The sequence below is a fragment of the Streptomyces sp. NPDC048057 genome (assembly GCF_040653095.1).
GTDB lineage: Bacteria > Actinomycetota > Actinomycetes > Streptomycetales > Streptomycetaceae > Streptomyces.
Map to the genome: position 1 here is coordinate 1 of NZ_JBEZNF010000018.1, position 57671 is coordinate 57671.

46 protein-coding genes (1 of these 46 running past the window's edge) are annotated in these 57671 nt (G+C 73.2%); 26 read left to right on the top strand and 20 right to left on the bottom strand.

Annotated elements, in window-relative coordinates; genetic code table 11:
* Nucleotides 1–263: 263 nt before the first annotated feature.
* On the top strand, nt 264–1568 hold the full coding sequence (locus AB0E05_RS21630; RefSeq protein WP_361966120.1) for an aldolase/citrate lyase family protein: 1305 nt from the start codon (nt 264–266) through the stop codon (nt 1566–1568).
* A 73-nt stretch (nt 1569–1641) separates the two neighbouring features.
* Here AB0E05_RS21630 and AB0E05_RS21635 read toward each other — a convergent pair whose 3' ends face one another.
* Both AB0E05_RS21635 and AB0E05_RS21640 read right to left on the bottom strand, forming a co-directional pair.
* Nucleotides 1642–1926 (bottom strand): hypothetical protein, encoded by a 285-nt coding sequence (locus AB0E05_RS21635; RefSeq protein WP_361965838.1) that lies wholly within the window; start codon nt 1924–1926, stop codon nt 1642–1644.
* 247 nt (nt 1927–2173) lie between these two features.
* Nucleotides 2174–3151, bottom strand: coding sequence for a LacI family DNA-binding transcriptional regulator (locus AB0E05_RS21640; protein ID WP_361966122.1), 978 nt, complete (start codon nt 3149–3151; stop codon nt 2174–2176).
* Between the two features lie 211 nt (nt 3152–3362).
* Here AB0E05_RS21640 and AB0E05_RS21645 point away from each other — a divergent pair, with 211 nt between their 5' ends.
* The 5 genes from AB0E05_RS21645 (at nt 3363) to AB0E05_RS21665 (ending at nt 9197) form a co-directional block, all read left to right on the top strand.
* A complete protein-coding gene (locus tag AB0E05_RS21645; protein WP_361965840.1) occupies nt 3363–4322 on the top strand; it encodes an ROK family protein in 960 nt (319 codons plus the stop codon).
* A 353-nt stretch (nt 4323–4675) separates the two neighbouring features.
* Nucleotides 4676–5968, top strand: a complete 1293-nt coding sequence (locus AB0E05_RS21650; protein WP_361965842.1) for an ABC transporter substrate-binding protein — start codon at nt 4676–4678, stop codon at nt 5966–5968.
* 106 nt (nt 5969–6074) lie between these two features.
* Nucleotides 6075–7016 (top strand): sugar ABC transporter permease, encoded by a 942-nt coding sequence (locus AB0E05_RS21655; protein ID WP_361966124.1) that lies wholly within the window; start codon nt 6075–6077, stop codon nt 7014–7016.
* On the top strand, nt 7013–7933 hold the full coding sequence (locus AB0E05_RS21660; protein WP_361965844.1) for a carbohydrate ABC transporter permease: 921 nt from the start codon (nt 7013–7015) through the stop codon (nt 7931–7933). Before AB0E05_RS21655 ends, AB0E05_RS21660 begins: the two co-directional genes overlap by 4 nt.
* 184 nt (nt 7934–8117) lie before the next feature.
* The gene (locus AB0E05_RS21665) at nt 8118–9197 is read left to right on the top strand and encodes an NUDIX hydrolase (protein ID WP_361965846.1); all 1080 of its coding nucleotides are present in this window, start codon (nt 8118–8120) and stop codon (nt 9195–9197) included.
* A gap of 96 nt (nt 9198–9293) precedes the next feature.
* On the opposite strand, the gene AB0E05_RS21670 is transcribed toward AB0E05_RS21665, so the two are convergent.
* A complete protein-coding gene (locus AB0E05_RS21670; RefSeq protein WP_361965848.1) occupies nt 9294–10649 on the bottom strand; it encodes a dipeptidase in 1356 nt (451 codons plus the stop codon).
* A gap of 144 nt (nt 10650–10793) precedes the next feature.
* Here AB0E05_RS21670 and AB0E05_RS21675 point away from each other — a divergent pair, with 144 nt between their 5' ends.
* Nucleotides 10794–12122: a geranylgeranyl reductase family protein gene (locus AB0E05_RS21675; RefSeq protein ID WP_361965850.1), complete on the top strand. Its 1329-nt coding sequence runs from the start codon at nt 10794–10796 to the stop codon at nt 12120–12122.
* A gap of 289 nt (nt 12123–12411) precedes the next feature.
* Here the strand turns inward: AB0E05_RS21675 and AB0E05_RS21680 are convergent, their stop codons facing one another.
* Nucleotides 12412–12921: a nitroreductase family deazaflavin-dependent oxidoreductase gene (locus AB0E05_RS21680; protein ID WP_361965852.1), complete on the bottom strand. Its 510-nt coding sequence runs from the start codon at nt 12919–12921 to the stop codon at nt 12412–12414.
* 212 nt (nt 12922–13133) lie between these two features.
* Between AB0E05_RS21680 and AB0E05_RS21685 the strand changes: the two genes are divergently transcribed.
* From AB0E05_RS21685 to AB0E05_RS21695, 3 genes are all read left to right on the top strand, one after another.
* Complete coding sequence (locus AB0E05_RS21685) at nt 13134–13847, top strand: TetR/AcrR family transcriptional regulator (protein WP_361965854.1); 714 nt, start codon at nt 13134–13136, stop codon at nt 13845–13847.
* A 159-nt stretch (nt 13848–14006) separates the two neighbouring features.
* Nucleotides 14007–15242, top strand: a complete 1236-nt coding sequence (locus AB0E05_RS21690) for a sensor histidine kinase (RefSeq protein WP_361965856.1) — start codon at nt 14007–14009, stop codon at nt 15240–15242.
* The gene (locus AB0E05_RS21695) at nt 15239–15904 is read left to right on the top strand and encodes a response regulator transcription factor (RefSeq protein WP_361965858.1); all 666 of its coding nucleotides are present in this window, start codon (nt 15239–15241) and stop codon (nt 15902–15904) included. Before AB0E05_RS21690 ends, AB0E05_RS21695 begins: the two co-directional genes overlap by 4 nt.
* Here AB0E05_RS21695 and AB0E05_RS21700 read toward each other — a convergent pair.
* Complete coding sequence (locus tag AB0E05_RS21700) at nt 15865–17244, bottom strand: MFS transporter (protein WP_361965860.1); 1380 nt, start codon at nt 17242–17244, stop codon at nt 15865–15867. The genes AB0E05_RS21695 and AB0E05_RS21700 overlap by 40 nt on opposite strands.
* Before the next feature lie 268 nt (nt 17245–17512).
* On the opposite strand from AB0E05_RS21700, the gene AB0E05_RS21705 reads away from it, so the two are divergent.
* Nucleotides 17513–18727: an ROK family protein gene (locus AB0E05_RS21705; protein WP_361965862.1), complete on the top strand. Its 1215-nt coding sequence runs from the start codon at nt 17513–17515 to the stop codon at nt 18725–18727.
* 70 nt (nt 18728–18797) lie between these two features.
* Nucleotides 18798–19664, top strand: a complete 867-nt coding sequence (locus tag AB0E05_RS21710) for a YhjD/YihY/BrkB family envelope integrity protein (protein ID WP_361965864.1) — start codon at nt 18798–18800, stop codon at nt 19662–19664.
* On the opposite strand, the gene AB0E05_RS21715 is transcribed toward AB0E05_RS21710, so the two are convergent.
* Together AB0E05_RS21715 and AB0E05_RS21720 are read right to left on the bottom strand one after the other, a co-directional pair.
* Nucleotides 19659–20102, bottom strand: coding sequence for an ATP-binding protein (locus AB0E05_RS21715; RefSeq protein WP_361965866.1), 444 nt, complete (start codon nt 20100–20102; stop codon nt 19659–19661). The two genes, AB0E05_RS21710 and AB0E05_RS21715, sit on opposite strands and share 6 nt — an antisense overlap.
* A 358-nt stretch (nt 20103–20460) precedes the next feature.
* Nucleotides 20461–20784 (bottom strand): hypothetical protein, encoded by a 324-nt coding sequence (locus tag AB0E05_RS21720; protein WP_361965868.1) that lies wholly within the window; start codon nt 20782–20784, stop codon nt 20461–20463.
* A gap of 272 nt (nt 20785–21056) precedes the next feature.
* Here AB0E05_RS21720 and AB0E05_RS21725 point away from each other — a divergent pair, with 272 nt between their 5' ends.
* Entirely contained in the window at nt 21057–22193 is a 1137-nt protein-coding gene (locus AB0E05_RS21725; protein WP_361965870.1) for a PLP-dependent cysteine synthase family protein, read from the top strand.
* A gap of 24 nt (nt 22194–22217) precedes the next feature.
* Here the strand turns inward: AB0E05_RS21725 and AB0E05_RS21730 are convergent, their stop codons facing one another.
* The 4 genes from AB0E05_RS21730 to AB0E05_RS21745 all read right to left on the bottom strand — a co-directional run bounded on the left by AB0E05_RS21730 (nt 22218) and on the right by AB0E05_RS21745 (nt 26194).
* Complete coding sequence (locus tag AB0E05_RS21730) at nt 22218–22703, bottom strand: SRPBCC family protein (protein ID WP_361965872.1); 486 nt, start codon at nt 22701–22703, stop codon at nt 22218–22220.
* Nucleotides 22704–22820: 117 nt separating this feature from the next.
* Nucleotides 22821–24773, bottom strand: a complete 1953-nt coding sequence (locus tag AB0E05_RS21735; RefSeq protein ID WP_361965874.1) for a hypothetical protein — start codon at nt 24771–24773, stop codon at nt 22821–22823.
* Nucleotides 24774–24923: 150 nt separating this feature from the next.
* Nucleotides 24924–25358 (bottom strand): SRPBCC family protein, encoded by a 435-nt coding sequence (locus AB0E05_RS21740; RefSeq protein ID WP_361965876.1) that lies wholly within the window; start codon nt 25356–25358, stop codon nt 24924–24926.
* Complete coding sequence (locus tag AB0E05_RS21745) at nt 25355–26194, bottom strand: DeoR/GlpR family DNA-binding transcription regulator (protein ID WP_361965878.1); 840 nt, start codon at nt 26192–26194, stop codon at nt 25355–25357. The genes AB0E05_RS21740 and AB0E05_RS21745 overlap by 4 nt, the downstream gene beginning before the upstream one ends.
* Nucleotides 26195–26505: 311 nt before the next feature.
* On the opposite strand from AB0E05_RS21745, the gene AB0E05_RS21750 reads away from it, so the two are divergent.
* Nucleotides 26506–28977, top strand: coding sequence for a hypothetical protein (locus AB0E05_RS21750; protein WP_361966127.1), 2472 nt, complete (start codon nt 26506–26508; stop codon nt 28975–28977).
* Here AB0E05_RS21750 and AB0E05_RS21755 read toward each other — a convergent pair.
* Nucleotides 28947–31361 (bottom strand): right-handed parallel beta-helix repeat-containing protein, encoded by a 2415-nt coding sequence (locus tag AB0E05_RS21755; RefSeq protein ID WP_361965880.1) that lies wholly within the window; start codon nt 31359–31361, stop codon nt 28947–28949. The two genes, AB0E05_RS21750 and AB0E05_RS21755, sit on opposite strands and share 31 nt — an antisense overlap.
* Nucleotides 31362–31773: 412 nt before the next feature.
* Nucleotides 31774–32238 carry a DUF6643 family protein gene (locus AB0E05_RS21760; RefSeq protein ID WP_361965883.1) on the bottom strand — a complete coding sequence of 155 codons (465 nt, stop codon included), beginning with the start codon at nt 32236–32238 and terminating at the stop codon, nt 31774–31776.
* A 267-nt stretch (nt 32239–32505) separates the two neighbouring features.
* Between AB0E05_RS21760 and AB0E05_RS21765 the strand changes: the two genes are divergently transcribed.
* Nucleotides 32506–33771 carry a TerD family protein gene (locus tag AB0E05_RS21765; RefSeq protein ID WP_361965885.1) on the top strand — a complete coding sequence of 422 codons (1266 nt, stop codon included), beginning with the start codon at nt 32506–32508 and terminating at the stop codon, nt 33769–33771.
* Nucleotides 33772–33804: 33 nt separating this feature from the next.
* Here the strand turns inward: AB0E05_RS21765 and AB0E05_RS21770 are convergent, their stop codons facing one another.
* Nucleotides 33805–35004, bottom strand: coding sequence for a glycosyltransferase (locus AB0E05_RS21770; RefSeq protein ID WP_361965887.1), 1200 nt, complete (start codon nt 35002–35004; stop codon nt 33805–33807).
* A gap of 57 nt (nt 35005–35061) precedes the next feature.
* Here AB0E05_RS21770 and AB0E05_RS21775 point away from each other — a divergent pair, with 57 nt between their 5' ends.
* Both AB0E05_RS21775 and AB0E05_RS21780 read left to right on the top strand, forming a co-directional pair.
* Nucleotides 35062–35847, top strand: coding sequence for an aspartate/glutamate racemase family protein (locus tag AB0E05_RS21775; protein WP_361965889.1), 786 nt, complete (start codon nt 35062–35064; stop codon nt 35845–35847).
* Nucleotides 35848–35944: 97 nt separating this feature from the next.
* Entirely contained in the window at nt 35945–36532 is a 588-nt protein-coding gene (locus tag AB0E05_RS21780) for a hypothetical protein (protein ID WP_361965891.1), read from the top strand.
* Nucleotides 36533–36559: 27 nt separating this feature from the next.
* On the opposite strand, the gene AB0E05_RS21785 is transcribed toward AB0E05_RS21780, so the two are convergent.
* Nucleotides 36560–37672, bottom strand: coding sequence for an O-antigen ligase family protein (locus tag AB0E05_RS21785; protein WP_361965893.1), 1113 nt, complete (start codon nt 37670–37672; stop codon nt 36560–36562).
* Nucleotides 37673–37865: 193 nt separating this feature from the next.
* On the opposite strand from AB0E05_RS21785, the gene lnt reads away from it, so the two are divergent.
* On the top strand, nt 37866–39482 hold the full coding sequence (lnt, locus tag AB0E05_RS21790; protein WP_361966129.1) for an apolipoprotein N-acyltransferase: 1617 nt from the start codon (nt 37866–37868) through the stop codon (nt 39480–39482).
* 28 nt (nt 39483–39510) lie between these two features.
* Here lnt and AB0E05_RS21795 read toward each other — a convergent pair whose 3' ends face one another.
* The gene (locus AB0E05_RS21795; RefSeq protein WP_361965895.1) at nt 39511–40101 is read right to left on the bottom strand and encodes a TetR family transcriptional regulator; all 591 of its coding nucleotides are present in this window, start codon (nt 40099–40101) and stop codon (nt 39511–39513) included.
* 100 nt (nt 40102–40201) lie between these two features.
* On the opposite strand from AB0E05_RS21795, the gene AB0E05_RS21800 reads away from it, so the two are divergent.
* Nucleotides 40202–40909 carry a nitroreductase family protein gene (locus AB0E05_RS21800; protein ID WP_361965897.1) on the top strand — a complete coding sequence of 236 codons (708 nt, stop codon included), beginning with the start codon at nt 40202–40204 and terminating at the stop codon, nt 40907–40909.
* A gap of 98 nt (nt 40910–41007) precedes the next feature.
* Here AB0E05_RS21800 and AB0E05_RS21805 read toward each other — a convergent pair whose 3' ends face one another.
* Nucleotides 41008–42438 (bottom strand): MFS transporter, encoded by a 1431-nt coding sequence (locus AB0E05_RS21805; protein ID WP_361965899.1) that lies wholly within the window; start codon nt 42436–42438, stop codon nt 41008–41010.
* Between the two features lie 625 nt (nt 42439–43063).
* Nucleotides 43064–43987 carry a MurR/RpiR family transcriptional regulator gene (locus AB0E05_RS21810; RefSeq protein WP_361965901.1) on the bottom strand — a complete coding sequence of 308 codons (924 nt, stop codon included), beginning with the start codon at nt 43985–43987 and terminating at the stop codon, nt 43064–43066.
* A 245-nt stretch (nt 43988–44232) separates the two neighbouring features.
* On the opposite strand from AB0E05_RS21810, the gene AB0E05_RS21815 reads away from it, so the two are divergent.
* The 3 genes from AB0E05_RS21815 to AB0E05_RS21825 all read left to right on the top strand — a co-directional run bounded on the left by AB0E05_RS21815 (nt 44233) and on the right by AB0E05_RS21825 (nt 50552).
* Nucleotides 44233–44700 (top strand): nuclear transport factor 2 family protein, encoded by a 468-nt coding sequence (locus AB0E05_RS21815; RefSeq protein WP_361965903.1) that lies wholly within the window; start codon nt 44233–44235, stop codon nt 44698–44700.
* A 27-nt stretch (nt 44701–44727) separates the two neighbouring features.
* Entirely contained in the window at nt 44728–47241 is a 2514-nt protein-coding gene (locus AB0E05_RS21820) for a SpoIIE family protein phosphatase (RefSeq protein WP_361965905.1), read from the top strand.
* Nucleotides 47242–47474: 233 nt separating this feature from the next.
* Nucleotides 47475–50552 carry a glycoside hydrolase family 38 C-terminal domain-containing protein gene (locus tag AB0E05_RS21825; protein WP_361965907.1) on the top strand — a complete coding sequence of 1026 codons (3078 nt, stop codon included), beginning with the start codon at nt 47475–47477 and terminating at the stop codon, nt 50550–50552.
* A 61-nt stretch (nt 50553–50613) separates the two neighbouring features.
* On the opposite strand, the gene AB0E05_RS21830 is transcribed toward AB0E05_RS21825, so the two are convergent.
* Complete coding sequence (locus tag AB0E05_RS21830) at nt 50614–51048, bottom strand: DUF6299 family protein (RefSeq protein WP_361965909.1); 435 nt, start codon at nt 51046–51048, stop codon at nt 50614–50616.
* A gap of 462 nt (nt 51049–51510) precedes the next feature.
* On the opposite strand from AB0E05_RS21830, the gene AB0E05_RS21835 reads away from it, so the two are divergent.
* From AB0E05_RS21835 to AB0E05_RS21845, 3 genes are all read left to right on the top strand, one after another.
* Nucleotides 51511–52464 carry a hypothetical protein gene (locus AB0E05_RS21835; protein WP_361965911.1) on the top strand — a complete coding sequence of 318 codons (954 nt, stop codon included), beginning with the start codon at nt 51511–51513 and terminating at the stop codon, nt 52462–52464.
* Between the two features lie 122 nt (nt 52465–52586).
* Complete coding sequence (locus tag AB0E05_RS21840; RefSeq protein ID WP_361966132.1) at nt 52587–54041, top strand: amino acid permease; 1455 nt, start codon at nt 52587–52589, stop codon at nt 54039–54041.
* Between the two features lie 90 nt (nt 54042–54131).
* A complete protein-coding gene (locus tag AB0E05_RS21845; protein ID WP_361965913.1) occupies nt 54132–55007 on the top strand; it encodes a GNAT family N-acetyltransferase in 876 nt (291 codons plus the stop codon).
* Nucleotides 55008–55067: 60 nt separating this feature from the next.
* On the opposite strand, the gene AB0E05_RS21850 is transcribed toward AB0E05_RS21845, so the two are convergent.
* Entirely contained in the window at nt 55068–56306 is a 1239-nt protein-coding gene (locus tag AB0E05_RS21850; protein ID WP_361965915.1) for a DUF6777 domain-containing protein, read from the bottom strand.
* A gap of 242 nt (nt 56307–56548) precedes the next feature.
* On the opposite strand from AB0E05_RS21850, the gene AB0E05_RS21855 reads away from it, so the two are divergent.
* Nucleotides 56549–57671, top strand: the 5' portion of a protein-coding gene (locus AB0E05_RS21855; RefSeq protein WP_361965917.1) for a streptophobe family protein. It continues 167 nt past the right edge of the window; only the first 1123 of its 1290 coding nucleotides appear in the window; its start codon is at nt 56549–56551; the stop codon falls past the right edge of the window.

Here is a 57671-nt window from a genome sequence, read left to right on the forward strand (position 1 = left end):
CCGATCTTCGACCTCGTCGACTACGGCGTCGTGGGCGACCTCCACACCGTCGTCCCCCAACTCACCGACGACATCAACACCCGCAAGAACTGAACCAGCTCACGTCGCGCATCCTGCGACGACGCGTGCACACCGGAGCCGCACGGCCAACCCGCCGTGCGGCTCCGGCCGTTCCCACGGACCGTTGACGGAGATCCAAGCCGCCCGTTAGCTTCGCCATGCGGATCATTGATTCCGGTCAACGGAACATGGGAGGCATGCAGATGGGTCCACAGAAGCAGCCGGCAACCACCCTCGACGCCACCGTCACCAGCGCCCTCGACGCAGCACTCGCGCCGGTGGACGCCGAACTCGCCCGCCGCTACCCCGGGGACCCCGGTACCCGTCAGCCCGTCCACACCGTCTACGTACCCGGCGAGGCGTTCGCCGCCGACACCGTCCGCGACTGGGGCGACCGGGCGCTCGCCGCGCTCGACGAACACGCCCCGGACGCGGCCTCCTTCGCCGCCGTCCTCGGCCTGCCCGACCACCTCGCCGCCCCGGTGCACGACCGGGTGCGGGCCAAGTTGGCGCGCGAGCCGGTCGAGGACCTGCGGATCGACTTCGAGGACGGGTACGGCGGCCGTACGGACGCGGACGAGGACGCCCACGCCGCCCGGGCCGCGCGGCTGGTCGCCGAGGCGTACGCGAACGGCACCGCCGCCCCGTACACCGGCATCCGCATGAAGTGCATGGAAGCCGCCGTGCGCGATCGGGGCGTACGCACCCTCGACGTCTTCCTCACCGGGCTGGTCGAGCACGGCGGACTGCCGGACGGGCTGGTGCTGACCCTGCCCAAGGTCACCTACCCCGAACAGGTCACCGCGATGGTGCGGCTGCTGGAGGCGTTCGAGCGGGCGCACGGCCTGCACGCCGGCCGGATCGGCTTCGAGATCCAGATCGAGACGAGCCAGGCGATCCTCGCGTCGGACGGCACCGCGACCGTCGCCCGGCTGATCCGGGCCGCCGAAGGCCGCGCCACCGGGCTGCACTACGGCACCTTCGACTACAGCGCCTGCCTCGGCGTCAGCGCGGCGCACCAGACGAGCGACCACCCGGCCGCCGACCACGCCAAGGCGGTGATGCAGGTGGCCGCGGCCGGCACCGGCGTACGGGTGTCGGACGGCTCCACCAACGTGCTGCCCGTCGGACCCGCCGCGCAGGTCCACGAGGCGTGGCGACTCCACTACGGCCTCACCCGCCGCGCTCTCGCCCGCGCCTACTACCAGGGCTGGGACATGCACCCCGGGCACCTCCCCACCCGCTACGCGGCGGTGTTCGCCTTCTACCGAGACGGCCTGAAGAAGGTCGCCGCCCGGCTCGCGGCGTACGCGAACCGGGCCGGCTGCGACGTCATGGACGAGCCCGCAACGGCGAAGGCACTGAGCGGTCACCTGCTCCGCGGCCTGGACTGCGGTGCGCTCGATCTCGACGAGGTCACCGCGCTCAGCGGTTTCGACCGGGCGGGGTTGGAAGCCTTCGCCTCCCTGCGCCGCGCCGCACCGACCGTGGTGCGGGGAGGCGCGTAGGGAGGAGCAGGGCGGGCGCCCGCGGCCGGGGTCGGGCGCGGGCGCCGTCGTGCGTCATCGGGGGCGGTACGGGTCAGGGGCGCCAGATGGACAGGTCGTATCCGCCGAAGGCGTTGGGCGCGCAGTCGAAATAGGAAGCGCCGGCATTCATGACCGCCCACTGGCCCGCGTGGGCGCAAGCGCCCAGGGACGAGTAACTGCCCCAGGAGGTCCATCTCATCGGCTGGACGTCGGAGGCCGGTGCGGCGCTGGTCGTGGCGGCTGTCGGGGCGGCCTGCGCTGCCGGAGCAGCCATCAGTCCGGCACCGGTCAGGGCTGCGGCGACGGCCGCCGTGGCGAACATCTTGCGTAGGGACATGACGTGGAGCCCTCCCTCTTCTCGGGCCGTCGGAGCCCGCGCTCCGATGGCTGGAAGAAGATTGGTCCAGACCTATCCAGCGAGACAACGGGAAGTTCACATTCCGTGGCTGATTGGCTGATACATGGAGGATCTGGCCGATAATGTGCGCATCTCGTGAAGATGGCGTCGGGTGACTCGTGTGGAGAGGGTCGCGTTCGCGTCAGGTCTGGACCACAGTCGTGGGGAGGGGCCTTGTGGACAGGTCCTAGCCCGGCGGGATCTCTCCCGAGCCGCGGGGGATCAGCCGGGTCGACAGCGTCAGTTGGGTCGGCTGCTCCTCGATGCCGTCGAGGCGCCGGAAGAGACGTTCCGCCGCGGTGCGGCCGAGGAGGGCCGCGTCCTGGGCTATGACGGTGATGCCGAGGAGGTCGGCGAGTTCGATGTCGTCGAAGCCGACCAGGGCCACCTCCGGCCGGCGCCCCGCCAGCGCCCGCACGGCGGTGACGGTGACGCGGTTGTTGCCCGCGAAGACCGCGGTGACCGGCTCCGGCCCGCTCGTCATGGCGTCGACGGCGGCACGCACCCGCTCCGGCGCGGTGGACCCGAGGGAGACCCATGCGTCGTCGACCGCGAGCCCGGCGTCCTCCATGGCCGCGCGGTAACCGCGGAGACGTTCGACTGCCGTGTGGATGCGGGGCTGGTCGCCGATGAAGCCGATCCGGCGGTGACCGTGCGCGATCACATGGGCGACTCCCGCGCGGGCTCCGCCGAAGCTGTCGGAGAGGACCACGTCCGCCGAGATCCGGCCCGGCGGACGGTCCACGAAGACCGTGGCGACGCCCGCCTTGATCTCCGGTTCCAAGTAGCGGTGGTCGTGGCCGGCGGGGATGACGATCAGCCCGTCCACGCGGCGGGCGCACAGCGCGAGCGCCAACTCCTGTTCGCGGTCGGGGTCCTCGGCGCTCGAACCGTTGATCAGCAGGGCGCCGTGGGTGCGGGCGACCTCTTCCACGGCCCGGCTCAGCGGCCCGTAGAAGGGGTCGGCGAGGTCTTCGAGGACCAGCCCGATCGAGGCCGTGCGTCCCTTGCGCAGCACGCGGGCGCTGTCGTTGCGCCGGAAGCCGAGGGAGTCGATCGCTTCCTGGACCCGGCGCTCGGTGTCCGGTGTGACCCCCGGCTCGCCGTTGACGACCCGTGAGACGGTCTTGAGCCCCACGCCCGCGCGCGCCGCCACGTCCTTCATCGTCGGCCGGTTGCCGTAACGCCGTTCGGGGGTGCGGGGGCGGCCGGACACAAGGGAGGAACGATTCGTTTCGGCCACGGTGCGCAGTCCTGTCGTCATACGGCGTAAGTGGAGGTGCAGCGACGAGCATAGGCCCTGGACAACGTTGTCAGGGGAATAGAGACTGGTGACCCATGTGCAGGTAGGACAAGCCACGGGGGGCCTCACACCGATGCAAAGGGAGCTCGTCGCCGCGCTGGACATCGGCGGCACCAAGATTGCGGGCGGACTGGTGGACGGCGCCGGTCGCGTACTGCTGCGGGCGCAGAGACCGACCCCCGCCCGGGAGGGCGCGGAGACCGTCATGGGCGCCGTGGGCGAGGTCGTCGCCGAGTTGAGGGCGGCGCCCCGGTGGCGACGGGTGAGCGCCGTGGGCATCGGCAGCGCCGGCCCGGTCGACGCGTCGGCGGGCACCGTCAGCCCGGTCAACGTGCCCGGGTGGCGCGACTTCCCGCTCGTCGCCCGGGTCCGTCGGGCCACCGGCGGGCTGCCCGTGTCGCTCGTCGGCGACGGCGTGGCGATGGCCGCCGCCGAGCACTGGCAGGGCGCGGCGCGCGGCTTCGACAACGCACTGTGCATGGTCGTCTCCACCGGGGTCGGTGGCGGCCTCGTCCTCGGCGGTCGGCTCCACCCCGGGCCCACGGGGAACGCCGGTCACATCGGCCACATCAGCGTCGACCTCGACGGCGACCGGTGCCCGTGCGGTGCGCGCGGCTGTGTCGAGCGCATCGCGAGCGGGCCCAACATCGCACGCCGCGCGCTGGAGGGCGGCTGGCGGCCCGGCCGTGACGGGGACGCGTCCGCCGCCGCGGTGGCCGCCGCGGCCCGCGCGGGCGACCCGGTCGCCACCGCCTCCTTCGCCCGCGCGGCCCAGGCGCTCGCCGCCGGCATCGCGGCCACCGCCACCCTCGTCGAAATCGAGATCGCCGTCATCGGCGGGGGAGTGGCGGGCGCGGGTGACGTCCTGTTCGCGCCGCTCAGGCGGAGCCTGCGCGACTACGCCACGCTCTCCTTCGTCCAGAGCCTCGTCGTCGCCCCCGCGCTGACGGGCGCCGACGCCGGCCTGGTCGGGGCCGCTGCGGCGGCGTTGCTCAGCAGGGCGGGCGACACTCCGGCCGCGATCGGCGAGTGATCCGCGGCCCCGCCCGAACGCGGTGCGGTGGATGCTGCCAGCATCGTCCTGCCCGGCACAAGGACGGACAGTGCTCCGATCACTCCATGCGCTGGCTGACGAGGAGAAAGGTGACATACGATCACGCGATCGTCTACGTATCTCCGTTGAAATATGTTTGATCCTGTTGTAATGGATGCGATAACGGTGGCCCGATCTCGCATCGGACCCTTGACGGCGCTCTTCTCGGGGGGTGGGATCCAACCCTTGCGTTTGTTTGTGTTGGGTTGGACCCCTGAGGAGGGGACATGGCGCATGCCCGGTTTAACGGGTCACGCGGTTCAGCGGTGCCCACAAGTGTGACAAGTCATCGGATGTCACGCCGGAGTCTGTTACGCGGCGCGGCAGCGGGCGCGGGAGCCGTCGCCCTGCCCTCGCTCCTGGCCGCGTGCAGCAGTGGCCCGGGAGGTGACGGCAAGACCGTCTCCCTGGGTTCCAACTCCTCGGACGCGGTGCCGAAGAAGGCGTTCGCGGACGCCTTCGCCGCGTACGAGAAGCAGTCCGACGGCCGGAAGGTGAAGGTCAACACCGTCGACCACAACACCTTCCAGGAGAACATCAACCGCTATCTCCAGGGGAAGCCGGACGAGGTCTTCATGTGGTTCGCGGGCTACCGCATGCAGTTCTTCGCCAAGAAGGGCCTGCTCCACGACATCAGCGACCTGTGGGCCGACTACGAGGGCTTCTCCGACGCCCTCAAGGCCCAGTCCACCGGCGAGGACGGCAAGCAGTACCTCACGCCGTACTACTCCTATCCGTGGGCCGTCTTCCACCGGAAGAGCGTGTTCCAGAAGTACGGCTACACCGCGCCGAAGACGCTCGACGAGTACGTCGCCCTCGCCCGCCGGATGCAGAAGGACAAGCTCGTCCCCATCGCCTTCTGCGACAAGGACGGCTGGCCCGCGATGGGCACCTTCGACTACATCAACATGCGGACCAACGGCTACGAGTTCCACAAGTCCCTGATGGCCGGCGAGGAAGCCTGGACCGACCGGCGGGTCAAGGGTGTCTTCGACACCTGGCGCAGCCTGCTGCCGTACTGCCAGCCCGGCGCCAACGGCCGCACCTGGCAGGAGGCCGCGACCAGCCTCCAGCAGCGCGAGACCGGCATGGCGGTCTTCGGTCTGCAGCACCCGGGCGCCCAGTTCCCCGAGGTCGACCGGCCCGACATCGACTTCTTCCCCTTCCCCGAGATCGACCCCGAGCACGGGCAGCAGGCGGTGGAGGCCCCCGTCGACGGCTTCCTGATGGCGAAGAAGTCCAAGGGGCTGAAGAACGACGGGACGCTCGCCTCGGCGAAGGACCTGCTGCGCTGGCTGGCCACGGGCAAGGCGGAGGACGTCTATCTGGCCGGCGACCCCAACAACATCGCCGTCAGCGACCGTGCCGACACCTCGGCGTACACCCCGCTGCAGAAGAAGGCCGCGGAACTGGTCGGGGGCGCCCGGCAGATCTCCCAGTTCCTGGACCGCGACACCCGGCCCGACTTCTCGTCGACGGTGATGGTCCCGGCGATCCAGAGCTTCATCAACGACCCCAAGGACGTGGACGGGCTCGTCAACGGCATCGAGAAGCAGAAGAGGGCCATCTTCGCCAGCGACGCCTAGGGAGTGTCCGGAAAGGAGCGCCGGCCGCAGGACGTCCGCGGCCGGCTGCCCGGTTGCCCAGCAGTCCGACAGCCGGACGTGACCGACTTGGAGTCTGCCCGTGCCGTTGACGCGCACCACCGGACGACAGCCCCCGCGGCCCTCGCAACCCCGGCGCTCCGCGCGCCGGGGCCCGCGCCGCTACACCCGCCGTGACGTCGCCGTCCTCGGCGTGCTGCTGGGCGTGCCGATCCTCCTGGACGTCGTCGTCATCTGGGGGCCCACCCTCGCTTCCGTCGTGCTCTCCTTCACCAGTTGGGACGGCATCGGCGACATCGCCTGGGTCGGTACGGAGAACTACGAGAACCTGTTCACCAACTACCCGGTGTTCTGGCCCGCCGTCCGCCACAACCTCCTCTGGCTGGCCTTCCTCGGCCTCGTCGCCACCCCCTTCGGCCTGCTGCTCGCCGTACTGATCGACCGCGGGGTGCGCTTCAGCCGCTTCTACCAGTCCACGTTCTACCTGCCGGTCGTGCTCTCGCTCGCCGTCGTCGGCTTCATCGCCCAACTGGTCTTCTCCCGCGACCAGGGAGCGCTCAACGCGATCGTCGGCGACGAGCAGAACCCCACCGACTGGCTGGGTGACCCCGACCTCAACCTCTGGATGATCCTGCTGGCCGCCGCCTGGCGGCACACCGGCTACGTGATGATCCTCTACCTCGCCGGGCTCAAGGCCGTCGACCCCACCCTGAAGGAGGCCGCCGCCATCGACGGCGCCAGCGAGACCCAGACCTTCTTCCGGGTCGTGCTGCCCACCCTGCGCCCAGTGAACGTCCTGGTCGGCGTCGTCACCGTGATCGAAGCCCTGCGCGCCTTCGACATCGTCTACGCCGTCAACAAGGGCAGGAACGGCCTCGAACTGCTCTCCGTGCTCGTCACCGACAACATCGTCGGCGAAGCCGGCCGCATCGGGTTCGGCTCCGCCATCGCCGTCGTGCTGCTGCTGTTCTCCCTGGGCTTCGTGGTGACGTTCCTGGTCCAGGAGATCCGTGGGGAGAGGAACCGATGACCGTCACCGCACCCCCGTCCGCCGCCCGCGACGCCGCCGCCCCGGCCCCGTCGCGCCGGCGCCGGGTGCGCCCCGGCCGCCTCGGCGTGCACGCCTTCCTGGCGTCTGTGTCGCTCGCCTTCCTCGCGCCGCTGCTGCTCGCGGTGTACGCCTCGCTGCGGCCCTACGACGAGACGTCCGCGCACGGCTACTTCTCCTTCCCGAAGGAGCTCTCGTTCGACTACTACCGGCAGGCGTTCAGCGACTCGGGCATGACGAAGTACTTCGTCAACACCCTGCTCATCGCCGTGCCCGGGGTCGTCGTCACGCTCTTCCTCGCGTCCTTCGTCGCCTTCGCCGTGTCCCGGCTGTCGATGCGCGGCTCGATCGCGTTGCTGATGCTGTTCACGGCCGGGAACCTGCTGCCCCAGCAGGTCGTCGTCACCCCGCTGTACGTGCTGTTCAACCGGATCCCGCTGCCGTACTGGATGTCCGACTCGATGGCGATGTACGACTCGTACTGGGCCGTGCTCCTGGTGAACGTCGGCTTCCAGATCGGGTTCTGCGTCTTCGTCCTCGCGGGCTTCATGCGCACCCTGCCGCAGGAGATCCAGGAGGCGGCGATCGTGGACGGAGCGGGGGTGTGGACGCGCTACTGGCGCATCACGCTCCCCCTGTGCCGCCCCGCCCTCGCGGCCCTCGGCACCCTCCAGTTCACCTGGATGTACAACGACTTCCTCTGGGCACTGGCCTTCATCTCCGACGGTGACAAGCTCCCCGTCACCTCCGCGCTCAACAACCTGCGCGGCCAGTTCTTCACGGACCACAACCTGCTGGCCGCCGGCTCGGTCATCGTCGCGCTGCCCACCGTCCTGGTCTTCCTGCTGCTCCAACGGCACTTCATCGCCGGACTCACCCTCGGTTCCAGCAAGGGGTGAGCAAGTCCCCGCACATCCTGGGCACACGCCTTACGTAAGGTGAGACGCTTCACGACCCCCGCAGCCGACCGACCGGGACGGCGACCCGGACACATCTCGACCGGTGACGGCCACGATGTCCGGGTCGGGTTACGCGGCGGGGCGTTGTGGGCAATCCACTGTGGGCGAGGGAAGAGGGGGAATCGTGATCGTCTGGATAAACGGTGCGTTCGGTTCGGGCAAGACGACCACCGCAGGCGAACTGGTGGAGCTGATTCCGAACAGCACGCTGTACGACCCCGAGCTCACCGGCGCGGAACTGCACCGACTGCTGCCGGCGAAGCAGCTCGACGAGGTGGACGACTACCAGGACCTGCCCATCTGGCGCCGACTCGTGGTGGACACCGCGGCGGCCATGCTGGCCCAGCTCGGCGGTGTCCTCGTGGTGCCCATGACCCTGCTGCGGCAGGAGTACCGGGACGAGATCTTCGGGGGGCTCGCCGCACGCCGAATCCCGGTGCACCAGGTGCTGTTGAGGCCAGATGAAACGATCCTGCGGGCCCGGATCGAAGCCCGGGGGGAACGCGAAGCACGCGCCGCGAACGGCCCCGACGGAGGCACCGCGGACGCCCGCGGCCCCGGCGCGGGACCGGTGCGGCGCCAGTGGTCGTACGACCGCATCGAGCCCTACCGCACGGCCCTGGAGTGGATCAGCGACGACGCCTTCGTCATCGACAACGGCGCCCTCGATCCGCGCCGGACCGCGCACCGCATCGCCGAGGCGGTGCGCACCGGCGAGGCGCCCGTCTGCACCATCGTCCAGACGCCCGAGCCCGTGGCCGAGACGCTCGCCGCCGGCGTCCTGCTCTTCGACGAGGCGGACCGGGTGCTGCTCGTCGACCCCACCTACAAGCCGGGCTGGGAGTTCCCCGGCGGGGTGGTGGAGCCGGGGGAGGCACCCGCCCGGGCCGGGATGCGGGAGGTCACCGAAGAGTTGGGCCTCGCGCTGGAGCGGGTGCCGCGGCTGCTCGTGGTCGACTGGGAACCGCCGATGCCGCCCGGCTACGGCGGTCTGCGGCTGCTCTTCGACGGCGGGACGATCGGCAGGGCGGAGGCCGAACGCGTACGGCTGCCCGCCGACGAACTGCGATGTTGGCGCTTCGTCGGCGAGCGGGAGGCGGCCCGGCTGCTGCCGCCCCCGAGATACGAGCGGCTGCGCTGGGCCCTGCGGGCGCGCGAGCGCGGCGTGGTGCTCAACCTGGAAGGCGGCGTGCCCGTCGGCTGAGCCCGGCGCCCGGGGCGTACCGCCTCGTGGACCGTCGGAGCCCCGCACGCTGCGGCGCACCGACCGGCCCCGAGGCGTACGGCCCGGGCCCGCCGGCTACTTCGTCGCGAAGTTGCGCAGGAACAACGCCTCCGTCACCGACAACCGCTCCAGTTCCTCGGGCGAGACGGACTCGTTCACCGCGTGGATCTGCGCCGCCGGCTCGCTCAGCCCGATCAGCAGGATCTCCGTCTGCGGATACAGCTCGGTGAGCGTGTTGCAGAACGGGATCGACCCGCCCATGCCCGCCACCTGCATCTCCTGCCCCGGATACGCCACCCGCATCGCGTCCGCCATCGACGCGTACGCCGGGCCCGTGGTGTCCGCCTGGAACGGCTGCCCCATGCCGACGTGCTCGAACGACACCCGGGCGCCCCACGGCGTGTGCGCTTCGAGGTGCTCCCGCAGCAGCCGGGTCGCCTCGTTCGCGTCCTGGCCGGGCGCCACCCGCAAGCTGACGGTGGCCCGGGCGCTCGCCTGCACCGAGGCGGTGGCGCCCACCACCGGCGGACAGTCGATGCCGAGGACGGTCACGGCGGGCCGCGCCCACAGCCGTTCGGCCACCGCGCCCGTACCGATCAGCCCCACGCCGTCCAGCACCTTGGCGTCCGTGCGGAAGGCGTCCTCCGGATACGCCAACCCCTCCCACGGCTGATCGGCCGCCAGCCCGTCGACGGTGGTCGAACCGTCCTCGGCCCGCAGCGAGTCCAGCACCCGGATCAGCGCGGCGAGCGCGTCCGGCGCGGCCCCGCCGAACTGACCGGAGTGCAGATTGCCCTGCAACGTGTCGATCCGCACCCGCAGCAGCGTCATTCCGCGCAGCGTCGCCACCACCGTCGGCAGGCCCGTCTGGAAGTTCCCGGAGTCACCGATCACGATGACGTCGGCCGTCAGCAGGTCGGGGTGCTGCTCGGCGTACCGCTCCAGACCGCCGGTGCCCTGCTCCTCCGACCCTTCGAGGATCACCTTGACGCCGACGGGCACGCCGCCGTCCGCCTTGAGCGCGCGCAGCGCCAGCAGGTGCATGATGAAGCCGCCCTTGCAGTCCGCGGCGCCCCGCCCGTACCAACGGCCGTCGCGCTCGGTCAGCTCGAACGGCGGCGAGAGCCAGGCATCCGGGTCCAGCGGCGGCTGCACGTCGTAGTGCGCGTACAGGAGCACGGTCGGCGCGCCCTCCGGGCCGGGCAGGAACCCGTACACCGACTCCGTGCCGTCGGGGGTCTCGAAGACGGCGACGTCCTGGAACCCCTCGGCGCGCAGCGCGTCCGCGCACCAGCGCGCGGCGGCCTCGCACTCGCTCTTCGGGAACTGCGCCGGGTCCGCGACCGAGGCGAACGCCACCAACTCCGCGAGTTCGGTACGGGCCCGCGGCATGAGGGAGGCGACGGTCTCCGCAATCGTACGGTCGGACATGGGCACGCTCCTCGTGGGTGCGACGTTGGGACGGTGTGTACGGCGAACGCGCGGTCGATCCTGCCACAGCAGGACGGTGGGGCCGCGCCGTAGGATGCCGTCGAGAGCAGCGTGTACGTGTCGGATCGGGAGCGAAACCACATCGTGAGCAGCGAGAACGGTGTCACCGGGGCAGGAGCGGAAGAGCACGGGCACGGCGAGGCGGTGTGGGACGTCGTCGTGGTCGGCGCGGGGCCGGCCGGAGCGTCCGCCGCCTACGCCGCAGCAGTGGCGGGCCGTCGGGTGCTGCTGCTGGAGAAGGCCGAACTGCCCCGCTACAAGACGTGCGGCGGCGGCATCATCGGCCCGTCCAGAGACAGCCTGCCGCCCGGTTTCGAACTGCCGCTCAGGGACCGGGTGCATGCCGTCACCTTCAGTCTGAACGGCCGGCTGACGCGTACGCGTCGGTCGAAGAAGATGCTCTTCGGGCTGATCAACCGCCCGGAGTTCGACGCCCAACTGGTCGAGCACGCGGAGAAGGCGGGAGCGGTGCTGCGCACCGGAGTCACCGTCTCCCGGGTCGAGCAGCACGGCGCCGCCGTGCCGGACCGGCGCACCGTCGCGGTGGTGACGGCGGCGGGCGAGACGATCCTGGCCCACGCGGTGGTGGGCGCGGACGGCAGCGCCAGTCGCATAGGCGCCCACGTGGGGGTCAAGCTCGACCAGGTCGACCTGGGCCTGGAGGCCGAGATCCCGGTGCCGGAGCCGGTGGCCGAGGACTGGGCGGGGCGCGTTCTCATCGACTGGGGCCCGATGCCCGGGAGTTACGGCTGGGTGTTCCCCAAGGGGCGGACGCTGACCGTCGGGGTGATCTCGGCGCGCGGCGAGGGCGCGGCGACCAAGCGCTATCTGGAGGACTTCATCGCCCGGCTGGGGCTCGCCGGGTTCGAACCCGCCGTCTCCTCCGGCCATTTGACCCGCTGCCGCAGCGACGACTCGCCGCTGTCCCGCGGCCGGGTCCTGGTGTGCGGTGACGCCGCCGGTCTGTTGGAGCCGTGGACCCGCGAGGGGATCTCCTTCGCACTGCGGTCGGGGCGGCTCGCGGGGGAGTGGGCGGTGCGGATCGCGGAGGCGCACGACGCCGTCGACGCCCGCCGTCAGGCGCTGAACTACGCCTTCGCCATCAAGGCCGGACTCGGCGTCGAGATGGGGGTGGGGCGGCGGATGCTCGCCATCTTCGAGCGCAGGCCGGGGCTGTTCCACGCGGCGCTGACCGGGCTGCGGCCGGCGTGGCGCGCGTTCACGGACATCACGCGCGGGTCGACGACGCTGGCCGGCCTCGTCCGCGGGAGCGCGGTGGCGCGCCGGGCGCTGGAGACGCTGGACCGGCGTGCGGGGCGGGCGGGCGCCCGGCCGGGAGGCGCGGTCGACGCGGAGAAGGGTGATGGCAAGGGGGACGACAAGGGGGAGATGGAGCCGTCGACCACGGCGTAGCCGGGTGGTCGCGGTCGAGTGAGTGAGGCCGGTCCGGTTCGGCGGGGCTGGTGGGTCCGGTGGGCCGGGTGGGGCGAGGCGGTTCGTTCGGCCTTGTCGGTCTGCGCGGTCCGGTCCGTACGGGCTTCGGGTGTACGGCTCGGGGGCGCCGCGTCGCGGTGGACACCGTTGGGTGGCTGCTGCGGCACGGCGCCTTTGTGCTGTGCCGCCGGTGTGACGCTTGTGGCGCCGGTGCGCGATCCGGGCTTCTCGTGGGTGGCGCCCGGGGTCCGCAGGTTGGGCGTGCGCGTCACCGCGAACCGTCGACGGTGATGCGGAAGACGGGGTGCCGGTGGGCCGCGGCCAGCAGTTCCTCGTCGGTGGAGTTCGCGTCGACGTCGCCGAAGAAGCGCCCGACTTCCCAGCCCCAGCGGCGCAGGTAGTCACGCAGCAGGGCCGGCTTCTCCTCGTCGGTCAGTTCGACGGCGGTGAAGTGCTGGGTCCTGCGACCGAGCGCCAGCCGCCCACCGCCCGCGGCCCGGAGGTTGCGGACCCACTGGGAGTGCCCGCGGGCGGAGACGAGGTAGGTGGCGCCCTCGTACGACAGCGGATTGACGGGGATGCACCGCCACTCACCGCTGGTGCGACCGAGGACGGACAACTCGGCCGTGCCCATCAGGCTGACACCGCGTCGTGCGAACCAACGGACCAGCCCGTTGAGGGCGGTGTCGAGTCGCCCCGGCTTGATGTAGTGACGGTGGCCCTCGGGCTGGGCCTGTGCCGGGGACTTGGCCTGGGGTGTGGTGTGCGTGTGGGGCATGGGGTGCTCCTGTGGTCGTTGGTGTGCCCGCAAGCGCGGCGGGCGGGGTGATGCTTGCTCTCTTCTGAGTGCAGTGCTCCATTCGAGAGCACTGCTCTCGTTTGAGATCGCCGCTCTCGGAGCAACTCCAGTCTGCACGGAGCGCTGCTCCAAAGCAAGAGCAGTGCTCTCGAAATTGGTCAGTGCTCTCTGAGGCGTGGAAGACTGCGGCCATGACGTCGCTCCGTGGGGCCAGGGACCGGGCCCGTGTAGAAGTCACCGCCGCGATCAAGGACGAGGCCCGCAAGCAGCTCGCCGCCGAAGGCGCCGCGAAACTGTCCCTGCGCGCGGTCGCCCGGGAGCTGGGGATGGTCTCCTCCGCCCTCTACCGCTACTTCCCGAGCCGCGACGACCTGCTGACCGCGCTCATCATCGACGCCTACGACGCCGTCGGCGCCGCCGCGGAATCCGCCCTCGCCGCCGCCCCCGCACCCTCGTCCGGGACGCGCTCCGTCCACGTCGCCCGCTGGACCGCGATCTGTTCGGCCGTACGCACCTGGGCCATCGCGCACCCTCACGAGTACGCCCTGATCTACGGGTCGCCCGTGCCGGGGTACAGCGCTCCTCGGGACACCGTCGGCCCGGCCGCACGGGTCGGCATGGCCCTGATCTCCGTCGCCCGCGACGCTTACGCCACCACCGGACTCGCGCTCCCGCCCCTCGACCCCGCTCTGCGCCCCGAAGCGGAACGAATGGCCGCAGAACTCGCCCCCGACCTGCCGCCCGCTGCCGCGTTGGCCTTCGTGACGGCCTGGGCGGAGCTCTTCGGGCTGATCTCCTTCGAGGTGTTCGGCCAGTTCCACCGGCTCGTCGAGGAACGGGACGCCTTCTTCGCCCGGGCCGCCACCCGGCTCGCCCACGAGGTCGGCCTGGCCGAACGGCCCTGAGTCGCCCTGACGACTGACTGCACCGTCGGTTGCGTTGCCCGAGGTGCCCACCGCTACCTGGGTGCCATCCGCGGCTGTGGCCGTACTGCCCAGGGAGTAGGGACGATCACCACACCGGGGTGACGCCGGGCGCATGCGCATCCGTCTAGCGTTGCCGACATGGAACAGCAGCCCGACCGCGTCTGCGGTGGTCCCCTCTGGACGAAGGAGGACGGACCACCGTGGATGCGGCCGTGGGCGCGGCGCCGGGCCGACACCCGGGTGCCCTGGCTGTCCACCCTGCTGATCGCCGCGTTCGTGCTGGTGGGCACGGCGTTCGCGGCCCGGGGCCAGGAGGGCGCGCGGGAGTCCGTGGACGTGCTGGCCCGGGTGCTGTTGGTGACGTTGTCGGCGTGTCTGCTGCTGCGCCTGCGGTGGCCCGTCGTGGCGCTCGTCGGCACGGCCGTGCTCACCTCGCTGTATCTGGCCGCCGGCTATCCCTACGGCCCGGTGTTCGTGCCGGTCCTCGTCGCGGCCTTCTCCGCGGTCGTCGCGGGCCACCGGCGCGCCGCGTGGTGGACCGCGGGCGCCTTCTGGGCGGGGCACGTCCTGCTCGCCCACTGGTGGTACGCGTATCTGCCGCCGTCCGGCGACGGCGCGGCGCCCTGGGAGCGAGAGTTGGTCTTCGCCGCCTGGATAGCGGCCGTGCTCGCCGGCTCCGAGCTGCTTCGAATACGTCGCGCGGAGTGGGTCCGCGCCCAGGTCGAGCGGGCCGCTGCCGCCCGGCGACGCGCCGAGGAGGAACGCCTGCTGATCGCCCGCGAGTTGCACGACGTGCTGGCGCACTCGATATCCGTGATCAATGTGCAGGCCGGCGTCGGCCTTGCGCTCCTCGACCAGAATCCGGAGCAGGCGCGCACCGCCCTGACGACCATCAAGGCGGCCAGCAAGGAGGCCCTCGGCGAAGTGCGGCAGGTCCTCGACAGCCTCCGTGCGCCGGGGGAGGCGCCCCGTGCCCCGGCTCCCGGGTTGGACCGCGTGCCCGAGTTGGTGGAGCAGGCGCAGAGCGCGTCCCTCGCCGTCGCCGTCGAGACCCGGGGCATCGCCTTCGCCCTGCCGCCGGGCACGGACCTGGCCGCCTTCCGCATCCTCCAGGAGGCCCTGACGAACGTCGTACGGCACTCGGGCTCGCGCACCGCCCGTGTCCTGATCTCGTACGCCCCCGGGCGGCTCACCCTGCGCGTGACGGACGACGGACCGGCCAGCGACTCGGAAGCGGGCGGAAGCGGCAACGGCCTGGTGGGGATGCGGGAGCGTGCGGCCGGACTCGGCGGCACGATCCAAGCCGGTCCGCGCCGCGGGGGCGGTTTCGAGGTCTGCGCTGACCTACCGGTGCGACGGAAGGAGACGCTGTGATCCGCGTCCTGCTCGCCGATGACCAGCTGTTGGTGCGTGCCGGATTCCGGGCCCTGCTCGACGCCCAGCGGGACATCGAGGTCGCGGGCGAGGCGTCCGACGGGGCGGAGGCGGTGCGCCTGGTGGGCGAGGTGCGGCCGGACGTCGTCCTGATGGACGTCCGGATGCCCGTCCTGGACGGCCTCGCCGCCACCCGCCGGATCACGGAGGACGGCCGGTTCGAAGGGGTGAAGGTCGTCATCCTGACCACCTTCGAGCTGGACGAGTACGTCTTCGAGGCGATACGGGCGGGCGCCTCGGGCTTCCTGGTGAAGGACACCGAGCCGGACGAACTGCTCCGCGCGGTCCGGGCGGTGGTCGACGGGGACGCCCTGCTGTCGCCCGGGGTGACCCGGCGGTTGATCGCGGAGTTCGCGGCCCGCTCCAGAACGCCGGCCGACGAGGGGCGGCTCGCCGAACTCACCGACCGGGAGCGGGAGGTGATGGCCCTGGTGGGCATGGGCCTGTCGAACGAGGAGATCGCCCGCCGGCTGGTGGTCAGCCCGCTGACCGCCAAGACGCACGTCAGCCGGACGATGGTCAAGCTCGCCGCGCGCGACCGGGCGCAGTTGGTCGTGCTGGCCTATGAGTCGGGGCTGGTGCGCCCCGGCTGGTTGGGCTGACCGCCAGGCTGACCACCCGGTCGACTGCCTGGCCGACCGCTCTCGGTAGCCGCCAGCCCCTCCGGCTCGGGTTGCTGTTGAGGCCCGGCGGGGTGGGGCGTGGTGTCGTCGAGGGGTGGGGTGGTGACGTTGCGGGCCGCATACGCGATGACGGCGGCGCCGGTGGCGAGCGCGGCCACCGTCGTCAGGGCGAGGGGCAGGGAGAACCAGTCGGTGAGGAAGCCGATGGCGGGCGGTCCCAGCAGCATGCCGCCGTAGCCGAGCGTGGATGCGGCGGCGACTCCGCTCGGACCGGCCAGGGCGCCAGCCCTCGACACCGCCACGGGGAAGATGTTCGCCAGCCCGAGGCCGGCCACGCCGAAGCCCAACAGCACCAGCCACACCGTGGGCGCCAGGGCGCCGATGAGCATCCCGGCCGCCGCGGTCATACCGCCGGCGACGAGGGTGCGGGTCTGGCCGAGCCGTTCCAGAAGGAAGGTGCCCGACAGCCGGCCCGCGGTCATGGCCAGGGCGAAGAGCGCGTAGCCGAGTGCGGCGACGCCCGGGGTCGCGCCGAGGTCCTGTTCCAGGTGGAGCGCGCCCCAGTCGGCCATGGCGCCCTCCCCGTACGCGGTGCACAGCGCGATCACCCCGAGGAGGACGACGAAGTTCCGCGTGCGCCCCACCAGGCGGCGCGGGCGAGCGCGGGGCGCGTCGGCGGACGTGGACGGGTGCTCGGTTCTGGGCCCGGGCGCCCGGAGCAGCACCGGTGCGGTGACGGCGGTGACCAGCAGCCCGAGGGCGGCGAGCGACAGCAGGTGCCGGGTCGGCGACAGTCCGCCCGCGATGAGCGCCCCGAGCCCGGCGCCGACCATGCCGCCGAGGCTGTACGCGGCGTGGAACGCGGGCATCACGGGGCGCCCTATGGCGGCGACCAGATCGACGGCCGAGCTGTTCAGGGACACGCTCATGGCGCCGTAGGCGGCGCCGAAGACCAGGAGCACCAGGCCGAGGGCGACCACGTCGGGCATCAGCGGCGGCAGCGCGACCCCGAGCGACATCAGCGCGGCGCTGCCGACGGTGACCCGCAGGCTGCCGAAGCGGTGGCACAGGCGCCCGGTGAGCATCATCGTCACCACGCCGCCGGCCGAGACGCCGAGCAGGGCGAGACCCAGCGCGCTGGCGGAGGCGCCGGTCTGTTCCTTGATGGCGGGGATGCGGACGACCCACCCGGCGAACAGGAAGCCGTCGAGGACGAAGAAGACGGTGAGGGCGATGCGGAGGCGGGTCAGGGACGAGGGTGAGGGCGAGGGTGCGGCGGTGCGTCGGGAGGCTGCACGTGAGGGGCGTGAGAGGCGCAAGAGACGTGAAGGAAGGGACACGACCGACCGTATTTTGTTCAAGTCCGGCACAAATGCAGAATAGGTGTGGTATCCGTTTCGGACAAGATGGCCGAGCGTTCGCGGTCGTTGCCTCCGGTGCGCACCGGAACGATTCCCTGGCGAGAGCGGGGAGACAAGGGACGGTCCGCCCCGGGGAGCACGACCCGACGTCACGAACGGCAGGGATCGGCCTGCGGAGCCGTCCGGCACGGTTCGGGGCCCTGAAGATCATGGGAGACTCGCCACCATGAACGGCAAGGCGACGAGCACCAGATCGAGGCTGGAGAGGGGCCGCAGTGCGCTCGGTCCCGCACTGGAACTCGTCCACACCGGACGTGCGCCCACCCGCGCCGTCCTCACGGCCGAACTCGGCGTCACCCGCGCCACCGCGGGCGCCGTCGCCGCCGAGCTGGCGGCGCTCGGCCTGATCCGCGTCGACTCCCGCCCCGCCGCCGCGACCGGTTCCCAGGGCCGACCGTCCCACCGGCTCGCCGTCGACGACGACGGCCCCGTCGTGCTCGCCGCCCAGGTCCACGCCGACGGCTTCCGCGCCGCCCTCGTCGGCCTCGGCGGCCGGACCGTCGCCACCTCACCCGGCTGTCTCACGGTGGCCGCCGACCCCGGCCACGTCATCGGTGCGGTCGTCGCCGCCGGCGCCGCCCTGCTGCGCGACAGCGGTCGCCGCTGCGTGGGCGCGGGCCTCGCGGTCCCTTCGGCCGTCGCCGAACCGGACGGCACCGCCCTCAACCCGCTGCACATCGCCTGGCCCGCCGGCTCGCCCGTGCGCGACACCTTCGCCGAACACGTCCGCGCCGCCGGCATCACCGGCCCCGCCTTCACCGGCAACGACGTCAACCTCGCCGCCCTCGCCGAGCACCGGCACGGCGCCGGGCGCGGCGCGCACCACCTGCTGTGCGTGGCCACCGGCCACCGCGGCGTCGGCGGCGCACTCGTCCTCGACGGCCGGCTGCACACCGGCAGTTCCGGGCTCGCCCTCGAAGTCGGCCACCTCACCGTGAACCCCGAGGGGCGGCCCTGCCACTGCGGCAGCCGCGGCTGCCTGGACGTGGAGACCGATCCGCTCGCCTTCCTCACCGCCGCCGGCCGGGTGCCCGGCCCCGAGGTCTCCCTCCTCGCCCAGGCCGGCGAGCTGCTGCGGACCGAGTACGACGACCCCGCCGTACGGGCCGCCTGCGCACGGCTCATCGACCGCCTCGGCCTCGGTCTCGCCGGACTCGTCAACATCCTCAACCCCGACCGGATCATCCTCGGCGGACTCCACCGCGAACTGCTCGCCGCCGACCCGGAGCGGCTGCGCGCCGTGGTCGCCGACCGCAGCCTGTGGGGCCGCAGCGGCGGCGTGCCCATCCTCGCCTGCACCCTCGACCACAACAGCCTGGTCGGCGCCGCCGAACTGGCCTGGCAGCCGGTGCTCGACGACCCGCTGAGCGCGCTGGGCTGAGACCGTCGCCCGCCACCCGACCGGGGGCATCGAGGACGGCTCGGCCCCCGCGAGCGGGTAGGCGACGAGCATGAGCCACGAGCCCCCCGGTGCGCCGCCCCACGGGCATCGCCTCCAGCGACTGCACCGCCGGATCGCCTCGTCCTCCGTCGGCCTCGGCTGGAACCGCGGTCGCGAGATGGAACTGCTGCACCGGGCCATGGGCTTCGCCGCGCTCGGCTTCCTCACCCTCGTACCGCTGCTCGTGGTCGTCGCGGCGGCGGACCCCGCAAGCAGCCAGGGCTTCGCACGCTGGCTCGGCCAGGCCCTCGGCGTCTCCGAAGCCTCCCAGGCCCAGGTCGAACGGCTCTTCGCGCCACCGGGCACCGCGCTCCAGCGCACCACCGCCTTCGGCCTCGCCGCGCTCGCAGTCTTCGGCCTGACCTTCGGTTCGGCCGTGCAGACCGGCTACGAGAAGGTGTGGGACCTGCCGACCGCCCGCTGGCACACCATGTGGCGCCACGTGGTCTTCCTCGCGCTGCTGGTCTTCGCGCTGCTGGTGTTCGTCAACACCCCCGCGTTCGGCGGCTCGGGCGTCGGCACGGTCGCCACCGCCGCCCTGGACCTCCTCGGCACCTTCGCCTTCTTCCTGGTCGCCCAACGCCTGCTGCTCGGCGGCCGGGTCCGCTGGGGCGCGCTGGTGCCGGGAGCGGCGGCGACGGCCCTGTTCATGCTCGGGCTGCGGGTCTTCTCCCAGCTGGTGTTCTCACCGCTGATCGCCTCGAACGCGGTCACCTACGGCCCGTTCGGAACCGTCCTCGTCCTCCAGTCCTGGCTGGTCGGCGTCGGAGTCGTCGTGTACGGGGGCGCCTTGGTGGGGCGGCTGGTGCACGAGGAACGGGTGCGCCGACGCCTGGAGCGCAGCGTGCGGTCCGGCCCGGAGCGCAATCCCCTATGACGGGCCCGACCCTCCGGGGACCGCGAGCTGCGGTGGGGTGAGCTGCGGCGCGGCGAGGGTGAACCAGACCACCTTGCCGCCCTCGCCCCGGGGCCGTACGCCCCACGTCTCGCTCACCGCAGCTATCAATCCGAGGCCGCGGCCCGAAGTGGCGAAGAGGTCGGCCTCCCGCACGCTCGGCAGCCGCGGGTCGTGGTCCTGCACGGAGACCACGAGCCGATCGAGCAACAGCTCGATCTCCACGGTGCACTGCTTGTCGGGCTGGGCGTGTCGGTGGACGTTCGTCAGCAACTCGGTGACGCCGAGGGCGGCCTGGTCGATCAGCGGATCGAGGTGCCAGTAGCGCAGTTGCGCCGAGATGATTCTGCGGACCTGTCCGATCCGCGACGGCAGGGCTTGGAGCTCCACCGTGCAGTGCCTGCTGGGCTGACTGATCACGGCTACGACTCCCCGAATGAGGTCCGGAGGCCCGGAGGAGGACGAGGGAGGGAAGACGGGGGAAGCGAGGAACGACGAAGCACAACACAAGGCAACGATGCAGGGCCGACGGATCAGTCCCGTGACCGACCGTCTGCTGATCCGTCCGGCGACCACTGGATCCCAGCGTCACCGTTCATGCACCCTGGGTGATGTGAGACAAGCGTCAACCACTGCCCGAGGTCCCGCAACTCAGCGGCCGTCGTGACGCCGCCGTACGGGCGCACGGGCCGGGAGCGGCCGCTCCCGACGCCCTCCTCCGGGCGCCGCCCCCTGATCTCCCGACCCGTCCGTTGGGCCGAAGGTCCGTAGGACCGGATCAGCCCTCGCTGGCACCCGCCCCGCGCACGGCCTTCAGGAAGCGCCCCGCCACCCTGCTCGCGTCGGCCTCCTCGTCGCGCTGACCCATCGTCAAGCGGTAACGCTTGCCGTTCACCGTCAGCGCCGCGCTGGCCTCGTCGGAGAACCACGTCTTGCCCGCGCGGACCGCGCGCACCGGTGCACTGTCGATCACCCTGCCGTAGCTGGTGAGCAGTTGCAGCCGGCCGTCCTTGATCAGGACCTGGCCGGCCTTGGTGAGTGAGCGCGGCCATCGCTCGATCCGTACGCCAGTGGCCCGGAACTCGGGCTCTGCCATGGCCATCGGGCCCCTCCTCCCCTGTGTGTCACGTCGTCTGATGGCAGTCTGCAACATCCTGGGGCACGGGCACCAGTGGATGACGGCGGCGCTGTGCGCATACGGGTGGTTCCTTGGGGCGCACGGGCCACAAGCGATCCCTATGGATGCCCCAAGCGAATGTTTACGCAGGTGGGGCGCTTAATGTGACGGAAGGGAAGCACAGTCGACGACAGCGGGCACCGGCGCACCCGGACGGATCCGGAGGCGTCGGCGCGGCAGGCACAGGGACGGCGGGCATGAACGGCTACGGGCAGCGCATGACGGGCGAATCGACGACGACCGGCGACGTGGACCGCAGCGACCCCGCCTACCGCGGCTGGTTGAAGGAAGCGGTCCGCAAGGTCCAGGCGGACGCCAACCGTTCGGCGGACACCCACCTGCTGAGGTTCCCCCTGAAGGAGGAGTGGGGCATCGACCTCTACCTCAAGGACGAGTCCACCCACCCCACCGGCAGCCTCAAGCACCGGCTCGCCCGCTCCCTCTTCCTCTACGGGCTGTGCAACGGCTGGATCCGCCCCGACCGCCCCGTCATCGAGGCGTCCAGCGGCTCGACCGCCGTGTCCGAGGCGTACTTCGCCAAGCTGATCGGCGTGCCGTTCGTCGCGGTGATGCCCCGCACCACCAGCCCCGAGAAGATCCGGCTCATCGAGTTCCACGGGGGCCGCTGCCACTTCGTCGACGACTCCCGCCGGATGTACGAGGAGTCCGCCGCGCTCGCGGAACGCACCGGCGGCCACTACATGGACCAGTTCACCTACGCCGAACGGGCCACGGACTGGCGCGGCAACAACAACATCGCCGAGTCCGTCTACCAACAGCTGCGCCTGGAGCGCTACCCCGAGCCCGCGTGGATCGTGGCGACCGCCGGCACGGGCGGCACCTCGGCGACCTTCGCCCGCTACATCCACTACATGCAGTACGACACCCGGGTCTGCGTGCCCGACCCGGAGAACTCCTGCTTCTTCGACGGCTGGACCCGCAACGACCCGGGCGCCACCAGCGACCACGGCTCCCGCATCGAGGGCATCGGCCGCCCCCGGATGGAACCGAGCTTCGTGCCCGGCGCCATCGACCGGATGATGAAGGTGCCCGACGCCGCGTCCGTCGCGGCCGCACGCGCCCTGGACACCGCGATCGGACGGAAGGCCGGCGGCTCCACCGGCACCGGGCTGTGGAGCGCCTTCAAGATCGTCGCGGAGATGGTGGCGGCGGGGGATCGGGGCAGCGTGGTCACCCTGCTCTGCGACCCCGGCGAGCGCTATCTGGACAAGTACTACTCCGACGCCTGGCTGGTGGAGCAGGGCCTGGACGTCACTCCGCACGCGAACGCGATCGAACGGTTCCTCGACACCGGTCGGTGGGCCGACGCCTGAACGGAGCCGGCCGCGACGGCGCCGTCAGTGCGTCGCCGAGTCGGCCAGCCGGCGGTCCAGCGCTCGCATCGCCGCCCGGAAGGAGTACCGCAGGCCCGGCTTCGTCAGCTTCATGAACGCCCGGGCCGCCGGCGGGCCGTCGACGGCGAAGGTCCAGCGCACCCGGCTGCCGCCGGTCGGCCCCGGCAGGATGCGCCACTCCTCGGCGAGGGCCGTCACCGCGGGCGCGTTGGTGCGGTCCACGCGGTACGCGTACCGCGTGTCCGGGTCGTCGGCCAGGACGGTCTCCTCGAAGGCGATCCCCACCCGCAGGGTGACGTCCCGGCCGTCGCCGCCGCGGGTCGGGGTGACCCCGGAGACCGCGTCGAACCACCGGGGCCAGTCCGTCAGGTCCTCGGCGAGCGCCCGGTGGACGGCCCGGGGCGGCGCTTCGAGCGCTGCGGCGAAGACCAGGCGCACGGGCGCGACCTCGACGAAGTCGAGTTCCACCGGGCGGAGTCGGCGCGTCATGGTGCGTACCTCCCGAACTGGACGACCAGGTCCGCACACGATAGGCGGCGGGGCGCACGACGTCCTCGGCGGGGCCGGACGAACCGTCACGCACGGCCCCGGGCACGCCCGGAGGCGTCAGTCGTCGGCGGCGTTCGCAGCGAGCGGGGCCAGAGTGCCGCCCGAGGCCAGCCGTGCCGACAGGCGCACCGGGGAGCCCTGGGGGACCGGTACCGCCAAGGTCGTCCCCCGCTCCTCGGCTTCGACCGGGCCCGCAGCCGTGATGCGACTGACCGCACGGCTCCCGGCGGCCAGCAGGAACCACTTCCCCGACGGCGAGCGCCAGTGCGCACCGGCGAGGACGTGCTGCCCGAACCTGCTGCACGCGGCCGTGTCCTCGGCCCGGGCCACCACCGAGCCCGCCGCGCCCGGTGCCGCCGGCGGCTGGAACTGGACCAGCACCCGGCCCCGCCCCCGCCAGGTCTCCGCCCGGGTGCACACCCAGGCGGCCCGCCCTGCGTCGTCGGGCAAGTCCTGGTGCGCGTACGCCCAGTCGTTCACCGACCGCACCCCGGCGCCCCGCAGTGCCCCGAGGAGACAGGCGCTGCGGGCCCAACTCGCGAGCGCCGGCGCACCGGTGGCCTCACGCGGCTGGCGGGCGGGTGCGCCCTCGCCCGGCGGCGGGGTGTGCGTGAGGTGCACCGGCGCCAGGTCCCCGAGGTCGGTGACCAGGAACCTGTGGTCCTCCACGATCCGCTGCGACGACCGCAACTGGAGCGCCGGCCACGACGTGCAGGCACCCTGGGCCGCGGGGGACGGCACCACTGCGGTAACCCCGCCGTCCGCCACCGCGAGCGCCCGCGCCGCCCCGTCCGGCTCCAGCAGGTCGCGCACCGCCGCCTCGGCGATCCACGGCGCCAACAGGTGGCGCGCCCCGTCCTCGCTGCGACCGAGCACGACCGACGCCGCGGTGGTGACGTCCGCGTCGTCCGTACGGGCGAAGTCCAGGGCCGGCGCGCCCGCACCGGCACGCGGCTCGGCGTACCGCACCACCCGCGTGCCGTCGTGCAGGAGGACGACCACCGCTTCGTCGACCGTCCCCGCGTACAGCAGCCGGGCGGGCTCGGCGGGCCCGGTGCGCGTCGTGTCCTTGGTGGCGGAGACCCGTACCGTCGCACCGGGCGCGGCCCAGGCGTCGAGTGCCCGCTGCAACAGCGCCCTGTCGTCCGTGCGCTCGCCGCGCGCCGGCCACACCGAGAAGTCCAGTCGCGCCGTGCCCGCCCAGGCGTCTTGGGGCGCCCGCTGGAGCAGGTCCACGTCGAGCGCCCGCGCCAGGGCCATCGGCCCCGGCGCACCGGCGTGCGCGCCCGCGGGCGACCGGTCGTCCCGCGCCGACAGGTCCACCGCGGCCACCCCGGTCGCCAGCAGCGCGAGGACGCCCCCGGCCGCGGCCGTACGGGACCGCTGACGGCGCCGCAGCAGATCGCTCGGCCGGGTCTGCACCGCACACGGATCGAACTCCGCGGCCCGCAACAGCGCCTCGGCCCGCCCGCCGCCCGACTCCCGCAGCCGGTGCGCCGTCCGCAGCGCCGCACCCGGATCCGCCACCTGGCACTGCGTCAACAACTCCCTGACGTCCGCATCGCAGAGCCCTTCGAGCACCCCGAGCGCGAACGCCGCGCGCGCCGGCGCGGACACCGTCGACAGCGCCTGGTCCAACGCCAACTCCTCCGCCCCGCCGGCGCTCGGGAACAGCCGCAGCCCCACCACCAGCGGCAGCCCACCGTCCCGCCACCACCGCCGGCGCAGCGCACCCCGCAGGATCCGGTGCCGCACCCAGCGGTACGCGGCGGTCTCCACCCCGCTCTCCCGCTCCCCGCCCGTCCCGCCGCGGGCCGTCCGCGGCAGTGCACGCTGAACCGTGGCGTGCGCGGCGAGCACCCGCCGATGGCGCCCCAGGGACGGCGGCAGCGTCAGATAGGCGAGACGTACGAGCCGGGGATAGTGCTCCACGAGGATCGCTTCCGCCTCCTGGATCCCGGGGCGGGCGCCCATTGTGGCGCGGAGGGGCGGCTGACGGTGTGTCGGCATCGGGCGCTGCGCCTTCCGGTACGCGCATCGCATCGCCATGCGCGGATCGCTCTCACTCGTTGCGTCAAACGAGTGGATCGCGGCTCGGTCACCCCCGAGCTGCGCCCGTCCGCCCGGCCGGGCCACCACGGTGCCCGGCCCGTGGGGCCGTCAGCGCAGCACGCCGTCCAGCGCCCGCCCGAAGACCACCCGGCCCACCCGCGCCACCAGGGGGTCCAGCCGCCGCGGCAGCGGACGCAGGCGCAGGTCCTCCGTCCACACCACCAACGAGTCCGCGGCCCCGCGCGGATGCACCTCGATCACCGCCCACCCCAGGACGAGACGACCGCGCTTCTCCAGCCGGCAGCGGCCCGGCGATCCCCCGGCGGGCGGCTCCCACCCGACGACCTCCATCGGGTCGTCGACGGCGATCCGCCCCAGGCCCGAGCGCACCACGAAGACCGTGCCCTCCCGCGTGGGGCCGGCGGTGACGGACGCCAGGGCGGTGAACGGCACCCGGTCCGCGTGACGACCCCAGTCGGTGACCCGCCGCCACGCTTGCTCCGCCGACAGCGCCACCTCGCGCTCCAGCCGGAACGCGGTCACTCGCCCGGCTCGCGCTCTCCCGCGACCACCAGGCCGCCCGGCAGGTGCTCCTCGATCTCCGCGCGCGCGGCGGTCGGCAGGCCCGTGTCCGTGACCAGGGCGTCGACCTCGGTCAGCCGGGCGAAGGAGCTCAGCCCCACCGTTCCCCACTTGGTGTGGTCGGCCACCACGACGACCCGGCGGGCGGAGCGGACGAAGTGACGGTTCGTCTCCGCCTCCGCGAGGTTCGGCGTGGACAGCCCGGCCTTCACCGAGATCCCGTGCACCCCGATGAAGAGCACGTCGAAGTGGAGCGTGCGGATCGCGGTGTCCGCCACCGGGCCGACCAGCGTGTCCGACGGGGTGCGCACGCCCCCGGTGAGGACCACCGTCGCCCCGCCGGGTCGGCCGGGCGGCGCACCGGGCTGGGTGCGGTGGGCGTTGTGGAGGACGTCGGCGACCCGCACCGAGTTGGTGACCACGGTCAGGTCGGTGACGTCGACGAGCTGCTGCGCCAGTGCGTACGCCGTCGTGCCGCCGGCCAGCGCGATCGCCGTGCCCGGGGTGACCATGGCCGCCGCCGCCCGGGCGATGTCCTCCTTGGCCCGCAGCTCCAGGCCCGACTTCGCCTCGAACCCCGGCTCGTGGGTGCTCGCCTCCACCACGGGCACCGCGCCCCCGTGGACCTTCTCGACGACGCCCTGCCGGGCGAGCGCGTCCAGATCCCGCCGCACCGTCATGTCGGAGACGTTAAGCCTGCGGGTGAGTTCATTGACCCGCACCCCGCCCCGTCGGCGGACCTCGTCGAGGATCAACGCACGTCGTTGCTCCGCGAGCAGGTTCTGGTTGTCGGTCACTGCCCAGGCCCGTCCTTCGGTCTCCCGCCGCTCCCGGCGCCGCCCCGCCGCTCGTGCGGCTGGGGGCGCCCATCTTCCCACGGGCCCGTCCACGCCCAGGCGTACGGACTCCGTGACCTGTCCGCCGGGAGCTGTCAGAATCCGGGACCCTGAGGCGTGGCGCGCAGGCGCGCCGGCAGCCGAACCTCCCACCGAGAGAGCGAGTCACCGCAGTGTCCGCTGAAGCGCCCGGCGCGTCCCCGCCCCCGTCCGTCCCGGGGCCCGCGCTCGAACTCCTCGTCCACGGCGTCGGCGGCACGACCCCGCAGGCCATGCTCGGTGACCCCCGCACGGTCCTCGTCTCCGGCGACGAGAAGGCGGCCGTCTTCCGCCGCGCCGAGGACGTGGGTGCGGAGAGCGACCCGGCGCGCGGTCGCGGCGATCCCGTGCCGGAGGCGTACTGCTGGTCCAACCTCACCTCCGGCAACGGCGCACGGGCGCTGTGGCTGCTGCTCCTGCCCTTCATGGTGGCGAACCTCGCGCACTGGATGCGCCCGCGTGCGCGGGGGCGGGTGCGCACCACCCGGGTGTACGGGGCGCTGGTGCGGCTGGTGGCGCTCAGCCTGACCGTGGTGATGACGGCCGCCGCGTGCGAGGTCGCGCTGGACCTGGTGGCCTGGCAGTGCGCCGGGAGCGCGGCGTGCACGGACGGACGGTCCTGGATCGGCTTCCTCGCCGCCGACCGCGGCGGCTGGTGGTCCCAGCCCGGCCGCCGGCTCGCGCTCGCGGCCCTCGTCCCGGTCGCCCTGGTGGGGCTGCTCTGGTACCTGTCCAACCGCACCTGGACCGCGTACGAGTCGCAGCGCCCGCCGCTCGGCGAGCACACCCCCGTCGCCGACGGGAAGCACCGCACCCCGGACAACCCTCAACCTGAAGTCGAGGATGAGGGTGACGGGGACGGCGAGGGCGAGGAGGACGAGCACCCGCACGCCACGGAGCGGGACCCCGGGGCATCCGCGCCCCCCAGGACCACCGTGCGCTTCGCACTGGGCCGGCCCGGGTTCTGGTACGGCCGTCGCCACGTCGCCCGGCTGCGCGCCGCCCACACCGCGGCAGGCTTCCTCACCGTCGCCGCGGCCGTCACCGGCGCCCCGGCGCGCCACGACCGCGGCGGCGAGAGCGCCCTGCTGACGGCGGTCGGCCTCCTGCTGGCCGGCGCGCTGGTGCTCGGCGCGTGCGCCGTGGTCTGGGTGGTGGTCCACCGCGGACGCAGCGAACGCCGCTTCGACGTCCGCGTCGAGCGCACCGCCGTCACCGCCCTGCCCGGCGCCTCGCTCGCGGTGCTCGCCGGTGCCCTGGTCTACGCCTCCTGGTCGCGGCCCGGGTGGGAGTCCCGCGGCACCCTCCCCGGCGAGCTGACCTTCAGCGTCCTCACCATCGGCCAGGGCGTCCTGGTGGTCGCCCTCGCGGCCGTCGCCCTCAGGCTGCACTGCCGCGCCCGCCACCCCCGCAGCGTCCTCGGCGGCCTCGGCGGACCCGCCGTCGCCGTCCTCGCCTGCGCGCTGGGCTCCGTCATGACCGGTGGCACCGCCCAACGGGTCGCCGACTGGCTCGACGGACCGGGCACTCCCGGCATGGACGGCGACGGCTCCATCCCCGGGCCGCCCGTGCTGCTGAGCTGGCAGGCGTCCGTCATCCCCGTCCTGCTCGCCCTGCTGCTGGTGCCCGCCCTGGCCCTGGCCGTACGGACCTGGCTGACGGCCCGTCGGCTCGGCGGCGCCGTCGAGCGGGAGTACGAGCGGTGGGACGGCCGCCTCGAAAGCGGCGACCGAGCCGCCCGGCGCCTCGGCGACACCGGCTGGCGCCCCGACCCCGTCCGCACCCGCCGCATCGCCGGCGCCCGCGCCCGGGCCGGACTCACCGACTCGGCGCCCCTGATCGTCGGCGTCCTCGCCGCGGCCACCCTGCTGCTCGGCGCCGGCGCCGTCTACGGCGCGTGGCGCAGCGACGCCGTGCCCGGCCGCGCCGTCGAAGGCGGCTTCGTCGGGTCCGCCGCCGAAGCCGTCCAGTTCCTGGGCTCCTGGCTGGTCGGCTTCGGCATCCTGCTCTTCGTCACCTGGGGCCGCCGCGCCTACCGCGACCCCTCCGCCCGGCGCACCATCGGCATCCTCTGGGACGTCGGCACCTTCTGGCCCCGGGCCGCCCACCCGTTCGCCCCGCCGTGCTACGCCGAGCGCGCCGTCCCCGACCTGACGTGGCGGATGTCCACCTGGACCGCGCAGACCCGGGCCCACGGCGGCCGGCTGGTGATCTCCGGCCACTCCCAGGGCAGCGTCCTCGCGGCCTCCGCGGTGTGGCAACTGCCCGCCGAGACCCGCGCGCGGGTGGCGCTGCTGACGTACGGCTCACCGCTGGAGCGGCTCTACGGACGGTGGTTCCCCGCCTACTTCGGCCCCGAGGCGCTGCGCGCCCTGCGTGACGAGGTGCACTGCTGGAACAACCTGTGGCGGCCCACCGACCCCATCGGCGGGCCGGTGCGCGTGCCGTCGGGCCCCCGCCCGTCGCCCGACCGGACCGCCCTGAAGGACCCGGTGGCGTACGGCCGCTCCGAGCGGTACCCGCTGCCCGAACCGATCCGGGGACACTCCGACTACCAGGCCGACCCCGCCTTCGCGGACGCCCGCGCGGACCTGTTGAGCCTGATCCCCGGCGTCCCACGACAGGCCGGGCGCCGCAGGGGACCGCGCAGCGGAGCCAACCCCCGCACCGGGCGTCAGGGCAGTTCGGGCAGGTCGTCGGGGTAGAGGAGGGTGAGGGCGTCGGTGTCGACCTCGGCCAGCTCGGCGACCCGGCCGGCGTGCCGCTCGACCATCGACTCGAAGGTCTGGCGCGCGGTGCGGCCGTTGCCGAAGGCAGGCCCCTTCGGCAGCCGGCCGAAGTACGACACCAGCGCCTCGGACGTGCCGTCGGCGAGCCGGTACTCGTGCTCGTCCGCCTGCTGCTCCACGATCCGCAGCAGCTCCCCGGCGCCGTAGTCCTGGAAGGTGATGGTGCGGGAGAACCGCGACGCGACGCCGGGGTTGACCGCGAGGAAGCGTTCCATCTCGGCGGTGTAGCCGGCGACGATGACCACCACCGCGTCCCGGTGGTCCTCCATCAGCTTCACCAGCGTGTCGATGGCCTCCTTGCCGAAGTCCCGCCCGGAGTCCTCGGGGGAGAGCGCGTACGCCTCGTCGATGAAGAGCACACCGCCGCGCGCCCGGTCGAACGCCTCCTGCGTGCGGATCGCGGTGGAGCCGATGTGCTCGCCGACCAGGTCCACCCGGGACACCTCGACGAGGTGTCCGCGCTCCAGCACGCCGAGGGAGGCCAGGATCTCCCCGTACAACCGGGCCACGGTCGTCTTGCCGGTGCCGGGGGAGCCGGTGAAGACCAGATGGCGGCGGACGGACGCGGCCTTCAGCCCCGCCTCCTGCCGGCGCCGGCCCACCTCGATCATGTTCGTCAGCGAGCGGACCTCGAGCTTGACGCTGTCCAGCCCCACCAGGGCGTCCAACGCGCCGAGCACGTCCTCCGAGGCGCGGGCGGGCGCCGCGGCCACGGCGGCGGCCTCGGGCCGCGCCGCGCCGGCCGGCGCCGCCGTCAGCAGCCCGGGGGACTGGACCTCGGTCGCGGTCGCCACGGGTATCGCGGCGGTGGTGCGCTCCGCCGACCCCACCGCGGACTCGTCGCCGGTGCACTCCTCGACCAGCAACAGGGACGGGTCGGCGAACTCGTAACCGCCGCGGGAGCACCGCTCGGTGCGGCACCGGCTCAGCGTGGTGCGGCAGCCGTCCATCACGTGGAAGCCGTAGCCGCCGCTGCCCGTGACCCGACAGCCGCGGAACGTGCCGCGGCCCTCCGCCGACACGTAGAAACCCGCCTCGGCGGGCGAGGTGACCGTGCACCGCTCGATCACCGGGTCCGCGCCCTTGGTGACGATCACCCCGGTCTGTGCCGCGTCGATCGTGCACCCGGCGAGGGTGCCGCCGCTGCCGTGGTCCCGGAACCAGGCGCCCGTGGACGCCTGGCTGATGCGGCAGTCGTCGAGTTGGGCGGTGGCTCCGTCGCTCACCGACACCGCGGTGTTCCGGATCTGGGAGAGGTCGCTGTCGACGACGTCCACCCGGGAGCCGCGGTCCAGGACGAACAGCGCGTCCGGCACGTCGTGGACCCGGCAGGAGTCCAGCACGGCGGTGGCGCCGTCGCTGATCCACACGGCCGGGTAGTCGCCGGTGCTGTCGTGGATCTCGCACTGGTTGGCGTCCACCCGGGTCCCCGGGTCCCACACCGACAGGCCGTTGCGGCCGAAGCGGCGGACCGAGGAGCGGGTGAGGGTCAGCACGGAGCGGGACCGCAGGTCGATCGCGTTCTCCGGGACGTCGTGGATGTCGCAGTCCGAGAGCGTGAGCACGGCGTCCGTGTCGAGGGTGACGCCGTCGGCGGAGGTGCGGTGCACGGAACAGTCCGACAGGTGTGCCGAGGCGCGGGTGCCGACCTGGACGCCCGCGCCCTTGATCTCGTACACCTCGCAGCCGACGGCCTCCAGGACGCTGCCCTCGCCGCTGGCGGCGAGCCCCGCGCCCGAGGCGTGGTGCACCCGGCAGCGCTCCAGCCGGGGATGTCCGCCGCCGCGCACCGAGACGCCCGACTGGCCGGCGCTGACGACCTCGCACTCCTCGTACACCCCGCCCGCGCCGTCCAGCACGGCTATGCCGATGCCGGCCGGGTTGTCGACGGTGACGCGGCGCACGGTGGGCCGGGCCCCGCCGCGGACCTCCAGACCGCTGGCCGAGCGGGTGGAGATCCGCACGTCGACCAGGTCGGGGGTGCCGTCCTCGACCAACAGCGCGGGAGCGGTGGTGTCCTGGCCCTCGACGTGCAGGTCCCGCACGGTGGCCGAGGCGCGCACGACCAGGGGGACGCCGTCCACGGGCGCGATCCGCACCGACCCGACCGCGCCCTCCGGGCCGCGCAGCGTGACCGCGTGCTGGAGCACGAGGTTCTCGCGGTACGTGCCCGGTGCGACGGTGAGGACGTCGCCGTCCCCGGCGGCTTCGAGCGCCGCCGCGAGGGTCGCGTACTCACCGGTGCGCCGCCGCCAGCGCGACGTGCCGGTGTGGGTCACCTGGACCGTGCCCTGTGCCATGGTGCTGCTCTGCCCCCACCTCGTGGTGTGCTGCCGTGCCGCGCCCGACGGCGCGACGCGTCCCGGACCAGTCTTCAGGACGCGGTCCGGTGCGCCGCGGGCGGCACCGGGTTCCCGGTCCGCGCGGGCGGGTCGAACCACCGTATCGTGCGCGGCGGACGGCAGTTGACGCGTCGCGAGGCCAGCCGGTGGGCCGGCGGCGGTGGCATGCATCACTACGGGGCGCCGCTGGTGGAACGCGCGCCGGGGCAAGGCGGCACGGATGCGGCGGAACGCTGTGATGAAACGTTACTTCGGATGATGTCGCGGCACGGCGAAGCAGCGGGTGACGCCGGGGCTCCCCCTTCCCCGACGCCGTGGGGCTCCCGCAGACCCCGTCACGGGGAACCCCGACACCTGCGTCCGCGCCGTGTCAGTACCCCTGGCCGCCCTGGTACGGACGGGCCGGCGGGACGTGGTACCCGGCGGGGCCGTGGCCCTGCGGGGGCGCGGGACGGGGCGCCGCGGGACGCATCGCCTCGTACCCGGCCGGCGCCGGACGCGGGGGCTGGGCCTGGGGGCCGGGGTAGCCGCGCGGGACGCCCGGCTGCTGCGGCGCGTACGGCGCCGGCTGGAGCAGCCCGGGGTGCGACATCTGCGGCGGATGGCCGTACCCCGAAGGCGGTTGGGGGGCCGAGGGGCCCGAAGGGAGCGCGGGCAGGGCCGCGGGGAGCGCCGGCAGGTAGCCGTTGCCGTTGGTGTCGTACGCGGAGGGCACTCGGATCGGCGCGATCTGAGGCGTGCCCCGCTCTGCGACGAGGGAGTCGTAGATCGGGGTGTCGGCGAAAGACGGTGCGGAGTAGTAGCCGCCGCCGTAGGAGGCGCGGGGGGAGGTCATGGGACATAAGTTAAGCCCTGAGTTGTCGGTTGGGGAGTCCGGTAAGGGGGTTCTTTCGCCGGAGATGAGGGGGTGCGCACCCCCAATGTGAGCGAACCCGGGAAAATCGGTCGCGCGGGCGGGCAAGAATCGTGTAAAGGACGAGCTGAGAGCGGGTTACTCACGGGTCCGCAGGAGTCTTCTGGGGCGCCCGGGACGTAGGTTGGTGGACACGAGCGGTCCGGAACACCCCGGTACACCGACGCAGCGACCGCGATGGGGGCGAGCATGTCCATGCGCAAGGGAGCCAACACTCCGGTGGCGGCGCAGCAGGTCCGAGTGGAACTGGGGTGGCGCACGGGCCCCTCGGTCCCCGACGTCGACGCCTCGGCGCTCCTGCTCGACTCCGGTACGGGCAAGGTCCGCTCCGACGGCGACATGGTCTTCTACAACCAGCCGGCGCACGCGTCGGGGGCCGTGCGCCACGAGGGCAAGGGGCCCGGCGCGGGCGGCGCGGTGACGGACGCGGTCGCGGTGGACCTGACGCGCGTGGAGCCGTCCGTCGGACGCATCGTGCTGGCCGCTTCCGCCGACGGCGGGCCCTTCGGCCGGGTGCCGGGGCTGTACGTCAGCGTCGTCGACGCCGCGTCCGGTGCGGAACTCGCGCGGTACGAGAGCGAGGACGCGAGCGTGGAGACGGCGTTCGTGCTGGGGGAGCTGTACCGGCGTCAGGGCGCGTGGAAGTTCCGGGCGATCGGGCAGGGCTACGGCACCGGGCTGGAGGGACTGGCCACGGACTTCGGGATCGCCGTCGACCAACCGCCGGCCCCTGCCCCTGCTTCCGTTCCTGCCCCCGCCCCTGCTCCGGTGGCGCCTGCGCCGGCCGCCCCCCGACCTCCTGCGCCTCCCGCAGCTCCCGTGCGCCTGACCAAGGTGACGCTGACGAAGGAGGCGCCCACGGTCTCCCTCACCAAGCAGGGCGGCACCTCCGGCGCCCTGCGGGTGAACCTCAACTGGCAGGTGCGCAAGCAGTTCAAGAGCTGGGGCGCCAAGCTCGGCCGGGCCATCGCCCTCCACGCCGACCTCGACCTCGACCTGTGCGCGCTGTACGAACTCTCCGACGGCAGCAAGGGCGTCGTCCAAGCCCTCGGGAACGCCTTCGGCTCCCTCGACCGACCGCCCTTCATCCACCTCGACGGCGACGACCGCACCGGCGGCACCTCCGGTGAGAACCTCACCATCAACCTCGACCACCAGCGCCACTTCCGTCGCATCGTCATCTTCGTGACCGTCTACGAGGGCGCGCGCAGCTTCGCCGACCTGGACGCCACGGTGACGCTGACGCCGCAGCACGGCGCTCCGATCGAGTTCGCCCTCGGCGAGTGCACCGTCCCCTCCACCGTCTGCGCCCTCGCCCTGATCACCAACACCGGATCCGAACTCGTCGTCCAGCGCGAGGCCCGCTTCCTGGTGCCGCAGCGGGGCGTGAGCCCGCAGCGCACCGTGGACCACGCCTACGGCTGGGGGATGAACTGGACCCCCGGCCGCAAGTGACGCCGCACCACCCGCCGCGCCCCGCCCACCTCGTCAGCCCTCTTCGGGGGCGGCCTGCGGGCGGGCGTAGGTGCGCCCCTTCCACGCGGCGCCCCGCCCGCGGTAGTGCTGCACCGCCGAGTCCACCGTCATCAGCAGGTACAACAGCGCGGTGAACGGCAGCAGCAGGGCGTACAGCGGCGACTGCCGGTAGTACCGCAGCACCGGCAGATACGTACCGACCATGACCGCCTGGGCGAGCCCGCCCGCCCACGCCGCGACCGGATCGCTCCAGGCGGCCCCGGCGACGAGGGTGCCGACCGGCGCCAGGTACACCAGCGCCAGCCCCGCCACCGTGCCGACCAGCAGCGCCGGGCTGTGGCGCAGTTGGGCGTAAGCGCTGCGGGCCACCATCCGCCACAGGTCCGCCAGGAGGGGATAGGGCCGTACGCTGTCGACCCGCTCGGCCAGTCCCAGCCAGATCCGTCCGCCCGTCCGCTTGACCGCCCGCGCCAGCGTCACGTCGTCGATGACCGCGTGCCGGATGGACTCCGGAATCCGGGCCCGCGCGACGGCCCGGACGTCCAGCAGCACGCAGCCGCCCGCCGCCGCGGCCGTGCGCGCACCGGGCCGATTGACCCAGCGGAAGGGGTAGAGCTGGGCGAAGAGGTACACGAACGCGGGCACGATCAGACGCTCCCAGCCGCCGGCCACCCGCAGCCGTGCCATCTGGGACACCAGGTCGAGCCCGTTCGCCCGGGCGGACGCCACGAGTGCGCGCAGGCTGTCGGGCGCATGGGCGATGTCGGCGTCGGTCAGCAGCAGGTACTGCGGGTCCCGGCCGCGGGCCACCGCGATGCCGTGCCGCAGCGCCCACAGCTTGCCGGTCCAGCCGGCCTCCGGTTCACCGGGCGCGACCACGTCCAGCGGCAGGCCGCCGTGCTCGTCGGAGAGGGCGCGGGCCAGTTCGGCCGTGCCGTCCGTGGAGCCGTCGTCCACGAGGACCACCGAGGCGCGACCGGGGTAGTCCTGCGCGAGGAGCGACGGCAGGCTGTCGGGCAGCACCGCGGCCTCGTCCCGCGCCGGCACCACCACGACGACGTCCGGCCACGAACGGGCGTCCGACCCGGGTCCCGCGGCGGGACCGGGGTGCGGCGGCAGCCGCTGGTCCGTACGCCAGAACGACCCCTGCCCCAACAGCAGCCACACCCAGGCGAGCAGCGATCCGACGGCGGTCCAGGCGAGGGCGCTCATGGCCGCAGTCTGCCCCACCTCACCGACCGTGCACGGGCGGTCGACTATGGTGACCGGGTGAAGATTGCGCTCATCGACTCCGGGATCGGCCTGCTCGCGGCGGCTGCCGCCGTACGCCGGATGCGGCCCGACGCGGATCTGGTCCTCTCCTCGGATCCCGACGGACTGCCCTGGGGCCCGCGCACCCCCGAGGACGTCACCGAGCGCGCCCTGGGCATCGCCCGCGCCGCCGCCGCGCACGCGCCCGACGCCCTGATCGTGGCCTGCAACACCGCCTCCGTACACGCGCTGCCCGCGCTCCGCGCCGCGCTGGAGCCGGCGATCCCCGTCATCGGCACGGTCCCCGCGATCAAGCCGGCCGCCGCGTCCGGCCGGTCCCTGGCGATCTGGGCCACCCCCGCCACCACCGGCAGCAGCTACCAGCGGGGGTTGATCCGCGAGTTCGCCGCCTCCGCCGCCGTGGCCGAGGTGCCCTGCCCCGGGCTCGCCGACGCCGTCCAGTACGCCGACGGCCCCGCCATCGAGCGCGCGGTCACCGCCGCCGCCGCCCTGACGCCGGGCGACGTCACCGACGTCGTCCTCGGCTGCACCCACTACGAACTGGTGGCCGACCGCATCCGCGCCGCCATCGGCCGCCCCGTCACCTTCCACGGCTCCGCCGATGCCGTCGCCGCGCAGGCGCTTCGCCGGATCGGAGTAACGTCCGCGGACGGATCGGGGACGCCCGGCGGGCCCGGCGGCGACCTCACCGTCATCCTCAGCGGACGCGAGGGCCGGCTGCCCGCGCAGGCACTGGCCTACGCCGAAGCGAGGCTGCTCAGCCCGGTCGTCCCGGCCCGTTGATCCACTGGGGCGCCGGCCGTTCGCGGTGTCCCGGGGCGCCCGAGATCCCTGCGACGGGACCCCTGCCCGAGGGGCGGATGCTGGGTACGCTGCACGCATGAGGGACCCTTCCCGAAAGCAGTACCCGCAGGACGCCGAGCCCCCGCACCAGGGGCAGCCGACGGAGCCGGCACCCGCGGTCTGGACCGGCCGGGCCACCAACCGCATCCAGTGGCTGCTCGCCGTCGCGGGCGCCGCCTGCCTCGCGCTCGGCATCGAGCTGGCCGTGGTCTCGAACTGGACCTCCGGCATCGTCCCGCTGGTCATGTCGGTGGTCGGCTGCGTCGCGGCCGGACTGCTGATGCTGTACGGCACCCTCGCCTTCGTCCACGTGGCGGTCACCGTCGACAGCAACGCCGTCGAGGTGCGCTGCGGTCACATCGGCGTGCCACGCCGGCGCATCCCGCTCTCCCACGTCGTCGACGCGGAGTTCGAACCCAAGGTGAACCCGCGGCAGTGGGGCGGCTGGGGCTACCGCTGGCGCCCCGAGAAGGGCACCGCGGTCGTCGTGCGCCGTGGCGAAGGCGTCGTGGTCACCCTGGGCGACGGCCGCACCTTCACCGTCACGGTGGACGACGCGGAGGCCGCGGTGCGCGCCATCCGCGACCGGCTCGGCACGCCACCGGGCGTGAGCGCGGGCACCTGAACCGCCCCGGTCCCCGCCTGCGGACCGTCAGCGGGTCGCGCAGTCCAGCGCCGTCGACGGCGTCCGTCCCGGTGCCGCGGCACCGCCGCCCGGCCCGGTGACCCGCGCCGACGCCAGCCCCGCGAGCAGCGCGGCACCCGCGGTCACCGGAGCGAAGCTCAGCGCGTTCCCCAACAGCGCCAACACCGCCAGCGAGGCCAGCGCGGCACCCGCGCACACCACCACCGGGGTGGGCCGGGGCGAGCGCCACAACTCGTACAACAGCCACCCGAAGGCCATCGCCAACAGCGCCATCCCCACCAGGCCCTGGTCGACCGCCTGCTGGAACAGGGCCGAGTGCGGCTTCCCGTCCGCGCCCGTGACCTGCTGGGCGGTGACGCTGAGCTGGTCGAAGCGGTCCGGCCCCGCACCCCGTACGGGATCGTCGTGCATGAGGGCGACCGCGTCCTGCCACAGCGCCACCCGGTACTCGGTGAGCTGGCTGCGGAGCGAGGCGGCGGCCCCCTCGGGCAGTACGTCCTCGGCCACGGCCCACGTCGTCGCGGCCACCACCGCGGGCACCAGCGCGCAGCCGCCGAGCAGCGCCTTGCGACGGCGGGCGCGGGCGGCGCTGATCGCACACAGCAGGACGAAGGACGAGGCCATGACCCCGGCGGGCGACGCCAGGAAGATGCCGGTGACGACCACGCCGTGGGCCAGCGCCCACAGCGCCATCCGCGACCCGGGGCGGCGTGACGCCGTCGCGGCGCAGCAGGCCGCGCCCGCGCTCACCGCCAGCAGCGCGGCCGACGCCCCCGTGTCCCCGGGAGGCACGGCGAAGCCGGCGGCGGCCCCCGGCACGCCCTCCGGGGAGGCGATCGCGAGCGTCAGGGCCACGAGCGAGGCCGTGGCGGCGGCCGAGACCGGCAGCAGGGCGCCGGAGATCCGGCCGCAGGCGTAGCCGGCGGCGACCGCGAACACGGCGAGCAGCGCCCCCTCGGGTCGGGCGTCCCGTCCGACGGCGCTGATCAGAGCCCATGCGGCACAAGCGCTGAGCACGGCCACGCCCATGGCGTCCGCCGACCCCCCGCGCGTCCCCGGCGCAGCCATCATCCTGCCGATCCCCCCGACCACGAGCTGTGGCAGGCACGTCTTCTGCATCGGCTGCCGCGCATACGGTAGTGGGGGTGCGCACCCGCGAGCCAGCCCCGTTCCACCCCGAGCGGGTTTTAGCGGGCCAGCCGCTGGCCTGGCAGGGAGCCGCGGCGGAGCGCTTTCCGCGGGGCGGGGCGGGGGCGGACGCGTCGTCGGAGGCCATACCCCCCTCCCGTAGACTCGCGCCGTGAGCGCCACCATGACCTCCGACGACACGTCCGCCCCCGCCCCGGCGCGACCGCAGCCGCTGCTGCGGTTCGCCCGGCCGGCCGCCGCGGTGGCGGCGGGGCTGATGCTGTACCTGAGCTTCCCGCCGAGGCCGTTGTGGTGGTTGGCGCCGTTCGCGTTCGCCCTGCTGGGCTGGGTGCTGCGGGGACGGCGGCTGCGGGCCGGCTTCGGCCTCGGCTACCTCGCCGGGCTCGGGTTCCTGCTGCCGTTGCTGAGCTGGACCGGCGAGGACGTCGGCCCGGTGCCGTGGATCGCGCTCGCGGCGGTCGAGTCGCTGTTCCTCGCGGCCACCGGCCTCGGGATCGCCGCGGTCAGCCGACTGCCCGCCTGGCCCGTGTTCGCCGCCGGGGTGTGGATCCTCGGCGAGGCGGCCCGGGCCCGGGTGCCCTTCGGCGGCTTCCCCTGGGGGAAGATCGCCTTCGGACAGGCGGACGGGGTCTTCCTGCCGCTCGCCGCACTCGGCGGCACGCCCGTGCTCGGTTTCGCCGTGGTGCTCTGCGGCTTCGGGCTGTACGACGTGGTGCGCCGGGTCGTCGCCCACCGCCGCGGCGCCGGTCCGCTGCCGCGCGGCCCGCTGGTCCTCGCCCTGCTCGCCGTGGTCGTGCCGGTGACGGCCGCGTTCGCCTCGCGCGGCCTGGTGGACACCGCCGCCGAGGACGGCACGGCCACCGTCGCGGCGGTCCAGGGCAACGTGCCCCGCCTCGGCCTCGACTTCAACGCCCAGCGCCGGGCCGTGCTCGACAACCACGCGCGGCGCACCGAGCAGTTGGCGAAGGACGTGGCGGCGGGCAAGGAGCCCCAGCCGGACTTCGTGCTGTGGCCGGAGAACTCCTCGGACATCGACCCGTACGCCAACGCCGACGCCCGTGACGTCATCGACCGGGCCGTGCAGGCGATCGGCGTGCCGACCGTCGTCGGCGCGGTCATCACCCCCGAGACGGGGAAGCTGCGCAACACCCTCATCGAGTGGGACCCGAAGGACGGCCCGGTCGCCACGTACGACAAGCGGCACGTCCAGCCGTTCGGCGAGTACATCCCGATGCGGTCCTTCGTGCGGCTGTTCAGCTCCGACGTGGACCGGGTGCGCCGGGACTTCGGCCCCGGTGACGAGGTCGGCGTCTTCGACCTCGCCGGCACCAAGGTCGGCCTGGTGACCTGCTTCGAGGCGGCGTTCGACGACATGGCGCGGGACACCGTCACGGCCGGCGCCCAGATGATCTCCGTGCCGAGCAACAACGCGACGTTCGGCCGCAGCCAGATGACGTACCAGCAACTGGCGATGGACCGGGTCCGGGCGGTGGAGCACAGCCGTTCCGTGGTCGTGCCGGTCACCAGCGGCGTCAGCGCCGTGATCATGCCGGACGGCGAGGTCGTCCAGAAGACGGAGCTGTTCACCCCGGACGCGCTGGTGGCCGAGGTCCCGCTGCGCTCCTCGCTGACGCCGGCGACCCGCATGGGCGCCTGGCCCGAGTTCGTGCTGGTCCTCCTCGCGGCCGGTGGCCTCGGCTGGGCGTCCGCCGCGGTCCGTGCCCGTCGCGCGGGCCGGTCGAAGAGCGAGGGCGAGGGTTCCTCCGCCGCGTCCGCGTAACGTACCTTCGCGCAGCCAGTCCTCCTCGTCAGCGCGGGTCCGCGAGGGCCCGGTCGAGGAGGACTTCTGCTGCCGCTCGCGCGTGCCGGCCGTAGTCGGCTTCGTTGAGCACCATGGCGCGACTGGCTGCACCGTCCGCGAGGGTGACCAGTTGCTCGGCGAGCGCGGCGGGCTCCCGGCAGCCGAGTTCGCTCACCAGCGCGGTGACGAGTTGGACCATGCGCAGCTTCTGCTCGCGTGCGTGGGCGTGGACCGCGCTCTGCGGGTCGGGGAACTCCACGGCGGCGTCGATGAACGGGCAGCCGCGCACCGGTGCCGCGTCCACCGCCGGCTGGTCGAACAATCCCAGGATCCGCTCCCGCGGGGGGATGTCCTCGCAGGTCAGCACGGCCTCCAGGGTGGCGCCCGACGACGCGAGGTCTTGTAGGTGGGCGATGACCAGATCGCTCTTGGTCCGGAAGTGCGCATAGAGCGTGCGCTTGGACACCGGAGCCTGGTCCGCGACCTGTTCCATGCCCGTTGCATTGATCCCCTGGGCCGCGAAGAGCTGGGCGGCGGCGGCCAGGATGCGCTCCCGGCCCCCACGTCCCTGCCGCCGAGGTGCGGTCGTCGTCCTCATGCAGCAAGTATACGTACGCGTTTACTTAGGCCGGATCGGCCCGTTAGGGTGCTCTCAAGTAAACGACTTCGTTTACCTTGTTCTTGCTGAGGAGCATCCGATGAGAAGCCCGGTCCCCACCGACCCCACTGACCTCACCGAGCTGAGCGGCTCCGCGGAGAAGCTGGTGCGTGGCCGTCACGCGACGCGCGCGTTCCGCCCGGATCCCGTGCCCGCGGACACGATGCGCGCGATCTTCTCGCTGGCCGGGGCCGCGCCCTCCAATTCCAACGCCCAGCCGTGGCAGGTGGAGGTGGTGAGCGGTGCGGCGCGTGAGCGCCTGGCGGACGCCTTGCAGACGGCCCACGCCGAGAAGCGCACCTCGGTGGACTTCCCGTACTCCGAAGGCATGTACGCGCATGTGCACCAGGAGCGCCGGGCCGCCTTCGGGGCCGAGCTGTACGGGGCGCTGGGCATCGACCCCGGCGACCGTGCGGCACGCGCGGCCTACGACGCGCAGAGCCTGCGTTTCTACGGAGCCCCGCACGCGGCGTTCCTCTTCGTCAACGGCGACGGCGGGGCCCGGCTGGCTGCCGACGTCGGCGCCTACCTCCAGACCCTGCTCCTGGCGATGGCCGCATACGGCGTGGACAGTTGCCCGCAGGGGCTGCTGAGCTTCTACGCCGACACGGTCCGGGGCGAACTCGGCGTCAGCGGAGGGAAGCTGCTCGTCGGCGTCTCCTTCGGTTACGGCGACGAGGCCGCGCCCGTGAACCGGGTGACGGCGCGGCGCGCCGCACTGGAGGCGACCACGGCCTTCCACGGCTGACGGAGCGCCGCAGCCGCCGGGGGCACAGCGGAGACCCCCGCCCGGCACTTCTGGTGCGGGCGGGGGTTCTGCAGTCGTCGAACGCTACGGGGACCACCTCACTTCGCACTCCCCACCGGCTGCTGCTCCGCCGGCGCCCCGCCCGCGGCGGGGGTGCCCCGCATGAAGATCGCGGTGAGGACTCCACCGGCCGCCGCGACCGCCGCGGCGCCGACGAAGGCGGCGCTGAAGCCGTCGGTCAGGGCGGGCAGGTTGCCCAGCTCACCGGCGCCCTGGGAGGTGGCGACCGCGGTCAGGGCGGCGAGGCCCAGGGCGGAACCGACCTGGTAGGTGGTGTTGACGATGCCGGAGGCGAGGCCGGCCTCCTCCTGGCGCACTCCGGAGATCGCGGACATCATCGCCGGGATGTACGCCAGGGACATGCCGGTCGCGGCGACCAGCGACGCGGGCAACACGTCCACCAGGAAGGTGCCCGTCGGCTCGACCGCTGCGAGCCACAGCAGACCCGCGGCCAGCACCAGCAGACCGCCGGAGATCAACGGCTTGGCGCCGAAGCGGCCCAGCAGCCGGGCGGTGATCAGGGTCATGAAGACCATGAGGAGACCCGTCATCGGCAGGAGTGCCGCACCGCTGGCGAACGCCCCGTAGCCGAGCACCTGCTGGAGGTAGAGGTTGAGGAAGTACCACATCGGGATCCAGGCCGCGCCGAGCAGCGTCATCGCGAGGTTGGAGATCCCGAGGCCGGGGGTGCGCCACACGCCCAGTGGCATCAGCGGCGCCTTCACGGACTTCTGGAGGACCAGGAACAGGCCCAACAGGACGGCCGCGCCGAGCAGTTGCAGCACGGTCTCGGTGGTGCCCCAGCCGATCTCCGGAGCCCGGACGACGGCGAAGACCGCGAGGGCGAGACCGGCCGTGACGGCCGCGGCGCCCAGGACGTCGACGGCTCCGCGGCGGGAGGCGGCGGCGGGCAGCAGCCCGGTGGCGGCCAGGGTGGCGATGCCGATCGGCACGTAGATGATGAAGATCCACGGCCAGCTCGCCCACTCGGTGAAGACGCCGCCGAGGAAGACGCCCGCGGTGCCGCCGGCGGGCGCCGCGGCGCCGTAGAGCGCGAGGGCCTTGCCGAGCTCCTTCGGTTCGTGGCTGAAGAGCATCATCAGCAGCGTCATGGACGCCGGGGCGATCAGTGCGCCGCCCACGCCCTGCACGGCGCGGCCGACGACCTCGACCCAGGCCGTGGTCGCCGCCGCGGCGACCACCGATCCGGCGATGAGGACCGTCCAGCCGGTGACGAAGATCCGTCGGGCTCCCAGCAGGTCGGAGAGTCGACCGCCGAGGAGCAGGAGTCCGCCGAAGGCGATGACGTACGCGTTGAACACCCATTGCAGGTCCTCGGGCGCGAAGCCGAGGTCGCGCTGCATCTCCGGCAGCGCCACACCGATGATCGAAGTGTCCATGATGACCATGAACTGAGCGGTGGCCAGCACCAGAAGTGCCCACCAGCGCCGTGGGTTGACGGTTGGCATTGCCGTCTCCTCCCCTGAGAGTGAGATACCCCCGGGGGGTATCTGTTCGAGCCAGGAGGACTATACCCATGGGGGGTATCTACCGCAAGGGGGATCATGGTGAACGGCCCTGGTCGAGGGCTGGGGTTGTCGTGTGGAGCCAAGGGCGGGGTGCGATGGGGGTGTGGATCGCGCTCTCTCGCCAGCCTGAGCAGGCCGGGCTGGAAAATGCGGGGGCCCCGGCCCAGGGGTAGGCCGGGGCCGCCAGGGTCGGGCATCCGTAGGGGTCGGAGGCCCTGACGGAACACCGTGGCGGTGACGCGAGGAGGGAGCGTCACGGACCGGTGCCCGGATCCGGGGGGGCGCGCGGGCTCTCATGATCCCTGGATTCCGACGGGAAGTAAATATATATACCGTCTAGGAAATGAAGGTATGAAAAAATTCATGCATGTCGACGCATGAATGCGCCTGTTCTTCCCCGGGCGTTTGTTCTTCAGGGGGTTGGTGGGGCGTCTGTGCTTGAGGTGGGTTCGGGGTGCGCCCTGCTGGGGTGGTGCGATTGGTCGGGCGCCGCAGGTGTCGCAGCCGTCCCGTGCGCCTCGCCCGGCTGGGGCGTCTCGCGGCCGTTTCGGCCGTTTCGGTCGTGTTAGTCGTCGAGGAAGAAGTCGTGCTGCTCGGCGGCGTGTTCGTAGCTTTCGAGCCGGGTCTGGGTCCGCTGCGGGTCGGCGTCCGCCATGGCCTGGAGGAGGGCGGCCGAGAGCACTCCGGGTGCCGCGTACGAGTCGAAGACCAGTCGTGACCCGGTGGGCGCCACCAGCGTCTCGTCGGCCTCCTCGGACAACGGGCCGAGCGCCACGTCCGTGATCAGGGCGACCTTGAGGCCCGCGGTGCGGGCCGCGCGGATGGCGGCCAGGGTTTCGTTGGCGTGCCGGGGCATGGCGAAGGTGAGCACCCAGGTGCCGCCGGCCGCCCGTGACTGGAGCAGGGTGTCGTACGCCACGCTGCCGCCGCGCGTCACGGTGCGCACGTCGGGGTGGATGCGCCGTGCCGCGTAGGCGAAGTACTCCGCGAGGGAGGCGGAGATCCGCAGGCCGAGGATGGTCAGCGGCACCGAGTGGGCCAACTCGCGCCCGATGTCGAGCACTTGGTCGGTGTCGGCGAGCAGGCGCCGGAGGTTCTCCAGGTTCGAGATCTCCGCGTCCACCGCCGCCTGGAGTTCATTGCGGCGGATCTCCTCGCGGGCCTCCGGCATGCCCGCGATCGCGCTCAGCGCGATGGGCTGGAGGGCTTCCCGCAGCGCCGGATAGCCGCTGAAGCCCACGGACGAGGCGAAGCGGGTCACCGACGGCTGACTGACCCCGACCCGGTCGGCGAGGTCGGTGATCGACAGGAACGCGGCCTCGGTGAGGTGGTCGGTGATGTACTGCGCGATGCGCCGCTGTCCCGGGGAGAGGCGGTGGCCGCCGAAGAGTGCGAGGACCCTGTCGGTGGGGGCGGGTTCGGCGTCGGGACCCGACCCTCCCGGCGTGATCGCAGACGCCTGTGCGCGTGCCTGCTGATCTGATGGCACCGGTGTCACTCCTTCTCGTCCCGCTCCCGCTCAACATAGCCCAGTCGCCGCGGCGCGCAGAGGGTGTAGGCGCCCGTCGAGGCGGCACATCTCAGATACCGGACGGTACGTGGACGCCGTTCGGCAAAGTGAACTGTCGAGGCGGGGGCGCTGTTTGCCTGAGAACGCACGTTCTCGTAGGCTGCGGACACGCGGGAGAACGTACGTTCTCCCGCGGTCCGTGCCATCTCGCCCCAAGGAGAGCCATGTCGACGAAACCGCCGCTTCCGCCCTTCACCCACGAGTCGGCCGTCCACAAGGCGCGCCTGGCCGAGGACGCCTGGAACAGCCGCACCCCCGAGACGGTCGCCCTCGCCTACACCGACGACTCGCGCTGGCGCAATCGCTCCGAATGGGTCACCGGCCGCCCGGAGATCGTGGCCTTCCTGACCCGCAAGTGGGCCCGGGAGCTCGACTACCGGCTGATCAAGGAAGTCTGGGCGCACGACGGCCACCGCATCGCCGTGCGCTTCGTCTACGAGTGGCACGACGACAGCGGCGCCTGGCATCGCTCCCACGGCAACGAGAACTGGGAGTTCGACGCGGACGGACTGATGAGCGCCCGCCACGCCAGCATCAACGACGTACCGATCGACGCGTCCGACCGCATCTTCCACTGGCCGCTCGGCCGCCGCCCCGACGACCACCCGGGGTTGACCGACCTCGGGCTGTGACCCGGTCCGCCACTCGACTGCGATGAGATGCGCCGCGCCCGTGCCGGGGCGCATGCTGACTGGGTGACCTGGTACGGGGCGACCGGGGGCACCCCGCCGCGTCGGCGCGGGGATGCGCCCGGCACACCGAGGGGCGGCGGCAGCGGGCCGGACCGACTGGAGCTTGAGCTCGCCCAGGCGGCCGTCGCGGCCGTCGAGGCGGTCGGCGGCCACGCCGCCGCGGTCTACCTGCGCTCGCCCTCGCCCGACCTGCTCAAGCTCGCCGTCCTCGCCGGGCTGCCGAGCGCCCTCTTCCGCCCCTGGTGGCGGGCGCAGGTGAACCGCCCGCTGCCGGTGTCGGAAGTCCACCGGGCGGGACGGGCCATCCACTTCGCGGACGCCGAAGAGGCGATGCGGCGCTTCCCCCAACTCATGGCCGGACTGCCCTTCCCCTTCGGGGCGTTGTACGCGCCGGTCGCCGTCCGGGAGCAGAGGTTCGGGGTGCTGTTCGTGCTGCGCCGGGCCACCCCCGGGCGCCCGGTCGCGGTGGACGACCGACACCGGATCCGCACCGCGGCGCACCGGCTCGCCGCCGCCCTCGGCGCCCTCGCGGACGACGGGGTGCCCGTCGAGTGGGAGGGCGAACCGCTCTCCGTACAGCTCCCCGCGCTCAACGCGCCCCCGGTGCGCACCGGTCGCTTCAGCTGGGACCTGGACGGCGGGGACTTCACCGCCGACGAGGGGATGCGCGCCGTCCTCGGCCCCGCGGGCACGGACGCGCCCGGCACCGTCGCGGAGCTGACCGACCGGCTGTCGCCCGAGGACACCGTCGGACTGTGGGCGCTGGCCCGGCAGGCCACCGCGCTGGAACACCCCGTACCCCGCCGCATCCGGCTGCGCGGCCCCGACGGGGTGGCCCATCTGGTCGAGGTCTCCGCCGTCGGCACCCGGCTCGACGGATCCCTGGTCGACCTCGGCGGCGGCCCGCTGGTGACCGAAGCGAGCGACCGACTGCCGTACGGAGTGCTCTCGCTCGACCGGCTGTGCCGCATCACCTACCTCAACACCAGCGCCGAGACCCTGGTCGGCCGCGCCCGGCCCCATCTGCTGGGCCGCGTCCTGTGGGAAGCACTGCCCTGGCTCGCCCCCGGCACCCACGAGGACCACTACCGGGCCGCCCTGATCGCGGGGACCTCCGCGTCCTTCGTGGCCCGCCGCGCCGAGGGGGAGACGCTGGAGGTCCGGCTGCACCCCGCCCACGACGGGGTGACCGCCACCCTCACCCCGGCGGAGAGCCCCGACCGCGCGCTGCCCGCGCCCGCCGTCCTCGACCCCGACGCGCCCGGCGCCCTGTCCGAGCGCTCCAGCGCCCTGTACCGACCCGTCGCCCTCGCCATCGCCCTGACCGAGGCGGTCACGGCCCGTCAGGTCTCCGCCGTGGTCACCGAGGAACTGCTGCCGGCCTTCGGCGGCCGACAGCTGGCGATCTACCTGCTGGACGAGCGTCACCTCTTCCTTGCCTGGGAGACCGGCTTCCCGCACGGCTTCCTCGACCGCTTCGACGGGGTGGGCCTCGACGCCCGGCTGCCCGGCGTCGAGACCCTCACCTCCGGCCGCCCGATCTTCTTCGAGTCCATGGAGCACCTGGCCGTTGCGTACCCCGGCATCCCCCTCGACGCCCATGTCGGCGCCCGCGCCTTCCTCCCCCTGATCGCCTCCGGCCGGCCCGTCGGCTCCTGCATCCTCGGGTTCGACCAGCCGCGCACCTTCAGCCCCGAAGAGCGGACCGTGCTCACCGCCCTCGCCGGACTGATCGCCCAGGCGCTGGAGCGGGCCCGGCGCTACGACACCGAGGCCGCCGTCGCCCGCGGCCTCCAGGACGTCCTCCTGCCGCACCGACTGCCCACCCTGGACACCGCCGGCGCCGTCGGGCGCTACCTGCCGGGCACCCAGGGGATGGAGGTCGGCGGCGACTGGTACGACGTGGTGGCGACCGGCGACCGGATCGCCCTGGTCATCGGCGACGTCCAGGGGCACGGCGTGGCCGCAGCCGCCACCATGGGGCAAGTGCGCAGCGCGGTACGGGCCTTCGCGCTCAGCGGGAACGACCCCCAGCAGGTGGTGAGCGGCACCAACCGGCTGCTGATCGACCTCGATCCGGGCCAGTTCGCGAGCTGCTGCTACATCGTCCTCGACCCGGCGACCGGCCGTACCCAGGCCGTACGGGCCGGGCACCCCCAGCCGCTGCTGCGCCACCCGGACGGCCGTACCGAGGTCCTCGACCTGGCCGGCGGGGTCGTCCTCGGCGTCGATCCGGCCGCCGCGTACCCCGTCACCGAGATGGTGCTGGACCCGGGCGCGGTCCTCGCCCTGTACACGGACGGGCTGGTGGAGCGGGCGGGCCGTGACATCGACGACGGCATCGAGGCGCTGCGGAGCACCCTCGCCGACTGCGGGGACGGCCCGCTGCACCAGACCGCGGACCAGTTGATCCGCGACGCGCGGCAGAGCGCGGACCGGCCCGACGACATCGCGCTGCTGCTGGCGACGCGCTGGGTGTGACGGCCGCGGTGGCCGAAGTGCGGCGGGCGCACTTCGGAAGTGATCGTTCCGGCGGTCTTGACGCCGTGCGGCGCGCCCTTGCAGGGTCGGCCCCGTGTCTGACAACGCTGTCACGCAACGGAACCAACGGAACCAACGGAATCGACCGGACCAACGGAAGCAGCCGAAGCGATCGACGCACCCCGTGCAGCCCGTCCTCCCCACCGCCTTCACCCCACCCGGGAGCAGCCTTCATGCATGACGACCGCACCCTCGTCGAGGCCCGTCTGCGGCGGGTCCTGGACGAACGCGTCCGGCCCGCGATCCACCCCGTCTCCGTCCCGCTGGACGTGGCGGTGTGGCACGCCCCCGGCGAACCCGTGCCGGTCCACGAGGGGCTCGCCGCCGAGGCGCGGCCCTTCGCGGTGGGCGAGTGGTGGGGCGCCCCCTGGCGGACGAGTTGGTTCCGGGTGACCGGGACCGTCCCCGAAGCCTGGGCGGGCCGCACCGTCGAAGCGCTCCTCGACCTCGGCTTCGACGCGGACCTGCCCGGCTTCCAGTGCGAGGGCCTGGTCTACCGGCCCGACGGGACGCCGGTGAAGGGCCTCAACCCGCGCAACGCGTGGGTGCGCGTCGGATCACCCGCGGCGGGCGGCGAGGAGGTGGCGCTGCACATCGAGGCCGCGGCCAATCCGGTGATCCTCGGCGACAGACCGTTCGCGTTCGGCCCCACCCCGCTCGGCGATCCGCGGACCGCGGGGGACGCCCCGCAGTACCGCCTCGGCCGGATGGACCTCGCCGTCTTCGACGAGTCCACCTGGCACCTGGCCCTGGACCTGGAGGTGCTCGACGAGCTGATGCGGGAGCTGCCCGTCGACGGCGAGCGCCGCCACGAGGTGCTGCGGGCGCTCTCGCGCGCCTTGGACGCCCTCGACCTCCAGGACGTGAACGGCACGGCGAACGCTGCCCGTCGGCACCTCAAGGACGTGCTCGCCGCGCCCGCCGCCCCCTCCGCCCACCGGATCAGCGCCGTCGGGCACGCCCACATCGACTCCGCCTGGCTGTGGCCGCTGCGGGAGACCGTCCGCAAGGTGGCCCGTACCGCAGCGAACATGACCGCACTGATCGACGCCACCGGCGACAGCGGCGCCACCGACGACGGGTTCGTCTTCGCCATGTCGCAGGCCCAGCAGTTCGCCTGGCTCAAGGAGCACCGGCCGGAGGTGTACGCGAAGGTCACGGCGGCCGTCGCGGACGGTCGCTTCGTGCCCGTCGGCGGCATGTGGGTGGAGTCCGACACCAACATGCCCGGCGCGGAGGCCATGGTCCGTCAGTTCGTCCACGGTCAGCGCTTCTTCCTCGCCGAGTTCGGCGTGGAGTGCACCGAGGCGTGGCTCCCCGACACCTTCGGCTTCGCCGCCGGACTGCCGCAGATCCTGCGGGCCGCGGGCGTCACCCGGCTGCTGACCCAGAAGATCTCCTGGTCGAGGACGAACTCCTTCCCCCATCACACCTTCCAGTGGGAGGGCATCGACGGCACCCGGGTCTTCACCCACTTCCCCCCGGTCGACACCTACACCTGCGCCCTGACCGGCGGTGAAGTGGCGCACGCGGCCCGCACCTTCAAGGAGAAGGGCGCGGCGCGCCACTCCCTGGCCCCCACCGGCTGGGGCGACGGCGGGGGCGGCACCACCCGGGAGATGGTCGCCAAGGCCGACCGGCTGCGCAGTCTGGAGGGTTCGCCGACCGTCGTGTGGGAGCGCCCCGCGGACTTCTTCGACCGCGCCGAGGCCGAGTACGCCGAACCGCCGGTGTGGGTCGGCGAGTTGTACCTGGAGCTGCACCGGGGCACCCTGACCAGCCAGGCCCGCACCAAACAGGGCAACCGCCGCAGCGAGCACCTGCTGCGGGAGGCGGAGCTGTGGGCCGCGACCGCCGCCGTGCGGACCGGGTTCCGCTATCCGTACGAGCTGCTGGACCGGCTGTGGAAGACGGTGCTGCTGCACCAGTTCCACGACATCCTGCCCGGCTCCTCCATCGCCTGGGTCCACCGGGAGGCCGAGGAGGAGTACGCGCGCGTCGCGGCCGGACTCGACGCCGTGGTGGGCGACGCCCAGCGCGCCCTCGCGGGCGACGCCGCGGCCGGCGCCGCGCTGGTCTTCAACGCGGCCCCGCACGAGCGCCACGGCGTGCCCGCCGGTGGCGCCGCCCCGGCCACCACCGGCGGCGGCACCCGGCTGACCGCGCGCGACGGCGGCGGATACGTGCTCGACAACGGCCTGTTGGAGGTGGCGATCGACGACCGGGGCCTCGCCGTGTCCGTGTACGACATCGGCGCCGAGCGCGAGGCGGTGGCGCCCGGCGCGGCCGTCGGGCTGCTCCAGCTCCACCCCGACGCCCCCGTGATGTGGGACGCCTGGGACGTCGATGCGTACTACCGCAACACGGTCACCGAGCTGACCGCTCTCGACGAGGTCACCCCCGTGATCGAGGGCGCGTCGGCAGGGGTGCGGGTGGTCCGCAGCTTCGGCGCGTCCCGCGTCACCCAGCTCCTGACGCTGAGCGCGGGCGCCAAGCGCCTCGACGTCGAGACCGAGGTGGACTGGCAGGAGGCGGAGAAGATCCTGAAGCTGTCGTTCCCGCTGGACGTGCACGCCGAGCGGTACGCCACCGAGACCCAGTTCGGCCATGCGTACCGCCCCACGCACACCAACACCAGTTGGGAGGCGGCGAAGTTCGAGGCGTGCAACCACCGCTTCGTCCACCTGGAGGAGGGCGGCTGGGGCGTGGCGGTGGTGAACGACGCGACGTACGGCCACGACGTCACCCGGACCGTGCGCGCCGGCGAGCGGGGCACGGCGACCGTGGTGCGGGCCTCGCTGCTGCGCGCGCCGCGCTTCCCCGACCCGACGACCGACCGGGGCGTGCACCGCTTCCGGCACGCCCTGGTGCCGGGGGCGACGGTCACGGACGCGGTGCGCGAGGGCTTTCGCATCAACGTGCCGGAGCGGGTGGTCGTCGGCACCGGGCCGGTGGCGCCCCTGGTGGCCGTGGACCGGGACGACGTGGTCGTGAGCGCGGTGAAGCTCGCGGACGACGGCAGCGGCGACGTCGTCGTCCGCCTGTACGAGGCCCGCGGCGGGCGGGCCCGGGCGGCGGTCGCGCTGGGCTTCGACGCCGACGACGTACGGGCGGTCGACGTTCTGGAACGCCCGCTGGCGGAGCAGGGATCGGTGGAGCACGCCGGGCGGGAGGTGACGGTGGAACTGCGCCCCTTCGAGTTCGTCACCCTGCGGTGCGTACGGGAGCGGGCCCGGGGCTCGGCCGGCTGACGTGCCCTCAGCGCGGCGCCCCCCACCGCTGCGACAGGGTGCGGGGGCGCCGGGCGGGCCCTCAGCGGCGCAGCGTCAGATCGCCCTGGCCTTGGGTGAGGACGTGGGGGAGGGGCAGCCCGCGGGAGAAGTCCAGCTCCACCATGGCGGCTTCGCCGCGCGCACGGCCGGGAACGAAGGCGCCGGAGTGCGCGCGCCCGCTGCTGCGCCAGGTGCGCACGCGGTCGTCACAGACGGCGACGGTGCCGTCGGTGTCGGCCCGGGTGCCCCCCTGGAGGGCCTTGACGCCGATGAGGACGGTGCCCGAGCGGAGCGAGGAGCATCGGTAGGTGCCCGTGAGGGTGACGGCACCGTCCTTCGCGAGGCGTCCGACGGGGTCGACGGTGATGGTGTCGGGGGCGAACTGCGCACTGGCGGTGCCGGGCGTCAACCCGGTCGCGAGGGCGGCGGCGAGGGTCAGCGACGTCAGGAGTGCGCCGCGTCGAGCGTTGATCATGCCGACACAACGAGCCGGATCACGCGCGGTGTCGACGCGACAAGCAGCTGGGTGAATCGTTTGATCATCGCTCGGATGTGGCATTCGGGGGCGGTCCCGATGCGTCTCGAAGATCAGGTCAAGAAATGAACGAGCCAAGTGGAGATGGCGGAAAATCAGGCGGAGGATCCCCTTCGGGTGATTAACTTCCTTTCGCTCTTGGTAATCCTGGTCGGGGCATGGTAAAGGCTGATCGGAGGTGTCTCTATGGCATATGCCAGCGGCTGTTGAGTTCCGACGCCCTCCGGGGGCGGCGGACTCGTGCGTAACCCGGATGAGTGTTTTCTCCCTCACTTGTTGATGAGTAGGGTGTGGTCCCGCCGTCAGTGATCCACAGGGATCCGGTCGCATTCCGCCGGGCCGTGACCAGGCCCGGAAAGCGCGGAAGCGCGGCGGCATCCGGGGGAAACGGGGGAGGAGAACGTGCCTGCTGGCTCATTCGGCGGACAGTACGTGTGGCACCCGGCGGCCGATGACCACGAGCTCGCCCGAGCCTGCATCGACGTCAAGGCCGGACGCTACCTGGGCGCCCACCGCGTGCTCCAGGACGCCCGCGAACACTTCGGCACCCGCGCCCACCGCTCGCTCGTCCTCGCCTCCGAAGCCGCCGACTCGGACCTGGCCGAACGCTGGCTCGCCGAAGAGCCCGGCCCCGAGTCCGCACTGCTGTGGGCCAGGGTCGCCATGCTCAGGGCGCTGCGGGCGGCCGACGCCGGCGACGCCCACACCGGCACCCTGCTGGGCATCGCCGAATCCGCCTGCGAGCGCGCCGCACGGCTGTACCCGCGCGACCCCACGCCCTGGGTCTCCCAACTGGCCCTCGCCCGCATCCGGCGCTCCCACCACCCGGCGCCCCCCGGGCTGCTCACCGCGCCCCCCGGGCCCTGGCCGCAGTTCGCCCGCGTCCTCAGGCTCGACCGCTTCCACCGCGAGGCCCACCACCGCTTCCTGGCCCACTTCTTCGCCCGCCACGGCGGCACCGCCAGCGCACGGTGGGACGTGGCCTCCTACCTCAGCCACCGGGCGCCCGTCACCTCGCCGCTGCGACTGCTGCCGCTGGTCACCCTCGTCGAGGAGTACGACCCCGCGTCCCTGCTCGCGTACCGCACCTGGCGACAGCCCCAGTGGGTGTCCGCCGCGATGCACGGCTACCACAACTGGCTGCCCGAGGTGCCCCGTTACCCCTTCACGCCGGTGCTGGACCTGTCCTATCTGGCGCACGCCCTGTATCTCGCGAGACGGGAGGCGGAGGCGCGCGAGGTGCTGGTGGCGATGGGGCCGTACGCCGCCAGGATGCCGTGGAGCGCCTTCGGCGACCCCAGTGAGCAGTTGACCAAGGCGAGGCGTGCGCTCGGGCTCGCCGTCCCCGCCTCATGACCAGCAGTCCGGCCCGCGGAAAGGAGCAGAGCGTGTCCGGAGGTACGACGTCCGTCGGGTCGAAACGCCGGCAACGAGGCGACGGGAGCGTGGCCATCGACGACGACGCGACGCTGCACGCGATGGGATATCCGCGGAAACTGACCCGACGGTTTCGCGCCTTCGACAATTTCGCCATCTCCTTCACCATCATCAACGTCATTTCGGGCATTTTCTCCGCCTTCGGGTTCGGAATGGTGGCGGGCGGTCCGCTGGTCCTGGTCTTCGGCTGGATCGGGGTGTCGATCATGGTGCTCTTCGTCGGCGCCGCGATGGCCGAGATCGCCTCCGCGTACCCCACCAGCGGTGCGCTGTATTTCGCCGCCGGAAAACTCGCCAAACGCCACCGCGGCGCCTGGTCCTGGTACACCGGCTGGCTGAACTTCGTCGGTCAGGTCGGCGGCACCGCCGCCACCGCCTACGCCGCCGCCACCTTCATCCAGGCGTTCGTCGCCATGCAGTGGCCGCCCTACCAGGTCACCGGCGCGCGCACGGTCGCCATCACCGCGCTGATCCTGCTCCTCCAGGCGCTCGCCAACACCTACACCGTGCGGCTGGTCGCCACCGTCAACCGGATCTCGGTCTGGTGGCTCGTCGGCGGCGTCACGGTCATCGTCGGCTGCCTCCTGTTGATCCCCGCGCAGCACCGACCGATGTCCTTCTCCGCGCACTTCGTGAACGGCACCGGATTCACCAGCGCCGTGTACGCGGGCATGCTCGGCCTGCTGGTGACCAGTTGGACCTTCACCGGCTTCGACGGCAGCTTCCACATGTCGGAGGAGACCGTGCACGCCACCCGCAGCACCCCCCGCGGCATCATGCGCGCCATCGGCTTCTCCGCCGTCGCCGGACTGGTCCTGATGCTCGCCCTCGTGCACTCGATCCGGGACTACTCCGCCGCCGCGGACGCCTCGGCGCCGCCCGTGCAGGTCCTCGTCGACGCCCTCGGCACGGGCGTCGCCCAACTCCTGCTCCTCGTCGTCATCGGGGCCATGCTCTTCTGCGGGCTCGCCAACATGACCAGCAACGCCCGCCAGATCTTCGCCTTCTCCCGCGACGGGGCCATGCCCGGGTCCCGGCACTGGCACAGCGTCAACCCGCGCACCCGCACCCCCGTCAAGGCGGTCTGGCTGGCCGCTGGCTGCTCGCTGGCGCTGACCGTCCCCGGCTGGTGGTCCCACACCGTCTTCGCCGCCATCGTCAGCGTCAACGTCGTCGGCATGTACCTCGCCTACGGCGTGCCCATCTTCCTCAGGCTGCGCCTCGGCGACGCGTTCCAGCCCGGGCCCTGGAACCTGGGCCGCTGGGGCCGGCCGGTCGCCGCGATCGCGGTGGTGTGGATCGCGCTCAGCAGCCTGCTGTTCGTGCTGCCGCACAGTTCGCCCATCACCCCCACCACCTTCAACTACGCGCCGATGGCCCTGGCCGTGGTGCTGCTGATAGCCACCGTCTGGTGGCTGGCCACCGCACGAAGACGCTTCCAGGGGCCCGTCAGCTACGGCAGCCCCGACGAGGTCGCCGCCATGGACCTCATCTGACCGACGGCCCCCGCAGCACCACCGCCGCGACCGCGGCTCCCCTCCGGCGTCCCCGTGACGTCGCGTCGACGCCCGAAAGGAACCCCCGCCATGACGAACCCGACCTCCCGGGTCCAGGAGGACACCGGCCTCACCGTCACCAGCGCCACACGGGAGGAGTGGCAGCAGATCGCCGAGTGGGCCGCCGCCGAGGGCTGGAACCCCGGCAACGGCGACGTCGCCTGCTTCCACGCCACCGACCCCGGCGGCTTCTTCCTCGGCCGCATCGACGGACAGCCCGTCTCCGCCGTCTCCGTCGTCACCTACTCGCAGTCCTTCGCCTTCCTCGGCTTCTACCTGGTGCGGCCCGACCACCGCGGCCGGGGCATCGGCCTCGCGACCTGGCGCGCCGCCCTCCCGCACGCCGGGACCCGGCTGATCGGCCTCGACGCCGTCCCCGCCCAGCAGGACAACTACCGGCGCTCCGGCTTCACCGCCTCCTACAGCACCGTGCGGTACGGCGGCAGCCCGCTGCGCACCGGGAGCATCGCCCCCGGCGTCGTACCCGTCACGCCCGAACTGATGGACGCGATCGCCGCGTACGACCGCGAGTGCTTCCCCGCCGAGCGTCGCGACTTCGTCGCCCGCTGGCTCACCGCGCCCGGCCACACCGCGTACGCACGGCTGCGGGACGGGCGGATCACCGGGTACGGCGCGATCCGGCCCGGTCGCGACGCCCACCGCATCGGCCCGCTCTTCGCCGACGGCCGAGAGGACGCGGAAGCGCTGTTCGACAGCCTCACCGCGCACCTCGGGGCGGAGGAGCCGGTCGCGGTCGACATGCCCGAGGCGCTCCAGGACGCCGCGGCGCTGGCGACCGCCCGCGGTCTGGCGCCCCAGTTCCCGACCGTCCGCATGTACACCGGGCCCGCGCCCGCCGTCCGCGCCGACCGGGTCTTCGGCGTCACCACCCTGGAACTGGGCTGACCGCCCGGCGTCCGCACCCGCGCCGGGCCGTCACCCGGCCGCGGGAGCGGACGCCGCTGCTCAGTAAGGGGCCGGGCTCTGCTCGGCCGGCGGTGACGGCTGCTCGGCGGGCGGCGACACCGGCGGCTCGGGCGTCGTCGGCGGCACCTCGCCGGGTGACGTCGGCGGCTCCTCGGGCGGCGGCGGTGGCGTCGTCTGCCCCTCGGGCGGCGAGGTCGTCGGGGGCGTGGGCGACTCGGCCGGCGCCGTCGACGGCGGTTCGGAGATGCAGTTCTCCGGCGTCGGCTGCCCGTCGGCGACCGAGGGGCAGGTGGACGGCAGGGTCTGCGCCGGCGGGGTCGTCTTCTGGTCCTTGCCGCCGTCGGATCCGGTGGGACGGGTGAACCAACTGTTGCCGTCCTCGTCGTAGACGACGAGTTCGTTCAGCGGCTGGGGCGCCGGCTCGACGACGACCACCTTCTTCGCGTCGTAGCCCGGCCAGGGAGTGCCCGTGGTCCTGGGCGTGCCCTTCAGCTCTTGCGGCCGGGTGAGCGGATTGCCGCAGGCACAGCGCACCCGCGGCATGCCCCGGTCGTCCACCAGCACGGCCGTGCCCGCCTGGAGCACCGCCTGGTAGGAGGTGGCCGAGCCGTTGCGGAAGCCGTGGTTGGTCACCCGGGTGTCGATGCGCAGCTGCACCGGCGTCAGCGACCGCAGGAAGTCGGGCACCTTGTCCGGCGCGATGCCCTCCACGGACGCGAACGCCTTGTTCTTGTCCTGGTTGGCCGTCAGATAGCGGATCTGCTGTTCCACGTCGCAACTGGCCACGTCCTGCGTGCCCCCGTACAGCCCCGGCGTCCCGCCGGGCACCGCGCGCACGGTGTTGCCGCCCTGCGGCGGACTGCTGGGCTGCGCGGTGGACGCCGGGGGAGCGCTCTTCTTCGCGCTCGACTCGGTGTACGGATCGGGGCCGGTGGACCCCGCGGCCTGGAGGAACACCTCCCCCTGCTGACCGCCGCCCGAGCCCCCCTGGAGGGTGAGGACCAACGTCAGTGCGATCGCCGCGAGCAGACCCACGACGAGCAGGACGAGCCGGGGCGTGGAGCGCCACCACGGACGGCTGCCGTCGCCGCCGGGCTCCTTGCCGCCGAACGGGCCGTCGCCCCCACCGCCGCCCCCGCCCCCGTCGCCACCACCACCGCCCGAGCCTTCGTCGGGCGGTTCGGTCGAGGGAGTCCGGCCCCGGCCGGACTCCCACTCGGAGAGCGGGCCGGACGGCGGGCCGGTCGGACGTTCGGAGGTCGGAGGTTCGGCGCTCACGGGCTCTTCCCCAGCTCGGAAGTGGTGCACACGCACGACGCGGTGTGCAGGCGACGCCGGGGCGGCGGCCCGGAGCGGGACCGGTCCGTACGTCCCCGGCCCCTGGGGCCGGTCTGAGACAGGCCCTGGCGCCATTGTGTGCGCCGCGCCCCGAGCATCCGCAAACGGACATCAGCCGTCGGCCTGACGCGGTCGGCCCCCTTCGACGCGCGCCACATCGATCCGCTGCCTAGCGTGACAGCGTGAGCCACCCCGCCCCCGCCGACCCCCTCGTCGCCCACGGGCCCATCGGCCCCGCGGCCCACGGCTGGACGCAAGCCTTCCTCGCCGTGGCAGCCGCCCTGGTGACGACGCTCGCCACGGCGGCGCTCGGACTGTGGGCGGCCGGTGCGGGAGAACTGCCCGGCGGCGCCTTCCCCACCGTCGTCGCCGCGGTGGCCGTCCTCGCGGTCGGCGGCACCGTGGACCTAACGGGAAACGCGGGCCCGCTCAGCGCGACCGGCGTCGAGCTGACCGTCGTCCCGCTCTCCGTCACCCTCGCGGGCGCCCTCGTCCTCGCCCGCTCCTTCCTGCGCCCCCTGCGCCTGCGGGCGGTCGCCGGGGCCCGGGAACTGCTCGGCTGGGCCGCCCGGCTGGGCGCGCTGTGGGCGCTCGTCCTCGTCGGGCTCGCCGCCGTCGCCCGTCACTCCTTCGCCGTCACCCCCGAAGGCACCGTCTCCGACATCGCCGACCTGCTCGGCATCTCCGCCGAAGCGGGCTTCGAGGCGGACGTCCCGCTCACCCTGGTGTACGGGCTGATCTGGCTGGCCGCCCTGCTCGCCATCGCGCTGCTGGCCTCCCACCGGGCCCCGCTCCCCGCCCAACTGGTCCGCTTCCACGCCGTGGTGCGCCCGGCCGCCCACGCCATGGTCACCCTGCTGCTGGTCTACGTGGCCCTCGCCCTGGTGATCGCCCTGGTGGTGGCCGCGACCCGGGGGCACGCGGTGGAGACCCTCGCGGTCGTCCTGCTCGGCCTGCCCAACCTCGCGTGGCTCGCGATGAGCTTCGGCCTCGGCGCGTCCTGGGACGGGGTGGCCGAAGGCCCCTTCGGGCTGCCGATGCCCAAGGCCCTGGACGCGGTGCTGCGCACCCCCGGCGGCACCACCGTCGACCTGCGCTCGCTCGCGGCCGAGGAGGGCCGCGTCTGGTGGCTGCTCGTCGTCTTCGCCGTCCTGGTGTCGGTCGCGGCCGTCGCGGCGGCGGTGCGCACGCCCGCCCCGCTCCGCCCCTGGCACCACGCCTTCCGGATGGCGGTGGCGCTGGTCCTCACCGTGCTCATGGTCTCCCTCCTGTGCCGGGTCGACGTGAGCTACGGGCTGTCGCTGT

Bases quoted from the DNA above. Each gene is read 5' to 3' on its own strand.
- AB0E05_RS21630 (WP_361966120.1), top strand. From the start codon at position 264: ATGGGTCCACAGAAGCAGCCGGCAACCACCCTCGACGCCACCGTCACC.
- AB0E05_RS21635 (WP_361965838.1), bottom strand. From the start codon at position 1,926: ATGTCCCTACGCAAGATGTTCGCCACGGCGGCCGTCGCCGCAGCCCTG.
- AB0E05_RS21640 (WP_361966122.1), bottom strand. From the start codon at position 3,151: ATGAAGGACGTGGCGGCGCGCGCGGGCGTGGGGCTCAAGACCGTCTCA.
- AB0E05_RS21645 (WP_361965840.1), top strand. From the start codon at position 3,363: ATGCAAAGGGAGCTCGTCGCCGCGCTGGACATCGGCGGCACCAAGATT.
- AB0E05_RS21650 (WP_361965842.1), top strand. From the start codon at position 4,676: ATGTCACGCCGGAGTCTGTTACGCGGCGCGGCAGCGGGCGCGGGAGCC.
- AB0E05_RS21660 (WP_361965844.1), top strand. From the start codon at position 7,013: ATGACCGTCACCGCACCCCCGTCCGCCGCCCGCGACGCCGCCGCCCCG.
- AB0E05_RS21670 (WP_361965848.1), bottom strand. From the start codon at position 10,649: ATGTCCGACCGTACGATTGCGGAGACCGTCGCCTCCCTCATGCCGCGG.
- AB0E05_RS21680 (WP_361965852.1), bottom strand. From the start codon at position 12,921: ATGCCCCACACGCACACCACACCCCAGGCCAAGTCCCCGGCACAGGCC.
- AB0E05_RS21685 (WP_361965854.1), top strand. From the start codon at position 13,134: ATGACGTCGCTCCGTGGGGCCAGGGACCGGGCCCGTGTAGAAGTCACC.
- AB0E05_RS21690 (WP_361965856.1), top strand. From the start codon at position 14,007: ATGGAACAGCAGCCCGACCGCGTCTGCGGTGGTCCCCTCTGGACGAAG.
- AB0E05_RS21705 (WP_361965862.1), top strand. From the start codon at position 17,513: ATGAACGGCAAGGCGACGAGCACCAGATCGAGGCTGGAGAGGGGCCGC.
- AB0E05_RS21710 (WP_361965864.1), top strand. From the start codon at position 18,798: ATGAGCCACGAGCCCCCCGGTGCGCCGCCCCACGGGCATCGCCTCCAG.
- AB0E05_RS21720 (WP_361965868.1), bottom strand. From the start codon at position 20,784: ATGGCCATGGCAGAGCCCGAGTTCCGGGCCACTGGCGTACGGATCGAG.
- AB0E05_RS21725 (WP_361965870.1), top strand. From the start codon at position 21,057: ATGAACGGCTACGGGCAGCGCATGACGGGCGAATCGACGACGACCGGC.
- AB0E05_RS21730 (WP_361965872.1), bottom strand. From the start codon at position 22,703: ATGACGCGCCGACTCCGCCCGGTGGAACTCGACTTCGTCGAGGTCGCG.
- AB0E05_RS21735 (WP_361965874.1), bottom strand. From the start codon at position 24,773: ATGCCGACACACCGTCAGCCGCCCCTCCGCGCCACAATGGGCGCCCGC.
- AB0E05_RS21750 (WP_361966127.1), top strand. From the start codon at position 26,506: ATGCTCGGTGACCCCCGCACGGTCCTCGTCTCCGGCGACGAGAAGGCG.
- AB0E05_RS21755 (WP_361965880.1), bottom strand. From the start codon at position 31,361: ATGGCACAGGGCACGGTCCAGGTGACCCACACCGGCACGTCGCGCTGG.
- AB0E05_RS21760 (WP_361965883.1), bottom strand. From the start codon at position 32,238: ATGACCTCCCCCCGCGCCTCCTACGGCGGCGGCTACTACTCCGCACCG.
- AB0E05_RS21765 (WP_361965885.1), top strand. From the start codon at position 32,506: ATGTCCATGCGCAAGGGAGCCAACACTCCGGTGGCGGCGCAGCAGGTC.
- AB0E05_RS21770 (WP_361965887.1), bottom strand. From the start codon at position 35,004: ATGAGCGCCCTCGCCTGGACCGCCGTCGGATCGCTGCTCGCCTGGGTG.
- AB0E05_RS21780 (WP_361965891.1), top strand. From the start codon at position 35,945: ATGAGGGACCCTTCCCGAAAGCAGTACCCGCAGGACGCCGAGCCCCCG.
- AB0E05_RS21785 (WP_361965893.1), bottom strand. From the start codon at position 37,672: ATGCAGAAGACGTGCCTGCCACAGCTCGTGGTCGGGGGGATCGGCAGG.
- lnt (WP_361966129.1), top strand. From the start codon at position 37,866: ATGACCTCCGACGACACGTCCGCCCCCGCCCCGGCGCGACCGCAGCCG.
- AB0E05_RS21795 (WP_361965895.1), bottom strand. From the start codon at position 40,101: ATGAGGACGACGACCGCACCTCGGCGGCAGGGACGTGGGGGCCGGGAG.
- AB0E05_RS21800 (WP_361965897.1), top strand. From the start codon at position 40,202: ATGAGAAGCCCGGTCCCCACCGACCCCACTGACCTCACCGAGCTGAGC.
- AB0E05_RS21805 (WP_361965899.1), bottom strand. From the start codon at position 42,438: ATGCCAACCGTCAACCCACGGCGCTGGTGGGCACTTCTGGTGCTGGCC.
- AB0E05_RS21815 (WP_361965903.1), top strand. From the start codon at position 44,233: ATGTCGACGAAACCGCCGCTTCCGCCCTTCACCCACGAGTCGGCCGTC.
- AB0E05_RS21820 (WP_361965905.1), top strand. From the start codon at position 44,728: ATGCGCCGCGCCCGTGCCGGGGCGCATGCTGACTGGGTGACCTGGTAC.
- AB0E05_RS21825 (WP_361965907.1), top strand. From the start codon at position 47,475: ATGCATGACGACCGCACCCTCGTCGAGGCCCGTCTGCGGCGGGTCCTG.
- AB0E05_RS21830 (WP_361965909.1), bottom strand. From the start codon at position 51,048: ATGATCAACGCTCGACGCGGCGCACTCCTGACGTCGCTGACCCTCGCC.
- AB0E05_RS21840 (WP_361966132.1), top strand. From the start codon at position 52,587: ATGGGATATCCGCGGAAACTGACCCGACGGTTTCGCGCCTTCGACAAT.
- AB0E05_RS21845 (WP_361965913.1), top strand. From the start codon at position 54,132: ATGACGAACCCGACCTCCCGGGTCCAGGAGGACACCGGCCTCACCGTC.